34 protein-coding genes (1 of these 34 running past the window's edge) are annotated in these 57,671 nt (G+C 33.8%); 27 read left to right on the forward strand and 7 right to left on the reverse strand.

The window, feature by feature from the left end; genetic code table 11:
- Window positions 1-56: 56 nt before the first annotated feature.
- Window positions 57-890, forward strand: coding sequence for a kelch repeat-containing protein (locus DK441_RS21905; RefSeq protein WP_109852737.1), 834 nt, complete (start codon window positions 57-59; stop codon window positions 888-890).
- A gap of 86 nt (window positions 891-976) precedes the next feature.
- On the opposite strand, the gene DK441_RS21910 is transcribed toward DK441_RS21905, so the two are convergent.
- The 4 genes from DK441_RS21910 to rlmH form a co-directional block, all read right to left on the reverse strand.
- Window positions 977-2,332, reverse strand: coding sequence for a DUF5458 family protein (locus tag DK441_RS21910; RefSeq protein ID WP_109852738.1), 1,356 nt, complete (start codon window positions 2,330-2,332; stop codon window positions 977-979).
- Between the two features lie 11 nt (window positions 2,333-2,343).
- Window positions 2,344-2,790 (reverse strand): hypothetical protein, encoded by a 447-nt coding sequence (locus DK441_RS21915; protein ID WP_109852739.1) that lies wholly within the window; start codon window positions 2,788-2,790, stop codon window positions 2,344-2,346.
- 62 nt (window positions 2,791-2,852) lie between these two features.
- The gene (locus tag DK441_RS21920) at window positions 2,853-5,336 is read right to left on the reverse strand and encodes an ATP-dependent Clp protease ATP-binding subunit (protein ID WP_109852740.1); all 2,484 of its coding nucleotides are present in this window, start codon (window positions 5,334-5,336) and stop codon (window positions 2,853-2,855) included.
- 446 nt (window positions 5,337-5,782) lie between these two features.
- Window positions 5,783-6,256 carry a 23S rRNA (pseudouridine(1915)-N(3))-methyltransferase RlmH gene (gene rlmH / locus DK441_RS21925; RefSeq protein WP_109852741.1) on the reverse strand — a complete coding sequence of 158 codons (474 nt, stop codon included), beginning with the start codon at window positions 6,254-6,256 and terminating at the stop codon, window positions 5,783-5,785.
- A 140-nt stretch (window positions 6,257-6,396) separates the two neighbouring features.
- Between rlmH and nadC the strand changes: the two genes are divergently transcribed.
- The 7 genes from nadC (at window position 6,397) to priA (ending at window position 13,305) form a co-directional block, all read left to right on the forward strand.
- The gene (gene nadC / locus DK441_RS21930) at window positions 6,397-7,254 is read left to right on the forward strand and encodes a carboxylating nicotinate-nucleotide diphosphorylase (protein WP_109852742.1); all 858 of its coding nucleotides are present in this window, start codon (window positions 6,397-6,399) and stop codon (window positions 7,252-7,254) included.
- A 3-nt stretch (window positions 7,255-7,257) separates the two neighbouring features.
- The gene (locus DK441_RS21935) at window positions 7,258-8,181 is read left to right on the forward strand and encodes a YihY/virulence factor BrkB family protein (RefSeq protein WP_109852743.1); all 924 of its coding nucleotides are present in this window, start codon (window positions 7,258-7,260) and stop codon (window positions 8,179-8,181) included.
- Between the two features lie 34 nt (window positions 8,182-8,215).
- Window positions 8,216-8,776: a chalcone isomerase family protein gene (locus tag DK441_RS21940; RefSeq protein WP_109852744.1), complete on the forward strand. Its 561-nt coding sequence runs from the start codon at window positions 8,216-8,218 to the stop codon at window positions 8,774-8,776.
- Window positions 8,777-8,921: 145 nt separating this feature from the next.
- Complete coding sequence (locus tag DK441_RS21945; RefSeq protein WP_109852745.1) at window positions 8,922-9,485, forward strand: chalcone isomerase family protein; 564 nt, start codon at window positions 8,922-8,924, stop codon at window positions 9,483-9,485.
- 103 nt (window positions 9,486-9,588) lie between these two features.
- On the forward strand, window positions 9,589-10,026 hold the full coding sequence (locus DK441_RS21950; RefSeq protein WP_109852746.1) for a DUF2147 domain-containing protein: 438 nt from the start codon (window positions 9,589-9,591) through the stop codon (window positions 10,024-10,026).
- A 114-nt stretch (window positions 10,027-10,140) separates the two neighbouring features.
- Window positions 10,141-10,707, forward strand: a complete 567-nt coding sequence (locus tag DK441_RS21955; RefSeq protein WP_109852747.1) for a chalcone isomerase family protein — start codon at window positions 10,141-10,143, stop codon at window positions 10,705-10,707.
- Between the two features lie 144 nt (window positions 10,708-10,851).
- Entirely contained in the window at window positions 10,852-13,305 is a 2,454-nt protein-coding gene (priA, locus tag DK441_RS21960; RefSeq protein ID WP_109852748.1) for a primosomal protein N', read from the forward strand.
- Here the strand turns inward: priA and DK441_RS21965 are convergent.
- Entirely contained in the window at window positions 13,302-14,009 is a 708-nt protein-coding gene (locus DK441_RS21965) for a LytTR family DNA-binding domain-containing protein (RefSeq protein WP_025666968.1), read from the reverse strand. The genes priA and DK441_RS21965 overlap by 4 nt on opposite strands.
- A gap of 171 nt (window positions 14,010-14,180) precedes the next feature.
- Between DK441_RS21965 and rpsF the strand changes: the two genes are divergently transcribed.
- The 4 genes from rpsF (at window position 14,181) to DK441_RS21985 (ending at window position 18,559) form a co-directional block, all read left to right on the forward strand.
- Window positions 14,181-14,519: a 30S ribosomal protein S6 gene (rpsF, locus tag DK441_RS21970; RefSeq protein WP_024769054.1), complete on the forward strand. Its 339-nt coding sequence runs from the start codon at window positions 14,181-14,183 to the stop codon at window positions 14,517-14,519.
- Window positions 14,519-14,818 carry a 30S ribosomal protein S18 gene (gene rpsR / locus DK441_RS21975; RefSeq protein ID WP_174412104.1) on the forward strand — a complete coding sequence of 100 codons (300 nt, stop codon included), beginning with the start codon at window positions 14,519-14,521 and terminating at the stop codon, window positions 14,816-14,818. Before rpsF ends, rpsR begins: the two co-directional genes overlap by 1 nt.
- 18 nt (window positions 14,819-14,836) lie before the next feature.
- Window positions 14,837-15,289: a 50S ribosomal protein L9 gene (rplI, locus tag DK441_RS21980; protein ID WP_109852749.1), complete on the forward strand. Its 453-nt coding sequence runs from the start codon at window positions 14,837-14,839 to the stop codon at window positions 15,287-15,289.
- 108 nt (window positions 15,290-15,397) lie between these two features.
- Window positions 15,398-18,559, forward strand: coding sequence for a carboxypeptidase regulatory-like domain-containing protein (locus DK441_RS21985; RefSeq protein WP_109852750.1), 3,162 nt, complete (start codon window positions 15,398-15,400; stop codon window positions 18,557-18,559).
- A gap of 70 nt (window positions 18,560-18,629) precedes the next feature.
- Here DK441_RS21985 and DK441_RS21990 read toward each other — a convergent pair whose 3' ends face one another.
- The gene (locus DK441_RS21990; protein ID WP_235015805.1) at window positions 18,630-19,871 is read right to left on the reverse strand and encodes a M20/M25/M40 family metallo-hydrolase; all 1,242 of its coding nucleotides are present in this window, start codon (window positions 19,869-19,871) and stop codon (window positions 18,630-18,632) included.
- Between the two features lie 218 nt (window positions 19,872-20,089).
- On the opposite strand from DK441_RS21990, the gene DK441_RS21995 reads away from it, so the two are divergent.
- On the forward strand, window positions 20,090-20,572 hold the full coding sequence (locus tag DK441_RS21995) for a DUF6495 family protein (RefSeq protein ID WP_109852752.1): 483 nt from the start codon (window positions 20,090-20,092) through the stop codon (window positions 20,570-20,572).
- Between the two features lie 62 nt (window positions 20,573-20,634).
- On the opposite strand, the gene DK441_RS22000 is transcribed toward DK441_RS21995, so the two are convergent.
- The gene (locus DK441_RS22000; RefSeq protein WP_074406680.1) at window positions 20,635-21,870 is read right to left on the reverse strand and encodes an ABC transporter permease; all 1,236 of its coding nucleotides are present in this window, start codon (window positions 21,868-21,870) and stop codon (window positions 20,635-20,637) included.
- Window positions 21,871-22,185: 315 nt separating this feature from the next.
- On the opposite strand from DK441_RS22000, the gene hisS reads away from it, so the two are divergent.
- The 14 genes from hisS to DK441_RS22070 form a co-directional block, all read left to right on the forward strand.
- Entirely contained in the window at window positions 22,186-23,556 is a 1,371-nt protein-coding gene (hisS, locus tag DK441_RS22005; RefSeq protein WP_109852753.1) for a histidine--tRNA ligase, read from the forward strand.
- Window positions 23,557-23,646: 90 nt separating this feature from the next.
- The gene (locus tag DK441_RS22010) at window positions 23,647-24,129 is read left to right on the forward strand and encodes a hypothetical protein (protein ID WP_109852754.1); all 483 of its coding nucleotides are present in this window, start codon (window positions 23,647-23,649) and stop codon (window positions 24,127-24,129) included.
- A 392-nt stretch (window positions 24,130-24,521) separates the two neighbouring features.
- Entirely contained in the window at window positions 24,522-29,261 is a 4,740-nt protein-coding gene (locus DK441_RS22015) for a hypothetical protein (protein ID WP_109852755.1), read from the forward strand.
- Window positions 29,261-31,342, forward strand: coding sequence for a fibronectin type III domain-containing protein (locus DK441_RS22020; protein WP_109852756.1), 2,082 nt, complete (start codon window positions 29,261-29,263; stop codon window positions 31,340-31,342). The genes DK441_RS22015 and DK441_RS22020 overlap by 1 nt, the downstream gene beginning before the upstream one ends.
- A gap of 3 nt (window positions 31,343-31,345) precedes the next feature.
- Window positions 31,346-34,756: a T9SS type A sorting domain-containing protein gene (locus tag DK441_RS22025; RefSeq protein WP_109852757.1), complete on the forward strand. Its 3,411-nt coding sequence runs from the start codon at window positions 31,346-31,348 to the stop codon at window positions 34,754-34,756.
- A 42-nt stretch (window positions 34,757-34,798) separates the two neighbouring features.
- Window positions 34,799-36,142 (forward strand): PKD domain-containing protein, encoded by a 1,344-nt coding sequence (locus DK441_RS22030; protein WP_109852758.1) that lies wholly within the window; start codon window positions 34,799-34,801, stop codon window positions 36,140-36,142.
- Between the two features lie 5 nt (window positions 36,143-36,147).
- On the forward strand, window positions 36,148-41,904 hold the full coding sequence (locus DK441_RS22035; protein WP_160112227.1) for a hypothetical protein: 5,757 nt from the start codon (window positions 36,148-36,150) through the stop codon (window positions 41,902-41,904).
- Window positions 41,901-42,155, forward strand: coding sequence for an Imm74 family immunity protein (locus DK441_RS22040; protein WP_109852760.1), 255 nt, complete (start codon window positions 41,901-41,903; stop codon window positions 42,153-42,155). The genes DK441_RS22035 and DK441_RS22040 overlap by 4 nt, the downstream gene beginning before the upstream one ends.
- 92 nt (window positions 42,156-42,247) lie before the next feature.
- Window positions 42,248-44,689 carry a hypothetical protein gene (locus DK441_RS22045; RefSeq protein ID WP_235015807.1) on the forward strand — a complete coding sequence of 814 codons (2,442 nt, stop codon included), beginning with the start codon at window positions 42,248-42,250 and terminating at the stop codon, window positions 44,687-44,689.
- 478 nt (window positions 44,690-45,167) lie between these two features.
- On the forward strand, window positions 45,168-50,045 hold the full coding sequence (locus DK441_RS22050) for a hypothetical protein (protein WP_109852761.1): 4,878 nt from the start codon (window positions 45,168-45,170) through the stop codon (window positions 50,043-50,045).
- On the forward strand, window positions 50,045-52,111 hold the full coding sequence (locus tag DK441_RS22055; RefSeq protein ID WP_235015808.1) for a hypothetical protein: 2,067 nt from the start codon (window positions 50,045-50,047) through the stop codon (window positions 52,109-52,111). The genes DK441_RS22050 and DK441_RS22055 overlap by 1 nt, the downstream gene beginning before the upstream one ends.
- 3 nt (window positions 52,112-52,114) lie before the next feature.
- Window positions 52,115-56,086 (forward strand): T9SS type A sorting domain-containing protein, encoded by a 3,972-nt coding sequence (locus DK441_RS22060; RefSeq protein WP_109852762.1) that lies wholly within the window; start codon window positions 52,115-52,117, stop codon window positions 56,084-56,086.
- 33 nt (window positions 56,087-56,119) lie between these two features.
- Window positions 56,120-57,475 carry a PKD domain-containing protein gene (locus DK441_RS22065; RefSeq protein ID WP_160112228.1) on the forward strand — a complete coding sequence of 452 codons (1,356 nt, stop codon included), beginning with the start codon at window positions 56,120-56,122 and terminating at the stop codon, window positions 57,473-57,475.
- Between the two features lie 59 nt (window positions 57,476-57,534).
- Window positions 57,535-57,671 carry the 5' end (the start) of a fibronectin type III domain-containing protein gene (locus tag DK441_RS22070; protein ID WP_109852764.1) on the forward strand. The gene runs 2,050 nt beyond the window's last position, so the window shows 137 of its 2,187 coding nt (coding positions 1-137); it begins with the start codon at window positions 57,535-57,537; its stop codon lies off the right edge, out of view.

Genomic DNA, 57,671 nt, shown 5'->3' on the forward strand with positions numbered 1-57,671 from the left:
TAAGTTTACTCACTCAAAACTGAATAAAGAAATAGAAATCTAATAAAAAGTATAAAATGATAGAAGAGCTAGCGGTGGTTTCAGAAATTGATAATATAATGTTCAATGATAGGTTTGGTCATTCATGTATCGTTTATAATGATTCTTTATGGATTATAGGTGGTATATCTATGAATGATGACCATGGTGATGTAGTATGTAGTAAAGATGGTAGACGATGGGAGTCTGTAGTAGAAAAAGCGCCTTTTGGGGATATACACGATCACTCATGTGTTGTATTCAATAATAAAATTTTACTTATAGGGGGATGTGGTGATGATTTTTGTAATTCTGTATGGTATAGTGATAACGGAAAAGACTGGAAAATTCTTAATGATAGCCCTGGGTTTTCAAAAAGAGGGCATCATACGGTAACTTTTTTTCGGGATAAGCTATGGATAATAGGCGGGCAGGATAAGAATAAAATACAAGATGATATTTGGGTGAGCAGTGATGGAATACATTGGGAAGAAGTAACCAATAAAGCCGTTTTTGGAGCCAGAAGAGGGCATGCAACTGTTGTGTATGATGATAAAATTTGGATTATAGGGGGATACAATGGTCTTTTGCTGAATAGTATATGGTCTAGTGAGGATGGGATAAACTGGAAGCTGGAAATTGAAAACCCAGCGTTTGCAAAACGGAGAAGTCATTCATCTACCATTTTTGATGATAAATTATGGGTCATTGGTGGAACAAAAAACAATAATTTTGAGTATCTGAATGATTTTTGGTGTTCAACCAATGGGATAGATTGGGTGCATTTGGATGACTCAAAACTCTATGCCAAAAGAACAAACCATACATCGACTGTGTTTGATAATAAAATTCATGTTATAGGAGGGTGCTGACATAATGATTCGTTTTTTAAACAAGAAAATGAAAAAAGACTGCTTGTTGTTGGCAGTCTTTTTTCTTACTAAAAGTAGTTAGTAGTTTATTGTTGTTCATATTCAGAATTCCATTCTGACCCATCATCTCCTTTTTGCCCATCCATTTTTATCATAAAATTCTTGGCAGGAAAATATGGTCTCATATGTATATCCAGATGTATTTGATCTTTTTGTAAAGGATCCTGCTCAAAACGTTTGATAGAAAAGTCTTCTATAAGCTTATCTGGTCCAGTAATCCCATCAAGAAATTTTACAATTTGACCCATGAGTTCTTTACGTGTTCTGGCATTAAAGTTCTCAAAAGCTCTTCTGTTTAGGAAATCCATTAATACTTTGGTAACATAATCAAATACACGAACAACAGAATAGGTTTGTAATCCAAGATTATCTCCATTAAATAAAGTTTTGGCAGAAAATGCCATTACTTTTCCATATTCATTTACCATAGGTACCAGACCTAATTTTTCTAGTTGAGCAATTTCTCCTTTTTTAAGATCAAAACGCACACCATCTACCTCATTCATTCCACCAAACTTTTTACCAGCGGTAACTTGAGACATTAGTGTTTTGTATATTTTACCTCCTAGAGCACTAGACGGTGGCACAAATAAATCTTCATCTTCACCTACTTCATCGTGTTTGCCTCTACCAACAAGCCAATTACATGCCATGATAATATTAGAACGATATTTGTCTCCTCCTGTAAGATTAGCAGCTTCAAACAGTTCCATAACATCATCAGGTTCATCAAGATGTTCAAAATCAGTAACCATCATTACTTTGTTTTCATGGGCAATTTTTGCCCATTTCTCTATAACTTTATTAGAACCTAAGTACCCAGGAACAATTAAAAGCCCATAATTGTCTCTTAGATCTAAACGATCATAGCCTTGAACCAATTCTTCTTGTACAGCATCAATAAACCTTGTGTTATCAAGATCTTTAAGTTGTTCTAGTTCTGCATTCAGGATATTTATATTTTTTACTTTTTGAGACTCTGTGTTTTTAAAGAATAATGCTACAGATCTATAGGATTGTTCGAGCTCTCTGGTTTGTTCTAAAGCAGTGCCTAGATTTTTTTTAAGGGACTCTGCTGCTACCTCAGATTTTTTTTCTGATTCTCCAACCATTTCTGATAAATCATCAGAAGATGAGAGTATTTCATTCCATATTTCGAGTGTCTTCTCTAATTTTTGCCTTTCTAGTTTTTTTGAAGATTCTGTAAGAAATATTTTTTTTCTTGCTTTACGATCAGGATTCATGTTTTGCACATCATCAATACATGCTTCCAATAGGTCAAACCCGCCGTATTTTATAAGCTTTTCTTCGTTTATTTTAAGCTCCTGAGCTGGATTCTCTATTTTAACATTTTTATCTGCTTTCTTTCCTAATAATGCCATGTATTTTTTTTTTAGCCTTGTTGTAGTTCTGCGATTAATGATTGAATAGATTTTAAAAGAGCTTCTTTAGCTTCAGGATCTGCCAATGCACTTTTTAAGATTTTATTGGATTTCAGTTGTTTGATTATTTTAAGATATTGATCTTTTTCTGTATCTAAATCATTTAAATATTTACTTTGATCAATAATTCCTTTTTTACCAAAATTTCCTAAATGGCTAAATTTCAGTGTTTCTTTTGTCTCTATTCCTTCAGCATCTTCGAATTCGACTTCTATTTCAGGGTTGTAATTTTCAAAAACATCATCAATCGATTTTAGCCCAGTTACTATCTGAGGTTTTAAAGATTGGTCTTGTGTTAATTTTTGAATGAGCAATGTTTTATTCTGCCCAATTTCGAGAATCGCTTCATTAGCGTCAGTTTTTACTTCTGTTCCTCCTAATCCGTATGTATTGTCCATGTAAATACGTATTTATGTTTGATAAATTATAAATATACTAAATTTTGTCACAGGTTATAGAATTAACTATAATTCCATATCAATTTTTCTTCTTTTACGTCTAATTGTACTAGACTTCCTTTACTAATCTTACCTGTAATTATTTTTTTTGATAATGATGATCTTAGTTCTGTTCGTATAATTCCTCTTAAAGGTCTTGCTCCATATTTTGGAGTAAACCCTTTATGAGCAAGGAATTCTTTGGCTTTTTCGGTAAGCTCTAAAGTTATCTCTTGTTTATTAAGGGCTTTGTACAGATCTTTCATCTGAATCTCAAATATCTTAACTACATTATTTTTTGTTATTGGAGAAAAAGGAATAATTTCTGTAAGTCTTCCAAGAAATTCTGGTCTAAAATGTCTTGACATTATTTCAAGAAGATCTGTAGATTTAGGAATTTCTCCTGCTGAAAAAGATTTTATAACGTGCTCACTACCTATATTAGAGGTAAATAAAACTACAGCATTAGAAAAATCCCCGGTTTTACCTAGACGATCATTTAATTTTCCTTCATCGAGAATTTGTAGAAAAATGTCAAAAACAGATGGATGAGCTTTTTCTATTTCATCAAAAAGAACAATAGAGTACGGTTTTTGTCTAATTTTATTGACTAATAATCCACCTTCTTCATACCCAACGTAACCTGGAGGTGCTCCATATAATAATGCAGCAGAATGTTCTTCTTTAAACTCAGACATATCAAACCTAATAATAGCTTCTTCTGTCTGAAATAAAAATTCTGCCAAAGATTTTGCTAATTCTGTTTTCCCTGTTCCAGTAGGGCCTGTAAAAAAGAATGAACCAATTGGCAGACCAGGTTTACTTAATCCAGATCGAGATTCGAGAATAGCCCCTGTTATAGTTTGAATAGCATGATCTTGGCCGATAACTCGCTTTTTTAAATGATCTTCCATAGTAAGTAAACGCTCTTTCTCATCTGCCTGAAGTTTACCTACGGGAATACCAGTTTTATTAGCAATGGTAGAAGAAACATCATTTTTGTCAATGATTTCTTTCTTTATACTGGCTTTGTTTAAAAATATTTCAAGAACATTTTCTATTTTTTTAATAGCATTTTCTGTTTTTTCGATACCAACAAAATTATCATCATCACCAAGATCTGCAAATAATAAATAACTAAAAATTTGTTTTAGATTTTCCCATTGCCATTTGAGATCTGATATTTTTTCGACTTCCTCTTTCTCAGTGTTTTTAATAGCTTTAATGTCTTTTCTTACATTTTCAACTTTAGCAATTGTAGTTTCTAGCATATAACGAGTGGCAGACATTGTTCTATCTATAAGATCGATAGCTGAATCTGGTAAACTTCTTTCTTTATTAAATCTCTTAGAGAGCCGAATTGCCTCTTCTATAGTATCATTGTCTATATCCAGATTGTGGTGTTTCTTATACTTATCGATAGTATTAGAAATCATAGTTAAAGCATCCTCTTCTGTGGGTTCTTCTAAAGTTATAATCTCAAATCTTCTAGACAATCCTTCATCAACCTCAATATGTTTTCTAAAAGCATCATTGGTTGTGGTTCCAATAAAAGTAATCTCTCCTTTAACCAGTTCTGATTTTAGAATATTTACCAAACCTTGATTTCCACTATCTTTATCGGTAAGGTTATTGAGCTCATCTATTAATAAAACTGGTTTTTCAAATTCTTTTAGAGCGGTAATGATTTTTTTGAATCTATCTTCTACCTCACTTTTATAACTAGCACCCGAAACTAAATGGATAAAATCCAACTCATAGATCTGGGCATTTTTTAAAGCATCTGGTATAGTACCATTTATCATTGTTTCAGAAAAACCATCTAGTAATACTGATTTTCCAACACCAGGCTCTCCTGTAATGAGTACATTGGGTTTTGAATGCCTTCCCAATATCTCCATAATCATTTTTATTGTAGCATCTCTTCCCGAAATATCTTTTAAAGCCTTGTTTTTTGCTTCAAAAGTTTTATCTATACAATATTCTTGTAAAATTTTGGAATCAACTTTATTAGTAGTATTAGAAATATTTTTTTTAGAAATACTATTTTTATTTTTTAAAGACGATGTGCCTCCTGTATTAGCTGCTATTAAAATATCATCAGCTTTGAGAGGTAAAGTTTTTAGTTGTTCATATGAAAACCCTACACCAGGTGTACAAATAGAAACCAATAAAGAGAGTGGCGTAATTTCATCTTCTCCTAATTTTAGTTTAATGCTATCCGCTTCGTTAAAAATTGCTTCAATGGTTTTATCGCCTTCAATTTTATCAGGAATGTTAGTTGTTCTGGGCAAAACCTCTATTCTAACCTCAGACCACTCTTCAAAATAGTAAATATCTCCATTTATCTGATTAAAAAAATCTTTTAATCCAATGTCTTTATGTAAAAGAGCCTTTAATAAATGTGCAGCATTATATTGATTATTATGATATTCTTTAGCAATTGATTGTGCTATATGAATAGTATTTTTAGCCTCTTTTGAAAGTAGATACTCTAATGTTTGCATGAATTTATTTTAATAAGTCAGATGATAGTATACTCTAAATGCCACCATTTCTATTTTGAAACTCTAAACAGGGCTAAGTAAATAATAACTAATGTATAGGATTTCGGTTTTAAGTTTTAATGATGGGGGGATTCAAAAACTTCTTCAAATATAGTAAAAACGATCATTTTTTTATTAAAACTGATCTTGACTTTTTTGATTCAATCGGTAAATCACACTTTTGTATCAAATTAATAACATTTCATATTACATAATAGTATTCTGAAGTTATTAAAAAGATATAGTACAAAGAGAAAACGATAATTTTATGGGGATATATAGACTAGATATGCTTTTCAATCTATGATTGACTTTTGTAGTATGTTTTTAGGTAATTCTGATTGTCTATTCTTCGATATGTTTAGTAATCTTAAAGATGTTATAGAAGAATATATATCTGTTAAATTTTATCTGTGATGGTAAGGCTCGTTTCTTAAGATGGTGAATCCACGATATAATTGTTCTACAAAAAATAAACGTATCATCTGATGCGAAAATGTCATTTTGGATAACGATAGTTTGCTATTAGCCCGGCTGTATACTTCGGGGCTAAACCCATAGGGTCCTCCTATCACAAAAATCAACTGTTTGATTCCGCTATTCATATGTTTTTGTAATACTTCAGAAAATAGTACAGAATCATATTGCTTTCCATTTTCATCGAGCAATATCAATACATCAGAATTTTCTACGTGATTAAGGATTAATTTCCCTTCTTTTTCCTTTTGTTGAGCTTCGCTTAAGTTTTTGGCATTTTTAATATCCGGAATGATTTCAAAACTAAATTTAATATAAAACTGTAACCTTTTGATATAGTTGTTGATAAGGTCATTGAGCTGCTTGTCATCTGTTTTGCCAACAGCAAGTAATTTGATATTCATGTGTATTTAATATTATAATAGTTTTACTCAAAAACCAGATAAAACATAGATTTGTGATGTAAAGTAAATAAAAATACGATGTGCTTCTCACTTCGTACTTCCGACTTCTTTTTTTACATTAGCAAAAATAACCATTCAATATGATTAGCGAAACCCAATTCAATAAAGAAATTGATTTGATAATTACCAATGCCATACGCGAAGATGTAGGAGATGGCGATCATAGTTCATTAGCTTGTATCCCAGAATCAATCACTGGAAAAGCAAAACTTTTAGTAAAGGATGAAGGGATCCTGGCGGGAGTAGAATTTGCAAAAAGAGTATTTAATTATGTAGACCCAAATATGAAGGTCGAAGTATTATTAGAAGATGGATCCAGGGTGAAATATGGAGATATAGCTTTTTATGTTTCAGGAAGCTCACAATCTATTCTTAAAGCAGAGCGATTAGTGCTTAATGCTATGCAAAGAATGAGTGCAATTGCTACCAAAACAAATCATTTTGTGACTCTTTTAGAAGGAACAGGGACTAAGATTTTAGATACCCGTAAAACAACTCCGGGAATACGAGCATTAGAAAAATGGGCGGTAAAGATTGGAGGAGGAGAGAACCATAGATTTGCATTATATGATATGGTAATGCTAAAAGATAACCATATCGATTTTGCCGGGGGAATTACTAAAGCTATAGAAAAAACTAAACAATACCTTTCTAATCAAAACCTTGATCTTAAAATTATTGTTGAAGCTCGAGACCTTAATGAGATAAAAGAAATACTTCAAACACCAGGAGTATATCGAATATTAATTGATAATTTTAATTATGAAGATACTCGAGAAGCTGTAAAATTAATTGGTGATTCGTGTCTTACAGAATCCAGTGGAGGAATTAATGAAGAAACCGTACGCAACTATGCAGAATGTGGTGTAGATTATATTAGTAGCGGTGCGCTAACACATTCTGTATATAATCTGGATTTGAGTTTGAAAGCCGTATAATATATGTCGAAACCCGTAGAAGATAGGCTTAATAAGATTCCTGTGATCAATATATTGGTCAAAATAGGGAAGAAACTTATTCTTCCTGGTTTTGAAGGACTGTCGATATACGACCTAATAGAGATTTATGTAATCGGAATTATAAAAGGTACTTTTTCGGCTAGAGCCAGTGCGATATCATGGAGTTTTTTTCTTTCTCTATTTCCATTCTTATTATTTCTTCTTAATTTGATTCCTTACGTGCCGATAGATGGGTTTGAGGAGAATTTTTTTGAATTTGTTAACGGAGCATTACCTAAGCAATCTTCAGATTTTTTCTCCGGGATATTCGAAGATATTGCATCTAATCCTCGAGGCGGATTACTATCAACTGTTTTTGTACTATCTATACTTTTTATGACTAATGGGATCAATGCAGTTTTCTCTGGTTTTGAATATTCGTATCATGTAACGCTTAATAGAAATTTTGTACGACAGTATGTAGTAGCATTAGGGGTGTCTATTATCGTGGCATCGTTATTGTTAATTACAGTTATAGGAACTTTATACTTTTCGTATTTGGTAGATGATTTAAATAAAATGGGTGTTGTTGATGATACTGTTTTTTGGTTAACATTAGGTAAATATGGCCTATTTGTCTTTATGATATTTGTAATTATTGCTACTTTATTTTATTTCGGTACCTCAGAAGGAAAACAAAATAAATTCTTTTCACCAGGTGCATTTATGACCACTTTTTTGATTATTATTACAACATATCTATTTGGAGTTTATATAGATAATTTCTCTAATTATAATCAATTGTACGGTTCTATTGGAGCAATGTTGATATTAATGCTATATATATGGCTTAATGCTAATTTGTTATTGCTGGGTTTTGAACTTAATGCATCATTAAATCAATTAAGAAAAAATTTTAATACATAATTTTACTAACATAGATTTCTAATAATTTTTTAAAATGAAAAAACTAAGTATATTATTTATAGCGCTTTTAACTATTGTATCTGTTCAATCTCAAACCAAAATTGGTGATGCTACATTACCCAATATGGTAAAATTTAATGGAGAAGATTTAACGATTAACGGAGGAGGCCTTAGAGAAAAATTCTTTTTTGATATTTATGCAGGAGCCCTGTATCTTAAGAAAAAAAGTACTAATGCCAGCGCAATTGCCAAAGCAGACGAAACTATGGCAATTAAATTACATATCCTTTCTGGAATGATGTCTAGAAGTAAAATGGCTAATGCGTTGCGTGAAGGTTTTGAAAAATCAACTAAAGGAAATATGAAGCCTTATAACGAAAGAATAGAAAAATTTATAGGCTTTATTAATAATGAAATAGAGGTTGGTCAAATCTATGATATGGTGTATGAAAAAGGAAAAGGAAGTGTGATTTATAAAGATGGCAAAGAAAAAGGATACGTAACAGGGTTGGATTTTAAAACAGCACTTTTTAATATCTGGTTGGGTAATAAACCAGCAGACAAAGGACTCAAAAAAGAAATGTTAGGTCTTTAGTAATCAATAAGATATAATTGTATTTTTGTTAAAAAATTAAGTAAATGTATTTCAAAATGTTGTGCATGCATAATATTTTTTATATTTGTGCGCTTTAAAAATTAAGTTTAAACAAATATTAATACCCCAAATACCTTTAGTTATAATGAAAAAAATTACTTTAGTACTGGTAGCCCTAATTTCCCTATCTACTGCTACTGCGCAAATTAGAGTTGGTAAAGCTATTTTGCCTTATGAAGAGAATTTTGGTGATACCGATTTGAAATTGAATGGTGCCGGAATGAGAAAAGTGCTTTGGATTGATATGTATGCAGGAGGACTTTATTTAACAAAAAAAAGCAAAGATCCTAAAGAAATCCTTGATGCAGATGAAACTATGGCTATAAAACTAAATATTGTTTCTGGTTTTGTTACCCAAAAGAAAATGATAAAAGCGGTAAAAGATGGCTTTGACAGAGCTACTTTTGGTAATACTAAAGCTTTAGATGAGAGAATAAATAAATTTATCAAATTTTTCTCAGAGCCTATAGTAAAGAATGACATCTTTGATATTGTATATATTAAAGGTAAAGGAGTGGCTGCTTTTAAAAATGAAAAAGAACTTGGAGTAATCAAGGGGCGTGATTTTAAATATGCATTATTCAAAATTTGGCTTGGAGATGAACCAGCAAGTGAAGAAATTAAAAATGGAATGTTAGGTATACAATAACCTAATATCATTAATATAATACGCAAAAAGCTATCGGTTTTACTCGGTAGCTTTTTGTTTTTACCATATTTTTTTATCTTAGAATGTATAAACACAAATTATCATGAAAATTATGAATTTTCGTAATATCCTTTTTGTAGCAATAGTATTAGTGTCTGTAACAATAAGTGCTCAACAACAAATAGTAGGACAATGGAAAACTATTGATGATACTACTGGCGAACCACGATCTATTGTTGAAATTTATAAGAAAGGAAACAAACTGTTTGGGAAGATTTTACAGGTATTAGATGAAGCAGAGAGAAATAAGTTATGCATCGAATGTAAAGGCAATGACTATAATAAACCTATAGAAGGAATGGTAATTATTAAAGAACTTGAAAAAGATGGGAATCAATACGAAGATGGTACTATTATGGATCCCGAGAATGGCAAAGTATATCGATGTAAAATCTGGATTGATGAGGATAACCCAAATGTGCTTAATGTAAGAGGGTATATAGCTTTTTTATATAGAACACAAAAGTGGATTCGAGTATAATAATCACAACATATTTCTTTCTTGAAATTTAAAGGATTATAAATTTTAACAATTCTTTTGGTTAGGTTTTAAAAGATTTAGGACTAACTCCTTGAAATTTTAAAAATCTAAACCATGAAAAAAATAATTACATTAACAATTGTAGTCCTTATCTCTACCTTCGGCATGGCTCAGGTAAGAGTAGGGGATATCGTATTACCTTATAAAGTTAGTTTTGAGGGAGAAGAACTGTCTTTAAATGGAGCTGGAATGAGAAGTATACTTGGATTTGACACCTATTCGGGAGGTCTATATACCAAGAAAAAATATAATGATCCGGGAGTAGTCTTGGATTCTGATGAGAGTATGTCTATTCGTTTAAATATAGTATCTAAGAAAGTAACAAATAAACGAATGATTAAAGTTTTTAGAAAAGGCTTTGATGATGCAATGTTTGGTAATACCCAAACCTTAGATGTAAGAATAGAAAAATTTTTAAAATTATTTTCTTCGCCAATGCAGATCAATGATTACTTTGATTTGGTATACATCAAAGGAAAGGGAGTCAAAACCTATAAAAATGGTGAAGAGCTTGGTTTTATAAAAGGTCGAGATTTTAAATATGCCCTGTTTAAGATCTGGTTAGGAAATGAACCTGCTTGCAAACTTATTAAAGGAGGAATGTTAGGGTTGAGTAAGTAAGGAATACAAATTTATATAAGCGAGTCCGATTTATTATTTAAATCGGACTTTTTTTATTCTTAAAAATTAAACTTTATTCTATGGGTTAAACTTGTATTTTTGTTGTTTTACACTAAACTATTCCGAATTTTGTTATAATTGGTAATGTCATACTTTATAAATGTAATTCTTCCTATACCTCTTGATAAAGAGTTTACCTATAGTATTAATAAAACTGAAGCTGCATTTTTGCAACCAGGAATGCGCGTGGCTGTTCAATTCGGAAAAAGTAAGGTATATGCTGCTTTGGTAACCAAGGTGCATCAAAACCCACCTTTGGTATATGAAGCAAAAGAAATAGAACATATTCTTGATGAATCACCAATAGTTACTCAACATCAATTAGAACTATGGTCCTGGATTTCTAACTATTATATGTGTACAAAAGGAGAAGTAATGCGAGCAGCACTTCCCGGAGCCTTCTTACTAGAAAGTGAAACTATAATTCTGAAAAATGAAAAATCTCTTTTTGATGAATCCTTGTTAAAAGATGATGAGTTTTTGATTTATGAAGCATTACAATATCAGAGCTTACTTCGCATACAAGAAGTGATGAATATTGTAGGTAAGAAAAATGTACTCCCCGTCATAAAACGACTAATAGAAAAAGAAGTTATTACGGTTCAGGAAGAAATTTATGAGCAATATAAACCCAAAATAGTTCGGTATATTCGATTAAACACAACATATACTAAAGAAGAAGCACTACGGGATTTACTAGATACAATGACCAGAGCACCTAAACAACGAGAGGTGTTGATGCATTTATTTACGTTACAGGCACAAGCTACTAAGCCAATTAAAGTAAATGAGCTTGTAAAAACTTCTAATAGTTCTGCAGCTGTAATACGAGCATTAGTAGATAAGAATATCTTAGATGAATACCATTTGCAAACAGATCGTGTTCAATATACAGGAGAAACGACAGGAAATACCAAACAGCTTAATGAGTATCAACATAAGGCTTATGAAGAAATAAAAGATTCTTTTGAAAATAAAGATGTATGCCTTTTTCATGGGGTTACTTCATCTGGCAAAACAGAAGTATATGTAAAACTTATAGAGCAAGCTATCCAGAAAGAAGAGCAGGTATTGTATTTACTACCAGAAATTGCTCTAACAACACAACTTATTACTCGATTACAGGAATATTTCGGAGAAAAACTCACAGTATATCATTCTAAGTATTCTGTTAATGAAAGAGTAGAGGCGTGGAACAATGTAAAGGCCAAAAAATCAAAAGCGCAGGTAGTTATTGGTGCGAGGTCGGCCATATTTTTGCCGTTTGCCAATTTGGGATTAATTATTGTAGATGAAGAACACGAGAATACCTTCAAGCAATATGACCCTGCGCCTAGATATCATGCCAGAGATACAGCAATCGTCTTAGCAAAAATGTTTTACGCCAAAGTGGTGCTGGGTTCTGCGACTCCAGCTCTTGAAACGTACTATAATGCCCGACAAAAAAAGTACGGATTTGTACAATTGACCAGAAGATATGGGGATGTACTAATGCCAGATATTAGTTTAGTAGATATAAAGACAAAATATCGAAAAAAAGAAATGACAGGTCATTTTAGTGACACCTTGTTAACAGGTATTCACAACGCTTTAAAAGAAGGAGAGCAAGTTATTCTTTTTCAAAACAGAAGAGGATATTCTCCTGTGGTAGAATGTAACACTTGTGGGCACTCTCCCCAATGTCCAAATTGTGATGTTAGTCTTACCTTTCATAGCTTTAGAAATCAATTACGATGCCATTACTGTGGGTATCATATAGCAATGCCTCAAAAGTGTATGGCTTGTGATAGTGTTGATTTAACGACAAAAGGTTTCGGAACAGAGCAAATAGAGAAAGAGTTACAAGAGCTTTTTCCTGATCATAATATTGGAAGAATGGATCAGGATACAACCAGAGGGAAACATGGATATGAAAAGATTATAAGTCGGTTTGAAGAAGGTGATATTGATATTATGGTGGGTACACAAATGCTCTCTAAGGGATTAGATTTTAGAAATGTGAGTCTGGTTGGTATAATGAATGCTGATAACTTACTTAATTTTCCGGATTTTAGAGCGCATGAACGTAGTTTTCAATTAATGCAGCAGGTAGCGGGTAGGGCAGGTAGAACCAAAAAAAGAGGTAAAGTTCTTATTCAAACTTACAATCCTTTTCATCAGATTTTACAACAGGTATCTGTTAATGATTATACGGGAATGTTTACCGATCAAATTGAGGAAAGGCATCAATATAAATACCCTCCTTTTTATAAAATAATAAAGATTACTGGTAAACATAAAGATTATAATAGAGTAAATGAAGCTACAAATTGGTTAGCTAAATCATTTAGAAACGTATTTAATGAAAATGTTTTAGGACCAGAGTTTCCTCCAATTTCAAGAATACGAAATCAATATCATAAAAATATAGTAATAAAAATACCGCAAGGTCAGTCTTTAAATAAAACAAAAGAGGTGATAAAAAAAATCAACACTTCTTTTAAGAGTATTAAAGAATTTTCGGGGGTAAGAGTTATAATTAATGTAGATAACTACTAATTATTTAAAGCTTCTATCAGAGAATGTTTTTTATGCCTGCTAAGTGGTATTTTTTCATCCGCTATTTCTATATTACGACTATTGTAACGCTCTACTTTATCCAGATTCACAATATAAGATTTGTGAATTCTTAAAAAGCGATCACTAGGTAACTGGGCTTCAAAAGATTTCATTGTAGCTAATACAACAATGGGATCACCTTCTTCCATTATAAGTTTCACATAATCTCCTAAAGCTTCTACATACTTTAATTGATTAAGGAAAATTTTTCTTTTTTTCAGATTACTCTTTACAAAAATATAATCGTCATCTTCTACAGTAGTATTTTCTCCTCCTATACGAGACATACTCAAAGCTTTATCAACAGCAGCGTTAAAACGATCTTTTTTTAATGGTTTTCTTAAATAATCTATTGCATCATAGTCGAAAGCTTTAAATGCATATTTTGTTTTTCCTGTGACAAAAATAATATGAGGTTTATTCTCTAAATCATCCAAAAGATCAAAGCCAGTAAGAATTGGCATTTCAATATCTAAGAATAATAAGTCAACTTGAGTGTCGAGTAAACCATTTTTTGTCTCAATAGCATTATTCCACTCAGCCACTAATTCTAGTGAAGAATGTTCGTCTATTAGCTTTACAATAGCTAGTCTTTGGAGGCGGGAATCATCTACTACCGCACATTTTAATTGAGATTGCTCCACTTGTTTAGTGTTATATATTCCAATACAATATTAATGAATATATCTTATTTGCACAAACAATTTCGGCTTTTTATCGATAAAAATAGTGTTTCGTCGAAATGACATTAGGGTTTGAAAATTCAAAAAATAGTCTTACTTTTGCACCCAATTTTAATTTAAATATAGATTTTTATGAATCAATACGAAACTGTTTTCATCTTGAATCCCGTTTTATCTGAAGATCAGATAAAGGAAACAGTTAAGAAATACGAAGACATTCTTGTTTCTAATGGTGCCAAGATGATATCAAAAGAGGATTGGGGGCTTAAAAAGCTTGCTTATGCAATCCAACACAAAAAAAGTGGATTTTACCACTTATTCGAATACCAGGTACCTGGTGAAGCTATCAATGCTTTAGAAGTTGAGTACAGAAGAGATGAACGAGTAATGCGTTACCTTACTGTACGCCTTGATAAGCATGCAATTGCTTGGGCAGAGAAAAGAAGAAATAGAAACAAACAAAAAGCTTAATTATGTCATCTATAGAACAACAAGCGAAAGGAAAAAAAGACGGAGAGATCAGATATCTTACTCCGCTTAATATAGATACATCAAAAACGAAGAAATATTGTCGTTTCAAAAAATCTGGTATTAAGTATATTGATTATAAAGATCCAGATTTCTTAATGGCATTTGTAAATGAACAAGGTAAGTTATTGCCTCGTCGTCTTACAGGAACTTCATTAAAATATCAACGTAAAGTAAGTGTTGCTGTAAAAAGAGCAAGACATCTAGCTTTAATGCCATACGTTGGTGATTTATTAAAATAAAACTCGTCATAACATATTATGGAACTTATATTAAAGAAAGACGTTGAGAATCTAGGATTCGCAGACGATGTAGTAGAAGTTAAGAATGGTTATGGTCGTAACTATTTAATTCCTAATGGACTTGCATTATTAGCAACTCCTTCTGCAAAAAAAGTGCTTGCCGAAACATTAAAGCAACGTGCTTTTAAAGAAAAGAAAGAGATCGAAGATGCAGAAAAAGTAGGGAAGAAACTTGGTGGATTAGAGATCAAAATTTTAGCAAAAGCTGGAGCTGGAGACAAGTTATTTGGTTCTGTATCTAATGCTGATGTTGCAGAAGCATTTGCTAAAGAAGGAGTTGAATTAGAAAAGAAATTTATTACTGTACCAGGCGGAACCATTAAACGTCTAGGTCAGTATGAAGCTTCTGTTCGCCTTCATAGAGAAGTGATTGTTCCTATTGCTTTTGAAGTAATCACTCAAGCTAAATAGATAAATAACAGTTGATAACTGTTTTATAATATTATAAAAAATCGCTCTTATGAGCGATTTTTTTATTTTATTTTTATTCTTAATCAATTAATTAAAAGTTATTATTACATGAAAAAAATTATTCTATTAATTTTGGTATTGATAGGGGGTACGATCAATGCTCAGGTTACTACTTCTAATATTTCGGGGATAGTACGTGATAGCGAAAATCAATTACTACCAGGGGCTAATGTTACCGCAGTGCATGGGCCTACAGGTACTTCGTATGGTGGAGTGACTGATTTTGACGGACGTTTTAATCTAAACAATTTACGTGTAGGAGGGCCATATAGAATAACAATAAGTTATGTAGGTTTTAAAAAACAACTTATTGATGAAGTGTTTTTACAATTAGGGCAAACCTTCAACCTTAATATAACATTGGTCGAGGATAATAATCAATTAGAAGAAGTTGTAATTACGACAACTAAGAATTCTACATTTAGTAGTGATCGCACTGGTGCAGAAACCAGTGTAGGTAGAAGAGAATTACGAACATTACCTACCATATCACGTTCTGCAGCCGATTTTACAAGGCTGGAACCTACCGCAAGCGGAAATTCTTTTGGAGGAAGGAATGATCAGTTTAATAATTTTAGCTTAGACGGTGCTGTATTTAATAATCCTTTTGGATTAGATGCAGCAACTCCCGGGGGACAGACCGATGCACAACCAATCTCATTAGATGCTATCGATCAGATTCAGGTGTCTACAGCTCCTTATGATGTAACATTGTCAGGGTTTACAGGAGCATCTGTTAATGCAGTTACAAAAAGTGGAACCAATACTTTTAAGGGAACTGCTTATGGATTCTTTAGAAATGAAAGCCTTACCGGAGGAAAAGTAAAGGGAGAAGATGTGTTTAAGTCTGATCTCGAGCAAACACAATACGGATTTAGTATTGGCGGACCTATCATAGAAAATAAACTATTCTTTTTTGCGAATGCAGAGAGAGATCAACGCACCGATTTAGGTTCATCCTGGTTACCTAATACAGGTAGTGGTGCAATAAATGAATCTCGTGTATTAGAGTCTGATATGATTGCAGTTAGTAATGCACTCGCAAATTTAGGATATACCACTGGTGCATACCAGGGGTTTACGTATGATTCTGAATCTACCAAAGGAATTCTTAAATTGGATTGGAATATTAATGATAAACATAGAGCAGCTATTATTTATAATTTTTTAAGAGCTTCTAAAGAAAAACCTGCACACCCAACAGCATTAGGAATTCGAGGGCCTAGTGCTTCTACATTACAGTTTGAAAATTCGGGTTATGAGATTAATAATAATATAAATTCTTTCCAGTTAGAAGTCAATTCTACATTCTCTAGTAAGTTTGCTAATAAATTTCAGGCGGGTTACACCCATTTTGATGATTTTAGAAATCCATTATCAACACCGGCACCTGTAATTACAATTCAGGATGGTGCTGGATCAAATTATATCATTGCTGGTCACGAACCATTTTCTATCAATAATAAATTAGATCAAAAAGTAATTCAGGCAACTAATAATCTTAATATCTTCTTAGGAGATCATACAGTTACGGTTGGAGCATCTTTCGAGATGTTTAGGTTTAAGAATTCGTTTAATTTAACGGCATATGAAGACTTTGCTAATTTTGGATCAACATATCGAGGATTATTTTCACCCTATGGTTCGGTAAGTTCTTTTTTAGATGATGCAAATAATGGTGTAGTCGCTGCTAATCTACAATTTGCTCAAGATCGTTTTACAGCACTAAACGCTGCAGGAGATGGTAATGATGGAGGATGGAAACTAGCAGAATTAAATGTGGGGCAATTGGCTTTTTATATTCAGGAAGAATGGAATATTACAGAACGATTTAAGTTTAGTTATGGGATTAGGTTTGATAAACCATTATATTTTGATACCGATGAACGTATTCAGGAATATATAGATACAGATAATGGAGCTAGCAGAGATGAAAGTATTGTATATTTTAAGCCTAATGAAGGGGAAGTATCTTTAAACTCAACTACTTTACCCACAGATAGACTTTTGATATCACCAAGATTAGGGTTTAATTATGATGTAAGAGGAGATAAAACTTTCCAACTACGAGGAGGTACAGGTATATTTACTGGTAGATTGCCATTTGTATGGATAGGGAATCAGGTGAGTGGGGCAGATGATGGTTTCTTTCAAATTGTAGATCCGGATTTTCAGTTTCCGCAGGTGTGGAGATCTAGCTTAGGAGTTGATTATCGATTAAGTAATGGTGTAATCCTTACAGGTGATTTTGCGTATACAGAAGATATTAATGGAATTCATGTTCAGAATTGGGGATTACGCGAACCTACACAGACACTGTCGGGAGTTGACAATAGACAAATATATGGTGCTACAGATAGGGGAGCTAATAATGCTTTTGTACTAACTAATTCTAACAAAGGAAGAATTATAAATGCCTCTTTTAAGGCAGCTAAGAATTTTGACAATAACCTGTATGCTAGTATAGCCTATAGTTATTTGGATGCTAAAGATGTAAATTCTATTGAAGCAGAAATTACCGGAGATGCATTTGCGGGTAATCCTGCTTTAGGGAATGCAAATAATGATGTCCTATCATACTCTAAATATGGAGATCGACACAGAATTATTGCTATTGCTTCTAAAAAATGGACATATGGTAACGAGAAATTTGCTACTACTATTTCTGCTTTTGCAGAGTTTGCACAAGGGGGCAGGTTTAATTATACATATGCAGGTGATATTAATGGAGACGGATCTTCTTTGAATGATTTAATTTATATCCCTACACAGACCGAATTGGCAACATATGCATTTAGTGGTGCTTCATTTAATGAAAGAGAAGCGCAAAGAGCTGCTTTTGAAGCATATATCAGACAAGACGATTATTTAAGTGAAAATAGAGGAAGTTATGCAGAACGATATGGAGCTATTGCTCCTTGGAGAAATAAGGTTGATTTTAAATTACTTCAGGATTTTAATATTAATGTTGGAGAAAGAACAAATACGATACAGTTGAGTTTAGATGTTTTAAACTTAGGTAATTTAATCAATTCGGATTGGGGATTAGTGCAACAACCAAATAATGTACAGGTTTTAGGAGTTAATGTAGATACGGCTACAAATACACCTACCTATTCTTTTGATTCAAATTTGGTTGATACTTTTGGATATGACTCTAGTCTTCAATCAAGATGGCAGGCTCAGGTAGGGCTACGATATATATTCTAAAAAAAGAATTTATTCTTCTTTTAAAGCATAAAAAAGCCTTCTAAATGAAGGCTTTTTTATATTTTAGAAACTATTGATTGATTAATCGATAGATAAGTATTGCAGTACGCTTGGTTAACGCTTCAAAAGTCGTTAGATCTAATGTTTCTTTTGGAGTATGTGCTCCGGTACCCATAGTTCCTAATCCATCCAGACAATCTACATGCTCTGCTACAAAAGAAGTGTCTGCAGCTCCACGTTTACCCGGGTCATAGGCTTCAACTACTCCTTGATCCAGAGTTTTACTTACTTCATTTAGTAATGTTAATAATTTGTGGTTGCCTTCAGTTGGTTGCATTGCCGGATAGCTATCAGTAAAAGTGATAGTCGCACTGGTATGAGGTAAGTTTTCTTTAGTAATTTTTTTCATTTTTGAACGGGCTCTTTCTTTTTGTTCTTCAGAGATAAAACGCAATCCTCCTTTTACCATAACGGTTTGTGGTACAACATTACTTTTTCCGAAGGCTTCTCCTTCGCTTATTGAGCTATCAAACTTAACTTCTGTTCCTCCCAGAATTACTCCAGGATTAAAGGTTAAAAATTCTTCTCCTTTAACATTGGTATAAAAGGCGTTTAAAATTCTGGAAGCTTCAAAAATAGCACCTGCACCTACACGTTCATTAAAAACACCAGATGAATGTGCTCTTTTTCCCTTAACTTCTAGTTTCCATCCAGAAGATCCTCTACGGGCAACAGTGGCATAATTAAACCCTGTAGAGGTTTCAAAACCCAGAGCAACTTCGCTTTTTTTTGCTGCATCAATTAAATCTTTTCTACTAATATCTAATGGTTGACCTGTACTTTCTTCATCTCCGGTAAAAGCAACTATGATTTGTGCATTATTAAGTAATTTATTTTCGTGTAAGGCTTTTAAAGCATATAATACAACAACATTTCCGCCTTTCATATCATTAGTCCCGGGGCCATATGCAATATCACCATCCTTCTTAAATTTCTGAAAAGGACTATCTTTTTCAAATACTGTGTCCAGGTGTCCAATGAGTAATATTTTTTTTCCTTTACTTCCAGAAGTTTCGGCAAACAAATGTCCGGCTCGATTTACTTCTGCAGGCATATCAATCCATCGAGTATTAAAATCAATTGCATCAAATTGCTCTTTAAACACCATGCCAACCTCTTTTACACCTGCATGATGCATTGTTCCGCTATTAATATTTACAACCTTTTCTAAAAACTGAATCGCTGATTCATGATTAGCTTCTATCGAATTAATGATTTTTTTTTCTGTTTTAGAAAGTTTTTGAGCGTTCATAGTTAGTGTTATGAAAAGAAATAAAAAGAGATGTGGTATACGTGTAGTGAAAAAAGTATTCATGTTGTGTGATGTTATTTGTTGAATGATAAATATAAGGACTTTAGGAGTTATAGGTTTTATATTTTTGGGTGAAGGGGAAAATAGAGATTAGAAGACAGTATTTATTGTTTTAAAATCATCTTTTTATAATTACTTTTGCAGTCAATTTTTTTACAATGAAATATCAAAGATTAAGTAAGGAACAATTAGAAGAATTACATGTAGAATTCATTAACTTTTTGGCAACACAATCCATTACAGCAGAAGAGTGGAGTGATATTAAAGAAAATAAACCCCAGATTGCCGAAGAAGAGATTGATATTTTTAGTGATTTGGTATGGGAAAAAGTACTTACTAATGCACAATATCTGGAACATTTTTCGAAAGATCAGATACATTTGTTCGAATTGCAGGATGATGAGATGTGTCTTATAGCGGTAAAGGTAAATAATGACGCTATTGATATTACTACACAAGAAGGATATCAATGGTTGCAAGGTAATTTACTAAATGACGAAGTGGTATTTTATAATGCGTCTAAGCAATATAGTGATGATAAAAACCTGGATAAATTTACACTAATCCAAAAAGGAGCAAATATTACTAAAGGAGAGTTATTTGGTTTTTTCTCTCAGTTGATTCAAAATAAGGAACAATAAAACAAGATATCATAAGAAATGTGTTATTATCTTTTTTTTAAAGGTGATATGTAATTGATTTGTTATTCGTATCTCAAAGATTCTATAGGGTCTTGTTTTGCTGCTTTTACTGCAGGGTACAATCCAGAAACAACTGCAATAACAAAAGAAATAGTAGTGGCCGCAAATATGGCGAGCCAGGGAGTGCTAAAGGAAAAATTAGCAGCAGCCGAAATCCCTCCGCCAATCAGGATTCCCAGAATAATACCCACAAGGCCACCAATTTGACCGATAATAATGGTTTCCATAAAAAACTGACCTGCAATAGTATGTTTTTTAGCTCCCAACGCTTTTCTTACCCCAATTTCCCGGGTTCGTTCGGTTACAGAAACCAACATAATATTCATTAAGGCAATTGAAGAACCAAATATGGTAATAATACTAATAATCCAGGCAGCATAATACAGATAAACAGTAATACTAGCTATTCGGTTTAATAAGTCATCACTGCGTTCAAGTCCAAAATTATTTTCTTCAATTGGATTTAATTTTCTTATGTTTCTAAAAGTGAGAATGGCTTCATCTTGAGCGCCTTCTAGAAATTGTTTATCATCTACCTTTACGCTAATACCATAATTAATATTAGGGAGTGTAAAAATAGATCTCGCTATCTGCAAAGGAATAAGGACTCGTAAATCCTGATTATTTCTAAATGTGGCTCCTTTACTCTCCAGAAGTCCAATTACTTTAAATTTTACTCCTCGAATACTTATGGTTTTTCCCAAAGGATTTGTATCCTTAAATAAATTCTTTTTGAAATCAGATCCGATGAGACACACATGATTATTATTTTCTACATCAAAAAAAGTAAAATTTCTACCATTGTCTATTTCAGTTCCTGTGTTTTCAAGATAATTTTCATTAATGCCTACTACAGATACTTCTGGATCGGTTTTTTTACTTTCATATTTTACTTCGGCATTACGTGTGCCAGTGAAGTGAATAGAGGTTTTAGAGAAAGGATAACTAAACTTATCTTTAAATTCTTTTACATTACGATAACTAATAATAGGATTGATTTTGTCTCGATCCCGACTATTTCTTGTGTTAAATTCGTAACGCTGGATATTAAAAGTATTAGCACCCATTGAAGCAAAATCTCCAGAAATTGTATTTTCTAAAGCACCAACCAAAGTAAGTATTCCAACCAATGATGTAATACCAATTGCAATGATTAATATAGTAAGAACAGTTCGTAGAACTTGCCCTTTTATCGAGTCCATTGCGATTCTGATATTTTCTCTAAAAAGTGAAAACATAATAGTTTTTAATAGTGAGTTCTTTATATAGGACTACAAAACGTGTTTAAAGTTACTCAAAAAACCAGATTTTTTATAAGTATTGATCCACGTCTTTATACTTTTTTTAGATATTTGCAGCTCGAAATAGCAGGTAGATATTAGGGAGTAGTTAATGGTTTGTAGCTATGGTGCTGATCCTTAACTATCTAATCGCTGTTTGTATACAGATTAAAATGACATATGAGTACTGTATAGAATAGTATATTTGCATGCTTTACAAATTTGATAAACATGGTGATATATCTTCTATCGGCTCTTAATAAAAACTAGATAATGGCACAAAAACCATCAATACCAAAAGGAACACGTGACTTTTCGCCTATAGAAGTGGCTAAGAGAAGTTATATTATGAATGTTATCAAATCACAGTTTCAATTATTTGGTTTTCATCCTATCGAAACTCCTAGTTTTGAGAATAGTGATACCTTGATGGGCAAATATGGAGAAGAAGGAGATCGATTGATTTTTAAAATATTAAATAGTGGTGATTATCTAAATAAAGTGGATGAAGCTTTATATTCATCTAAGAATAGTACTAAAATAACTACCAAGATCAGCGAAAAAGCACTTCGTTATGATCTTACCGTACCGTTTGCACGTTATGTTGTACAACATCAGAATGAAATTGATTTTCCGTTTAAGAGATATCAAATGCAGCCCGTATGGAGGGCAGATAGGCCACAAAAAGGACGTTTTAGAGAATTTTATCAATGTGATGCAGATGTGGTAGGAAGTACTTCTTTATGGCAAGAAGTTGATTTTGTTAAACTATATGATTCGGTTTTTGCCAAATTAAAACTTGAAGGAGTAACCATTAAAATTAATAATCGTAAAATCCTATCTGGTATTGCAGAGGTAATAGGAGCGAGCGATAAACTAATTGATTTTACAGTTGCCCTGGATAAATTAGATAAAATTGGTGAAGATGGAGTAAAAAAAGAGATGTTAAATAAAGGGATTTCTGAAGCTGCTATAGAAAGTGTAAAACCACTTTTCAACTTTACAGGGACAACTTCAGAAAAGCTTGATAAATTGCGAAATATGTTAGCTTCTTCTGAAGAAGGAATGCAGGGAGTAGAAGAATTACAATTTATAATTAATGCTTTTAAGGAGATTCCTTTGGAGACTGCAACTTTGGACCTTGATGTTACACTAGCGAGAGGATTAAACTATTATACAGGAGCTATTTTTGAAGTATCGGCACCAGATACTGTAAAAATGGGATCTATTGGCGGTGGAGGTCGATACGATGATCTAACGGGAATTTTTGGATTAAAAAATATTAGTGGTGTAGGAATTTCTTTTGGTTTGGATAGAATTTATCTTGTTCTTGAAGAATTAGGATTGTTTCCAGAAACTGTTGCACCTTCGACCAAAGCGTTATTCATAAATTTTGGAGAAGAAGAAGCATTTTATTGCTTAAAAACAGTTAATATGCTTAGAAATGATAACATAATTGCTGAGCTATATCCCGATAATGCCAAAATGAAAAAACAAATGGGGTATGCAAATAAAAGAGCGATACCTTATGTCGTACTTGCGGGATCTTCTGAGATGAATAATAATACATTTACGGTCAAGGATATGCAATCCGGAACTCAAAAAGAAATGGATTTAAAGGAATTAAAAGAGCTTTTACGATAATTTTTTTCTTATTTTTAAGAAATAAAATACTAAATTAACGTTACTAATTATAACATTAATTTAACTATATATTGTCTTAAAACTAGAATTATGAAAACCCCTATTTTATCCATTTTCCTTTGCCTGATACTATTATCTGTAGTTTCTTGCAAAAAAGATCCTAAAACAGATACCGTAGATCCTGTAGAAATCCCTAGAGGTGATACCTCTAATTTTATCGAAGAAACTGAAAAAGAAAAGAAACCTGTAGTTAAAAAGAAGAAAAAAACAACTAAAGATAAAAAGGCTACAGAAGATGATAATACACTACACATACCAGGAATTTTTGATACTACAGATAACTCTTATTCTAAAAAATATATAAAAGATTATGAACGCTATGTGGAAAACTATAAGAAAGCTGTAGAAGCAAATGATATGGATTCTTTTCTTAAATTAAGTGATGCAAGTAGTGATCTTAGTAAGCAATATAACCGTCTTATGAATATACTTCCGGGAGAGGAAATACAAAAACTCAGTGAATATATGCAAGTTAAATCAGAACAACTTGCAGAATTATCTTCTAAAATGTAACTTCTTAGATTCAGTGTTTTCAAAAGGGAATAAGTAATCGTCCATTTCTCTTTTGATTCATAATACCGACCTATTTAAGACACCAAAAATGCTAGGTGTATTGAGTTTTTTTAATTCTTTACACCTGCTTTTGTGCTTGGTTTTTATATTCAATCTTAACAATATTGTTTATGTCGTGTGCTTTTGATTTTAATTCCTAAAAAACAACTAATACACTAAATAATGTGCTTTTTTTCACTGAATTCAGTGAATTTTTTTGTTATTGAGATGTATATATTTGCACCGAATGTTAACTCTTTAAAACTTTTAAATGCCAATATAGATAGCAATACTATAGTGGTTTTAGAGATTTTAAGTATATAATTATTGTATCACCACTTTTTATTATTCTTATGAAAATAAAAGTACTTCTAATCTTATCTTGGATAGTCCCTACACTACTATATCCTTTTAGTAATGGAAAAGATTCACTTACCGTTAAAACAGATAAAAGAGAAAAAGTAGTAACAGAAAATACAGCAATTTCTAAGTTTGTTAAATTCCCCGAACTGGATAAAAAATTCCCTCTAAAAAATACGATAGACATCTCCTATGCTCCGGAATTTACATTTAGTAATATCAAGAAAGAATATAATGCTCCAGGGGAATTAGTTAATCAAGGGAAAGAAGAAGCTAAAGTTGGTTTTGAAGAAATAGATAAAGAAGGGAAATGGGTAACATCATTTAGTAATGAAGATATACAAACATTACCAGTCGGAGTAAAATATATAGCAAACGAAGTCGAATACCAGCTCGGTTTTACTAAAGCCAGATTTAATAAAGAATATACAGAACTCACTGTTTTTGTTAGGGTTATTCTTCCTCAGACAGACGAAAAAGGAGATCCTATAGAGATTTTTTTTGGAGCTAATAATGTAAAACTTTCACACCAGGGAGGACTAATGGGAGATGCCAATTTGGTATTACTTGGAGATGTGTTTATACCTTTTAATGGTGGTAATTGGCTACTGTCATTAAAAGGAGGGTTTGATTTTAAAACCGGAGATACCCAAAACAAAACATTTGTAACGATTAATTGCGACGGGGTAAAAGAAATGAGATTGGATGGAGAAGTTCAATTTTCTCGTAATATGTTACTTCCGGTAGATAATAAAGGAAAGCTTTTAGAAGAAACCAGATCTTATACTGGTGCAGATAATAAAATTAGGCAGATACCTAATAGAGTACGCGGAAATTTTAAAGCAGTAGCGTCAAATTGGAATGATCTGATCGTAGAGATCGGAATTACACCATTTGTTCTGACCAATCAGAAAGACAAATTTATGTTTTCGCTAAACAAAGCAGTATTTGATTTTAGTGATCTAAGAACAGAAAATGTTACTTTTCCAAAGCACTATTACGAAAAAGGACTTTTATTACCCAGTGAAGAAGCATGGAGAGGAGTATTTGTAGAGTCACTAGAAGTAGTACTTCCAAAAGAGTTTAAAACAAAGGAAAGTATTTCTAAAAACGAGAGAGTACGTTTTGAAGCTGCTAACTTACTAATCGATAGTTACGGGGTTTCTGGTCAATTTGCTGCCGAAAATATAATCCCTTTAGAATCAGGAAGAACATCAGAATCTAAGGCATGGGCTTTCTCTGTTGATAAGATTGGTATCGAGCTGGCTTCGAATAGATTAATAGGAGCAGATTTTAGTGGCCGTATCTTACTCCCTATTTCTGATAAAGGAAAAGAACAGAATAGTGATGAGAAAATGGGATTGGGATATAAAGGAATTATATCAGAAGAAGAATATGGTCTTGTCGTTTCTACTTTAGATACATTACAATTTGATGTATTTCAGGCCAAAGCAGAATTATTACCTAATTCTGCCGTAGAATTAAAGGTTGAAGATGGCTCTTTTTTGCCCAAAGCTATCCTTAATGGAAGAATGGCTATTTCTGCTAGTCAAAAAGAATCATTGGCTAATGAAGGGAAAAAAACAGATGATGATGCAACTGTTCAATTTAAAGGAATCGAATTTCAAAATTTGGTACTTCAGACCACATCACCAATTATAAAAGTAGATTATTTTGGATATAAAGATGAAGTGAAGCTAAGCAGTTTTCCTGTATCGATAGCTGATATTGCTTTTACTTCAAATGAGTATGAAGCAGGAATTGAATTTGATCTAAAGGTAAATCTGATGGGGAAAGGGTTTGCTGCCGATGCTCGTTTAGGAATTTTTGGAAAGTTTGAAGAAGAAGAGTATAAGCAAAGATGGAAATATGACAGGTTAGACATTTCTGAAATTCATCTTGTAGCAGATATGGGGGCTATACAATTAGAAGGTTCTTTACTGCTAATGGATAATGATCCGGTGTATGGAGATGGTTTTTCTGCAGAAATCACGGGTACGTTTGGTAGTTTTGGACCACTGAGCTGTAAAGCGATTTTTGGGAAAAATGAATTCAGATATTGGTATGTTGATGCTGCGATAAAAGGTTTAAAAATACAAGCCGGACCGTTTCAAATAAATGGGTTTGCCGGTGGTGCTTTCTATAGAATGAGTAGAAGACCTAATGCAGGTCCTGATTTTTCACCTTCTGGGCTTTCTTATATTCCTGATGAATCTACACGATTGGGGGTAAAAGCAGCTGTTTTTGCAGCAATCGGAGATGAAAGCGCAATTGCAGTAAGTGCCGGTTTTGAAATAGAATTTAATAAAAGCGGAGGTGTAAATAGACTTGGGTTTTATGGAGAAGCACAGGCTATGAAAGCATTTAGTTTTGAAAATCCTGTAGCAAAACTTTCAGAAAAACTTAGTGGAATGGTAGATAATGAAATGGTAAATGGCATTATGGATACCAAAGCAGGCAAAACATTCATGGATAAAGCAACAGAAGAATATCCTGAAGAAATTGTAGGAGAAGTAGCAATTAGTGCAAAATTAGCCATGGAACTTGATTTTGTTAACAAGTCATTTCATGCTACACTGGATCTATATGTTAATGTAGGTAGTGTTATTGTAGGAAGAGCATCCAGAGGTCGAGCCGGATGGGGGGTTGTACATATATCTCCAGATGAATGGTATGTTCATATGGGGACACCAACAGATAGATTAGGTCTAAAAATGGGAATTGGCCCTCTTTCTATGGAAACAGGAGGATACTTTATGACAGGAGATCGAATACCAGGTAGCCCACCTCCGCCACCCGAAGTAGCCCAGATACTTGGAGTAGAAGCAGAAGTTTTGGACTATATGCGAGACGAAAATGCATTGGGAGATGGTAGAGGTTTTGCCTTTGGAAGTGATTTTAAACTAGATACTGGAGATCTACGATTCCTTATTTTTTACGCACGTTTTCAGGCTGGTTTAGGATTCGATATCATGCTTAAGGATTATGGAGACGCTCGCTGTGTAAATACAGGTGATGAAGTTGGGATTAACGGATGGTATGCTAACGGACAAGCATATGCATATTTACAAGGAGAACTCGGGATTCGAATCAAATTATTTTTTATAAAGAAAAAGATTCCGATTATAAAAGGAGGAACAGCAATACTAATGCAAGCCAAAGGTCCAAATCCGTTTTGGATGCGTGGATATGCAGGAGGGTATTTTGATTTACTCGGAGGGCTGGTAAAAGGAAGCTATCGATTTAAAATTACATTAGGTAAAGAATGTGAGTTTGAAGATGCAGCACCATTAGGAGGTATAAAAATGATTACAGATCTTACTCCTAAAGATGGGGATAATGATGTCGATGTTTTTGCAGCTCCACAAGCAACATTTGCAATGAAAGTAAATCAACCTATTGTAATTCCTGAGGATGATGGCGATAAAACATACAAAGTTATTCTAGAAAGGTTTACCGTTGTAGATGAAACCGAAAAAGAGATTATAGGAGGATTAGAGTGGGGGTATATGAATGATAGAGCAACATTTATCTCTGATGATATTTTGCCTCCGGCAACTAAACTAAAAGCTACTGTAGAAGTAAGCTTTCAGGAAAAAATAGATGGAGTCTTTCAAACTATTTTAGAAGATGGTCAGAAAGTGATTGAGATTGAAGAGAGAAATTTTACAACAGGTACAGCTCCAGACCATATTCCTTTACATAATATACAATATTCCTATCCCGTAGTAGATCAACAATTATTCTATTCTGGAGAATATAATACCGGATATATACAATTACAACGAGGACAAGATTATCTCTTTGATAACACACAATGGCAAAGTATAGTAAAATATATAGATGATAACGGAAGAATAGAAGAGTCTGCTTTTAACTATAATAATTCTGGAAATAAGGTAAGCTATACTATACCAAAAACCAGTAAAGAGACTAAGTATTTAATGACCATAGTAAGTACTACCAAATCTTCAAAAGATCCGAATCAAGATAAAACCAGTACAGAGACCAAAGATTTGGGTGAAAGTAATACTCTCGAAATTCGAAAAAATAATGCTCAAAATGTTATAAAAGAAGGTGAAATAGAAAGGCTGAGTTACGAATTTAAGTCAAGTGAGTATAAAACCTTTGCCGCAAAAGTGAAAGATATAAGTGTTACAGATAATGATTGGGGAAAAATTACTTCTGATGTCGTATACTTAACGTCTAAGATAAAAAATCATGAAGGTTTTGATATCGTAGAACTTAGAGGAAATAAATATTCAGAAAAGAAATCTTTGGTAGTAGTAGAATCTACACTAAAAGATGAGTATTTGATAGAAGATATAGATCCCATATTATATCGATATTATGGAATAAGTAAAAAGTATACGATTAGTAGAGATCCTTCGATTTTAGGGTTTATACCCAAAAGAGCTCTACCCATTAGTTCAAATTATATTACTAGCCTAGAACACGGGGTGGATCTAAATTGGAGAGCGATTAATTTCCCATATCGATATAATTTACCAGAAGTATATAAAGTTGATTATTTAGATGTAAGAAATAAAGTGATGAATGATTATGTAGATGGAGTTATTCCTGCTAATGATCCTGCACTACAAATATTGGATAGCGAATATCTATTTATGAGATATGGAAATTATAATGTAAAACTTACTTATATGCTTCCTGGTGGAATAACAGGAAGTAGTGCATATTATAAATTTAAAAACCCAATGAAAATACGTTAATGAAAAGGTTTTTATACATAGTAGTCTTTTTTGGAATAACCTGCTTGGGTTATAGCCAGGGAAATGAGGATACTTCTCAAAATGAAGTTCAAATTATTGCCAGATTTCAAAAGAATAAAGTTTTATTACGATGGGCTCCAACTACAGCTGGAGTATGGTTAAAAGGTAATACATACGGGTATCTTTTAGAGAGATTTACAGTCAAAAAACAAGGTAAACTTTTATCACCGCCATATGAAAGAGTTGTTTTGCAAGACTCTATTCGTCCCAAACCAATAGAAGAATGGGAAGATATAGTTCATAAAAATGACTATGCAGCTATCATTGCTCAGGCTATATATGGAGAAGGTTTTCAGGTAGAAGACATGCAAGAGGGAGGAGTAGCTCAGATCATTAATAAATCTGCAGAGATAGAACAGCGATATTCATTTTCATTATATGCTGCAGATATGAATTTTGAAGGCGCTCGAATGGCAGCTTTAGGGTATGTTGATGAGACAATAACTGCAGGAGAAGAATATTTATATCGTATAAAAAGTAGAATTCCGAAAACAAAAAATAGTAAAGAGATATCAAGCTCGGTTATTGCTAATACAGTACACTCAGAACCTTTACCATCCCCAATAGATCTTATTGCTGTTCCTGATGATAAAAGTATTTTATTAACCTGGGAATATGAGATGTTTAAGAGTGTTTTTACTTCTTATTTTGTAGAGCGCTCAGAAAATGGTTCAGATTTTAATAGGCTTGGAGATATACCCTTGGTTAACCTTAACGATAAACCTGATCATCCTGCAAAACGAATGTTTTATGTGGATACCATATCACAAAATAATAAAAGATATCACTATCGGGTAATTGGGATTTCACCATTTGGAGAAGAAAGTCCGGCATCCAAAATTGTTTCGGCTAAAGGAGTTAAAAAATTAGCTGCAACTCCACATATTTTAAGACATGAGTTTGATGCAGAGGGAAATATAGTTTTAACATGGGATTTTTTAAAAGAAGCAGAACATGAGATTACAAGTTTTGAATTGAATTGGGCAGCTCAGGAAGCTGGTCCGTATAAAGCGGTACTATCTAACATTAGTCCAAGTGCTCGTAAAACTACATTCAAACAACCAGAACCTTCAAATTATTTTAAGATTACAGCTCATGGTCAGAATAACCAAAAAAGCACGTCATTAAGTGCATTTGTTCAGACTATAGATAGTATTCCTCCATCTGCACCTATTGGATTGGTAGGTACAGTAGATAGTTTGGGAGTAGTGCAAATAAAGTGGCAGGCAAATACAGAAAAGGACATGTTGGGGTATCGTATATTTAGAGGAAACTTGAAAAATGAAGAAGTAACCCAAATAACAATTTCTCCTATAGAGAGCACATCGTTTCGGGATACAGTTCAGGTAAAGTCGTTAAATAAAAAAGTGTATTATCAGGTTGTTGCTGTAGATCAACGTTTTAATATGTCTGAGTATTCAGAAAAACTTACTCTGAAAAAACCAGATGTTGTCCCTCCATCTTCCCCGGTATTCGAAGAATATAAAATAATCGATAAAGGAGTATTTGTAAAATGGATCAATAGTTCTAGTGATGATGTTAGCCATCATCAATTGTATCGCCAAAATACAAAGGAAGCTGATAAAGGATGGCAGTTATTATTTGAAACAGATACCATAAACTCATATACCGATACCAAGTTAGAATCCAATCAAAAATACCGATATGCTATTTTCGCTCAAGATGATAGTGGGTTAGTATCGGCACCTTCTGTACCGATTACTGTTATTGTTAAGAATGTTGATTTAGATAAAGTTATTAAAGGATTTTCGGGAACAGTAGATAGGGTAAGTAAAAAAATTAATTTGTCATGGCGCGTAACTACCAAAGAAGTACAGGAAGTATTGATTTATAAATCAAAAGAGAATGAGACACCAGTATTGTGGAAGCAACTTTTGTCATCAAAAACAAATTTGATAGACACTAATATTTCTCCTAACAATACATATGTATATCATATAAAACCTTTCCTAAAAGCAGGAGGCTATGCTTCTATGGAAACAATTAAAATAAAATATTAAGAGATGAAAAAGATAGCTTATTTATTTTTTATGACCTTTTTCTTATTATTAGGAACCTCGGGTATAGCTCAAAGTTATGAACTTACAATAGGTGGGTATGTAGGAGATGGTAGCCCCGGAACAAGTTGTGGTTCTGGTTCTAAAGGATTACAATATATAGAAGCAACATACCAAAACGGGACGACAACAAGAATTTTTGAGCCGGGAGTGTATGAGAATAAACCTCTTGTAATGACTCCGGTTATATTTAATGAGAGTAATAAAATTGTACACCTACGTTTTCATACCAATAAAAGAAGAAGAAACTCGATAGGTAACTGTAAATCTAAACGAAGAAATGGAGATATAAATATTACAGGGTGTTATTATAGAGATTATAATTTTAGCGAGTTTTTACCCACCCCATCTGCTGTACCAGGAAATGCTATCATAAATGTAAGACCCATTATTACATTAAATACTTCTGCAGTTTCTGATATTATTGGATATGAAGACTCGTTTGAAGTAACTGCAACTGCAGGATTTAATACCGGAGTTTATAAATGGCAATACCAATTATCTCCTGGAGCTGTTAATCCTAATGGTTCATGGCAAAATATTCCATTACCCGCAACACCTAATGTATTTAGAGCAATACCACAGGATTTTTTACCAAAATCAGCAATAGGGCAGAATATCTATTTTAGGATTTTACCTTGTGTAGATAAACCATCAGAGAATATTATTAGTTTTAGATTACGAAGATCTGCACCTCATATTGTTTCTCCTCCTACAACTACAGATGTTAGTTGTTATGATAGTATCGATGGTGAAGTAAGAGTAACTTTTGACAGAGCATTAGAGCCTGGAGATAATTTTGGGATATCTGTAAGCGATATGTCAAGACCAATAGGAACAGATCCAGATGGTAATACAATTTATGCTGCCGTAGAATCATATTCTAATATTTCGTTTGATGGATCTAACAGCTATACTTTAACCGGGCTTCCACCCAGTACTGCCGGTTTTAAATTAGATATGATAGGAGGGTATAACGGATTTGTGTATTACACAGGAGATGCAAGCCATACCGCTGTTGTAAATATAGGTAAACCTACCCCGGTTTCTTTTGAAGTTACAGAAATCGTAGATGTATGGTGTAATGATGGAGATACAGACATTAATAATAATACCGATGGAGAAATACATCTAAGTGCAGCAGGAGGTGGTACCGGTAATTATGAATTTGCTATAAAAGAAGCAGGAACGTCCTCTCTAACGTGGCTACCTTTTGCAAATGCTAGTACTCATATCATTACAGGTTTAAATCCGGTTACTTATGAAGTGCAGGTGCGTAAAAGAGTTAGAGGAGGAAATGTATATTGTGTTGCTCGAGAACAAATAAATGTAGCAGGAGAAATTAGACTGGGAGACGATATCATAGAATCCGAAATCATAGAAGAACCAGCTGAACCATTACAGGTAGAATTGTTAGAATATAAAGAGCCAACTGCCTACGGCTTTTTAGATGGGTTTTTTAAAGTTCGAATTTTTGGAGGAACCGCCTTAAATGATGATAGTTATACTTTTGAATGGAAAAATGAATCTGGAAATATACTAACTACTACGATAACAAGTGTATTGCCAGGAAACCAGGGGTATCAGGTAATATTACATTCCATTGGTGAGGGAGTCTATAATTTAAGTGCAAGAGATGCCAACTATAATGATGCCACTTACAAAGATGGATGTTTCTTTACCAATATTGAATATAATCTGGAACAACCCGAACCACTCGAAGTAACCATAGAAATTTACAATCCTATTTCGTGTAATATTGATAACGAATATAGCGATGGTATTGATTTTGATATTCCTTTGGGAATTCCTGATCAATTTCAGGATGGAGCATTAGTGGTGCATGCAAAGGGAGGCGTGAAATTTGATAATACTATTGCCAATCCTGGGGAATGTAGGGCTAATTTTATGCCGTATTGTTATCGTTGGAAAAAGAATGTAGGAGGAGTTTGGCAAAATATTGCTGTGAATGATAGTATTATAGAGAATCAGAGTGTAGGTATGTATGCACTAAATGTAGAAGATAAAAATGGTATTGTACTAGGAACTTATGAGGCATATACAGATGTAGATGGTACCAGACAATATAGATTAGTTCAGGCGATTGATAGTACAAAATATTTACCACAACCCGATAAACTTGGAATTTCTTTTACCAATACAGTTGTCACTTGTGCTAACGGAAATGATGCAGAAGCAACGACTTTTGTTGTTGGAGGAACACCACCATATACATATGAGTGGAGTAATGGAGAAACTACTAAAACCATATCAAATCTTATAGCAGGAACATATTTGATTTTTGTTACAGACGCTAAAGGCTGTCAAATAGAAGGAAGTGTAAAAATCGATCAGCCTGGCGGACTTGAAATAAACCCTGTATCAGTAATATCTCCAACATGTTTTGAAGGTAATGATGGGCAAATCGAGGTAGAGATTAAAGGAGGGAATCCACCATATAATTATACCTGGAGTACAGGTAGTACTTCTACACTTATTAATGGATTATCCTCTGGAACATATAGAATAGAGGTAACAGATAATAAAGGATGTAAGGCATTTTATGAGGAAAAGCTAGTAGATCCCGATCCTATTATAGTGAATTTAGAAGAAAAACGTTCACTTTGTAAGGATCAATCGCTTATCCTGGATATTGCGATCGATGACTTGGGAGCAACCTATTCATGGTTTAGCGAAAATGGATTTACAAGTTCAGAAAGTACTGTAGAGCTTACCAAAGCAGGAAGATATGTTGCTACAATTACCAGTAGTTTGGGATGTGTAGGAATAGGAGCTATAGAAGTTGAGGTTTTTGATACCCCAATAGATTCTGATTTCTTAATTACAACACAAGCATATACCGATGAAGAAGTAATATTGGTTAATGTGAGTGAACCTATAGGCGAAACTGTAGAATGGACAATTCCTGAAGGAGTAGAAGTTGTTTTAGAAAGCAAAGAAAAATTAATACTCAAGTTTGAGAAAGAAGGTCCATATGATATTAATTTAAGATCGTATCAAATGGATTGCTATCAGAATTTTACAAAAACTATTTTGGTTCAACCAGCTATAGAAGCTCCAGAACAATTTGCTTCTCAAGGAGAATTTATAGAAGAATTTATTGTGTACCCTAACCCTAACGGAGGCTCTTTTAAAACAAAGATCAGTTTGGCAGAAGAATCTAATATCACTTTAAAAATAGTAAACCTGATGTCGGGTGCTACAATGCACGAACGTGTAGAAAAAAATAATCTTGATTTCCTACTAGACTATTCTCTTACACTACCCACAGGAGTGTATTTGATGTTATTAGAAACTCCTAAGGGATCAGAAACCCGTAAACTAGTGTTTGAGTAAGTCTTTTTTAGTATAAAGAGTCTTTTGATATGTTTTTATAATATGAATAGAATAATATACATACTATCTATACTTTGCCTTTTTGGTTGCGCCAAAGAAGAGGCAATACCTGTCATTGCTGATTTCGAATTTGAAGTTTTTAATGATGATTTTTCAATTCCAGTTCAGGTTGTTTTTTTTAATAGAACAAAAGGCGGGGAAGATTATGAGTGGACTTTTGAAGGAGGAGTACCTTCCAGGTCGGTAAATCGAAATCCGGGAGTTATACAGTATGATGCGAAAGGAGTGTATACTATTGAGCTTACCGCAACGAATCAGGATGGATCCCAAGGCACAAAGACTTTAGAAATACAAATTGATGATCCGGTGGTTGTTGATTTTGAAATCACAAATCTGATAGATAATTTCTCTCCGGCTAGTTATACAATACAAAATAACTCTTCTGGAGCAGATAGTTTTTCCTGGGCTTTTGAAGGAGGAACTCCGGCAAGCTCTACCAACCGTGATCCGGGAGAAATAGTATTCACAGAGCCCGGAGATCATGTGATTAAATTAGAAATTGGTAACGGGCGAGAAACATATGATTTACAAAAAACGATTACCGTTGCTCCGTTTTTGGTATCAGATTTCGAGTATCAGATAGCTTTTGATGACGATGATTATCAAATACCGGCTCGTGTACAATTTCAGAATAATTCAATTAGCGCTACCTCATATCAATGGACTTTTGAAGGAACTGTTTCTTCTTCTTCCGCAGAAGAAAACCCAGAGATAACATTTACTCAAGAAGGGATTCAAACTATTAGTTTAACAGCCTTTAACGGAAAAGAAACAAAGACTATCACCAAACAGATTGAATTTTTTAAAAACACAAATCTTAGAGAATTAAGTGATATTAGGTTTGGGATTAATACAGCACATACGGCGAATACAAGAGGGAGTTTTTATACCATAGCAAAGCGTACACTATTTACTGCTAATGAGATAACACCAGGTGTTGAACAAGATATTGATTTGGTTTTCTTTGGTTTAAGCAACACTTTTAATCGTAATCGATTTGTAAGCCCTGATCAATTATCAGGAACTACTTTTGATGAATTACAAGGCCCTAAAAACACCATTTTTATTAATTCTCAAGAACTGTGCAATTGTTCTGCTTCATTAACACCATCACAGTTTGATGCTATGCAGGATGATACATTGTTAAAAAACCTGGTGATAACTGAAACTCCGGGAGGGTTACAAGATTTTGATAATACAACTGTACCAAGAATTGTTCTTTTTCAAACTGAGGAAGGAAAGAAAGGAGCTATTAAGATTAAGAGCTTTGTAGAGGATGGACAGAATTCTTACATACTGGTGGATATTAAGGTTCAAAAAGAGTAATTAAAATGAGTATAAGTATAATAAATAGGATAAAGGATTCAGCTATGCTTAAAACACGTACATATTATATTTTACTAGTAATGTTTCTGTTTTCTTGTGCATTACAAGCACAGGTTTTTCCGGTAAATGTTACTCCTCAAATAATACCCCCATATAGTTTAAAACTATCAGAGTATAATACAGCTTCATCAGATAAATTAATACTTAATTTACTACTAACCGATATTACAGAATCGAATAGACAAGTACGTTTAAAATTCTTTGTAGAAAATAATGCAGGTTTGTCTATCCAAAGTAATGATGTAGTGATTGGAGCAAATCCGATTTTCCTGGACGGTGGAGTACCATTGCGATTAACCAATATAGATCTACAGCCTTATTTTGCACTTCAGAATTTAAGAGGAATTAACCCCCAACAATATAGTGTGCCTTTACCAGAAGGCTTGTATCGCTTTTGTTTTGAAGTATATGATGCACAATCTGGGCAGCAGATTTCTCGTAAAAGTTGTGCTACGGTTTATTTAGTTCTTAATGATCCTCCATTTTTAAATCTACCCAATAGAGGAGAACAGGTATTAATGAGAGAACCTCAAAATATTATTTTTCAGTGGACTCCGCGCCACCTTAATGCAACAAATGTAGAATATGAGTTTACATTAGCAGAGATATGGGATAATCAAATGGATCCACAAGCTGCATTTTTAGCTAGTCGTCCATTGTATCAAACCAATACTCTTGCTACTACTTTGTTATATGGTCCTGCAGAAACTTCGTTATTACCAGATAAGACCTATGGGTGGAGAGTACGTGCCATGGTAAGCGATGGGATTAGTGAAACATCGGTGTTTAAAAATGATGGGTATAGTGAAATTTATTACTTTACCTATACCGGTAAATGTGCAGAGCCAGAATATATATTAGCCGAAGCAAAAAATACAACTAGCGAAAAAATCTTTTGGCAGGGAGTAGATCATCTGCGATATAACGTACAATACCGTAAGAAGGATGCAGAAAACGCAATTTGGTTTGAAGGTGGTACTCTTAATGAATATACAACTATTTATAATCTGGAACCAGGAACAACCTATGAGTTTAGAGTTGGAGGACAATGCCTGGAAAAAGGCCCATATACCTATTCTCAAATCTATGAGTTTACTACCATACTAGCAGATGATAAAGAATCAACTTATAACTGTGGCATTACACCCGAGATTGTTATTACCAATCAGGATCCTTTAGAAAGATTAGTTACAAACGAAGTATTTACGGCAGGAGATTTTCCGGTAACGGTAAAAGAGGTCAAAGGGACTAATGGTTCTTTTTCAGGATGGGGATATATTGTTGTTCCGTATTTACAGGATACCAAGCTAAAAGTAAGTTTTGATAATATTAGTATTAATACAGATTATCAACTTTTAGAGGGAATTGTAGTTACAGATTATGATGAAAATTGGGAAGGAATAGAATCTGTTAATGATGTGACAGAGGTTTTTGAAGGAGATAATGATCTAGAAGCGGTACAGCTCGATTATGATATAACGATTAATGACATTAGAGTAAATGATGATGGTACCATAACTATTACAGATCCCGTTACAGGAGCTATATCCAAGTACCCTGGCGGAGATGATGTAGTTATCATTGATCGTAATGGCGATGTATACCATGTTGATGAAGATGGCAATATTAGACAAGGAGAACCCTTGGCAGATGGAGGTGGTGTCGATTCGGAAAATACACCTGGAGTTGATGAGAACGGAAATGTATCTCAACTTTCTGCAGAAGGAATAAAAGTAGAGTTTATAGCTGATAATACGTATAACTATGGTTTTGATGCAATACCAGACGGACAGGAAAAACAATTAGAGAGTTATTACAAGCAAATAAAAGATGCAAAAGGGAAACCATATACTATTATCAATAAAGCAGTAGGAAATGGAGCTTCAGATAAAATAAAAGGAAAAGTAACGATTACCGATAGTAACGTATCTATTAATGATCTCGTTATTAAAACAGCTAATGGTGAAAATGTTAAGTACGAAGTATCCGGAAGTAATGAGATTACGTTAAAACTTAATGGATATTATGCATTTGAGCATGAAAATATCTATGCTACTATACAACCAAAGGATAATAGTAAAAAACAAACTATAGCAGGAGTATTTTCACTATGGCACTTATCCAAAAAGGATGTTAATGTAACCATTATACCGGTTGGTGGAGTATCATTACCAAGTGCATCAGAACTTACATCAAAAATCAATGCTATCTATGGTAAGGCATCGGTTAATATTAAGCTTACTATTGCTGATGATTTTAAAGTAGATAAATCTCTTTACGGGGGCGATACCGTACAGATGGGAGATAGTGGTTTCTTTACAAATTATACAGAAGATCAAAGCTCTATTATCAATGCTTATAAAGCAAAAGAAACTACATCTATTACATCATACTATCTTTTTGTTTTTGGAAATACTATACAACCTAGCCGAAGTGATGTTGCTGGTTTTATGCCGATTAAACGACAATTTGGATTTATATTTAATGGTAACCTTTCTAAAGAGGAAGAAGGTAAAGATAATTTGACAGCGACCATTTCTCACGAACTTGGTCACGGTGTTTTTGGATTAGAACATCCATTTACACAGTTGAAAACATCAAAAGGAGCCACAAATTGGCTTATGGATTATGGTAATGGAGTAGAATTATCACATTTAGATTGGGCGCAAATTCATAACCCTGATTTTAAATTATATCCATTTCAGGATGATGAAGAGGGAGAGTTGTTTTTTTCTGACGATGAATTTGTAAATAAAGTATTCCAAATTATACGATATGCGTATATGAATTCAGAAGGAGATTACCTAAGTATAGATACCTCTGTTTTTGGAAAAACCGGAACCTTTAAAGGAACTTGGAAAGGTCATGATCTAAATGTATCAATAAATAAGGGACAATTTGAAGGAACTTCTACTTCGATTCCAAAGTATGTTAAAGAACTTGATAGTAAAAATAGAAAAAGCGAACGTAATAGTCTACAGTATAAAAATGTAGAAATTTTTACGATTATTCCCACATATAGACCTACAGCTGTAGTTGAGCCGGTAGAGTTAAAAAAGCTAAAAGAATACCTGTTTCCAAAAGATAAGTCTGTAATACGAAATGATATAACTGAGGTTTTCGAAATAAAAAAGAACATCACAGGAGGCGTTTATTACGAATTAAACTTAAAGACAAAAGAAGAGGATTATGTTTTTGAGTTTGATCATCACGATGAGGTAGAAAATTTTTGCAATGTTTTAAAAGTTGAAAGACAAAAAAGCTACCCTTTACCATATGAATCAAAGTATTCTAAACAAATAATAGATTATCTCATTAAAGAATATTTTCCTTCTGGCGGAATTTCTGAAAACACCGATTGCAATAAAATAGATACGTTTTTTTCTGAAATACCAACGACTTATTTATCCTATAAACACGATGTTACATCTCTTGATAAAGATAAGCTATGGATAGCATTAAAAGTACTGTTAAGTTGTTCGGTTAATGATAAAGGAGTTTCTGAAGAGGATGCTATAATCAATATTATAGAAGCTCTTGGTAAAGGAGATGAAACTACCTTTCTTAAAAATATAGATACCCAAGAGTTTGATAAAAAGAATGTATTTAGAAAATTGTATAGTAAACTCGATAATTGGGGCGGAGAAGATAATTTCACAAAGCTGATTAATGTTTTTTATAACATATGGAAAAAATCAGAATTTACTTCGCAACCTGTACAAGATATAACATATACAAGTGATAAAGTAGGGGTTTTTTATAGAAGCCCTTATGATATTGACCTTGTAGAAAAAAACTCGATTAAATTAACTAAAAAGATCGATGTACCATACAGTTTTATTGATATTTCTATTCATATAGGAACACATCATATCTATACTCCTATTCGGTTAACAAAGTATGAAAACATTGCAAAACCAGGTTTTAATATTAGATCAGAAATACTACCACTATTTATACTTAAAGCGATTGATGAAAACTATAATACTAATAACATTGATCAAGGAGCAAACCTCGCTTTTGAAGTTGCATTAACAGCTTCTGGTATTGGTAATATCACCAAGCTAAGACATCTTAAAGATCTTGGTAAGCTTAAAAATCTTCTGGATGGATTAAAAGGAGCAGAAACCATATTAAGTACAACCAATCTAATACTTAAATATTCTGATGCTTGTGCTAAACCTAATCCAACTACGGTCACTCAACCTGGCGATAAAAAGGAAATGACATATTGCGAGATGTTGGGGGCTCTTGGTGATGTATTAGGGTTAGGAACCGGATTAGGTGATTTGGCAACGAGAAGTACCCAAATAGCTGAGTTATCCCGTAAACTAGAAAAGAAAATAGTAGAAAACCCTAAGTTAATTGAAAATGGAGCAGATAGAGCAAGAATTCTTAAAGGGCTAAAGCAAATCGTTAGTGAGCTTGGTGATACTGTAAATTTAAGTGACCTTAAGAAGATTTATACTAATGGTACACTAAGAGCGATACTTTATGATTTTGAGAATGTAAAACTGGGATTATCTACGATTGACGTTTTGCTAAAGCATTCAGAAAAATGTGATGCAGATGAAACATGTAAAGCGATAAAATTATATTTAGGTTTTATTCAACAAGGAATAAAAGCAAAAGACCTGGGATCAAAACTGAAGCAGCAAACAAGTGTCTTGTTAGGTAAAATAAAAAATGATCCAAAATTTCTTCAGGATAAGCCAGCAGAAAAGAAAAGATTAGTTGAAGGACTTGAGGTTGCAGAAGGTACTAGAATTTCTAAGCTTAAAACTGTTTTATCTGATTTACCCGAGAATAAACATCAAAATATTAAACGACTGTATGACAATGCATCACCAGATAAAAAGGCAAGTCTTGAGAAATCATGGGAAATATTAGAACCTTTTAGGAATATACGTTTTGCAAACGATGGCAAAAACTTAGAAATTCTCGCCAAGACGCATAGTCGCTTTATCTATGGTTCTGATGATTCATTTCTAGGATTTAAAAAATTGATGGTTGATGGTTCACCTGCCAGTAAACAAAAACTAATCAATGGACTTGAAGAAGCAGATAAGATGTTTGACTCGAAGTTGGGCTTACCAATTAAGTTTTCAGGTATTAAAGATGGAGAAGTAAAAGTAATAGCCGTAATAGATGGAAAAAACACAGAAGTAGCCCGTATTGCTACTGATGGAAACCTGATTAAGAAAAAATTTCTTGATGAGGCAGATGGAGCAGAAGTTGCTGGTAAATATAAAGAAGATGTAATCTTAAGAAAAGGAAAAGAGATTGGGTTTAAAATTGGTGATGGTTTCATTAATGAAATAAAGCACCTATTGAAAACCAAACCTAATACAGCTTTTTTCTGGTCTGGCAAATCAAATAAAATAGGAGGAGCCGAAAGGGCTTTAGAAGTTGCTAAGTCAAAAGGAGGAACAACACTTGAAGGAATGATAGAATCAAAAAAGATAAGTATGCCCGAATGGGATAGCAATAATCCTAAAGTAATTAAAATGTGGGAGGATGTATCTGCTGCTTATGCTAATCAAGCCTCAGGCGAAGTTAAAGCAGTAGTAGGTAATAAATTACGACCTGGAAATATTTGGGAAAATGTAGAATTAGATAGATTAAAAAGTAATAATAATGTTACTAAGATTATTAGTATAGACCCTGAAACCCTTGTTGAAACAGTAATATTTATAAGATGAAAATAAAAGGAGGAAGATCATATATAAGAGTAGAAATAGAAAAAGGCAAAGAGATTGTTATTCATGGAGAACTGACAATGACGCCTGAGTTTTATGCAGATTTTGATTCCATAAAGAAATGGGAGCCCCCTTTTGATAAGGAAACTATAACTACAGAAGATAAAAAAAGTTTGGCATTAAGAATAATGAGTGAATCAAAAGATACAAGTGTACCTGTAATCTTTGAAGATCTTGCTGATACATCTATCTAGATTCTGTAGTGTTGTCTCCTGACATTGCAGAAAAATTCAAAAACCAGTGGTTAAGAAAAAGAAAATAATCTTCTTTTTGTTATAAGAGAATTGTGAGGGAATTTAATATAAAATCATTTTTAAGCATACTAGTTAATGGAAAGCTATTAAGAGGATTACTATTTTTCTTTTTAGCACTTCCTTTTTTATCTATTGCGCAAACACTTGATTACGAATCGATCACTCAAAGTAAGCCATTAAAAGTAAGTGGCCAGATTTCTGCCAGTGGAGTGTATTATAGCTCTAACCAAAATAATAACAGAGAGCCCTTTACTTATTTTTTGCAAGGAGCACTTAATATTAATATTTATAGTTTTTCTATTCCGATCTCGTATAGTTTTTCTAATCAGGGAGAGAATCTGGGATATCAGCTTCCTTTTGATTTTAATCGTATTAGTTTGCATCCCAAATATAAATGGGTTACGGGCCATATTGGTAATATAAGTATGACTTTTTCTCCCTATACTTTAAGTGGTCATCAGTTTACAGGTGGTGGTATAGATCTTACTCCCCCAGGAGCCTTTAAAATCAGTGCTATGAGTGGCCGTTTACTAAAGGCTGTAGAGGATAATGCAGATGCCAGAACGGTTCCTTCGTATAACCGTATGGGGTATGGGTTAAAAACAAGTTTTGAAAAAGAGCGTTATAAAATAGGTGTTATAGGTTTTTATGCCAAAGATGATCCAACTTCTATCGATTCTATTCCCGAAGCCAAAGGCGTATTACCCCAGGAAAACCTGGTAGTAAGTATAGAAGGAGAAGTTAAATTAGGTAAAAGTTTTAGTCTTCAGGCCGAATATGCATCTACAGCGATTACCAAAGATACCCGAGCCGAAGAGGTTGATAATTCGGACATCTCTCCGATTGCTACTATTTTTAATAACCGGGCATCTACAGAATATTATAGTGCAATAAAAACCCGTTTGGGCTATGGTATAGGAAGAGTGAATCTTGGTTTGGGATACGAACGTATCGAACCGGGATATGAAACTCTGGGTGCCTATTATTTTAATAACGATTTCGAAAACATCACCTTAGATGCTTCTAATACCTTTTTTAAAGATAGGTTAAGTTTAGCTCTTAATATAGGATATCAAAGAGATGATCTGGATAATTTGAAGGCCAATAATACCAATCGTATGGTGGGTTCCTTAAATGCCACCCTTTCTGTATCAGACCGGCTGAATATTTCTGGTATGTATTCTAACTTTAGTACGTTTACTAATATCAAGCCCAATCAGTTTGATGAGATTAATGATGCCGATCTTTTGGATGAACAGATAGAAGAGTTGGATTACAAGCAATTATCGCAAACGGCTACTTTAACGATCAACTATGTGCTTTCAGGAAAAAAAACCTCCCGCCAGAATCTCACAATGAATTATGCACTTAATGATGTTTCAAATGAACAAGGAGGAGTAGTTAGATTGGGAGATGCTTCTACATTTCATAATATGAATTTGGGTCATACGATAGATTTTTCAGAAAGGAACCTAAATATAAGTACATCGGTTAATGGGACTTATAATACCATTGGCAGAGAAGAAGCAACCACCTGGGGTCCTACGGTAAGTGTTGGTAAGCGATATTTTAAAAAAACATTGAACACCCGACTTTCTGCAGGATATAATAGTTCTACTAGTACTACATCTACTACCAGTGTTACCAATCTACGAGGAGCAGTGACGTATACCTTAAAAGAGAGACATAATTTTAATCTTAATGCTGTGCAATTGTTTAGAAGTGGCGGTAATAATGGACAATTAAGTGAATTTACGGCTACTTTTAGTTATAATTATGCATTTGGACTAAAGAAGCCTAAAATCAATTTCAATAAAAAGCCGAAGAAACCCAAAAAGGCAAAAGAAGTTAATGACTCTATCAAAATTCAGTATAGAAAATATCGTTATGAAGGACTCCCAACAGATATCACTCCAGAGTTATTAGCACTACCAGAGAAAGAAGGTTTTGCCCATCTTATTAAAGATAAACGAGGAAGATTAAGTGATCTTGGAAAGCAACTTGTAGAAACCGAACAAAAAGATAAAAGAGTATACAAGGAGGTCGCCTTAAGTTACCTTAAAGCAATGAACCTTTATTTTGACTTTGCAGCGTTTTATAATGAAAAAATATATGAATCCTATTTAAAACTGGTTCGTGAAGCACAGGATATTGATCGCCAAATCAGGGACGAGTTTACTTTGTTAAGCGCAAGAATCAATAGTGCCGAGGAAAAAAACCAGGAAGACCTGGATAGACAGAAAGTATTAGAGAAGCGATATGAATCCCATACCGAACTGTTGCAGTCCTTATTACAGTGGAATTTAAAACCAGAAGATATCGAATATCCAGAAGGGGATATTAAAGTACTAAAAAGAGGGAATGCCTCAAAAGTGTTCTCTATGTATCAGAATGAGAAACCAGAAAGAGATATCGTAAAGTTTATCGAAATACGATTGGCAGATGTATTTCATAAACTATTAAAAGAAGAATAGTTTTCTTCTAGTCTTAATCTCGTATTGAAATTTCCTTGTAATTAGATAACAATTGCTCATTTTTATAAAATATATTTAGAATATAACTGAAATACATTTCTAAGTTTAAAAAACCGTCACTAATTTAAAGGTATTCGTCACAAAATGTAAATTACTCTTCATTTTCTCTACGACTGAAGATAAGTTTGTACTCATAAACTATAATTAATTTACTGATAACACATAGTCAATTTACTGGTGATGTATAGTATTTTTTGTGAGATACTAATTTCTTTAATTAAAATATATATAGAGACTTTACCTCATGCATTGGAGTATTCTTAAATTACTAGTTCACAAATAATATACACCCAAGTATGTATTGTGAACTAGTATAATCAATGAAAGTACTTAAATGTTTTTAAACTATAGTTTTTGCGTGAATTAGTTAATACTGATTTTTTATTAGAGTCCCAATAACTCGCTTAAATTATAATTTATGAAATTGCCCTCGGTCTTATTATTATGGATAACTCCAATACTATTTTATGCACATAATAATGAAAAAGATTCTCTCTCAGTTAAAAAAGAGAATTCAATACTAGAAGATCAACCAGTTTCAAAGTTTTATCAATTTCCTGAACTCGATAAAAACTTTCCTGTCACAAAATCCATTACTATTTCTTCTGCGCCAGAATTTACTACAGAGAGTATTCAGAGCGAATACGGGACTCCAAATGCCTGGGTTAATGATAACAGATTAAAAGCCAAGGCTAGTTTTGAGAAAATAGAGACAGAAGACAAGTGGATTTCTTCCTTTTCGAATACCCACTTGGATGCTTTACCAGTTGGAGTCAAGCATACAATAAGTGAAATTGAATATCAACTGGGGTTTGTAAAAGCAAAATTCTATAAAGAATATACAGAACTTACTGTATTTGTAAAAGTAGTCTTGCCACAATCTGATGATAAAGGTGATCCTATAGAACTTTTTTTTGGAGCAGATAATGTAAAACTTTCTCATGAAGGAGGAATCATAGGGGACGCTAATTTAGTATTACTAGGAGATATATTTATTCCTTTTAATGGAGGTAATTGGATGCTTTTTTTGAAAGGAGGTTTAGATTTTAAAACAGGAAATGTTCAAAACAAAACTTTTGCCACAATTAATTGTGATGGAGTTAAGGAAATGGGAATCGAAGGAGGTATTGAGTTTTCGAGAAATCTTTTACTACCAGTAGGAGAGAATGGAGAAACTTTACCAAAAACAAGACCCTGGCCCAATGGTAATAAAACATCAATGGTACCTAATCGGGTACGAGGAGATTTTAAAGCAGTTGCTTCAAACTGGAATGATCTTGTTGTAGGAGTAGGAATTACCCCTTTTGTCTTAGCAAATCAAGAAGATGGATTTATGTTTTCTGTTAGTAAAGCTATTCTTGATTTTAGTGATCTAAGAACTCCAGATGTTTCTTTCCCTGGGTATTATCATGAAAATGGATTGTTATTACCTAACAGAGAATCATGGCGGGGAGTATATATAGAATCTATAGAGGTAGGGATGCCAGAAGCATTTAAAACAACAAATAGTGTTTCTAAAAATAAGAGAGTGACTTTTGAAGCAGCTAATCTTATTATTGATAGTCATGGAGTTTCTGGAGAATTTTCGATAAAAAATATAATTCCGTTAGAAACCGGAATTACTTCTTCACAAAATGCCTGGGCATATTCTGTAGATGAATTGGGGGTAGTCTATGCAGCAAACAATTTCATGGGTGCAAAGTTTGCAGGAAGCATAAGACTACCCACTTCTGGTGTCAAAGACAAAGGATTGCAATACAAAGGTATTATTACTGATGAAGAGTATATGATGGCAGTATCTCCCGTAGAAACCGTAAGTTTTGATATTCTTCAGGCCAAAGTGCAGTTACTTCCAAATTCTGGAGTATTAATGAGAGTAAAAAACAGTGACGATCAAGGAAATGATACCGAAACAGAGGGAGCTACAACAAATAATAAGAAGGAATTTTTTATGCAGGCCAGACTTAATGGAAGAATGGCCATTTCTGCCAGTCAAAAACAATCCATACTAGATGAAGGAAAGAAAGTCGATGATGATATTGTGAAATTTAAGGGAATTACTTTTGAAAACTTGGTTTTGCAAACCGAAAGCCCGCTCATTAGTGTTAAATATTTTGGTTACGAAGATCAGGTTAAAGTAGCAGGATTTCCTGTGTCTATAGATAGAATTGGGGTTGTAGCACAAGACCAGGAGATTGGGATTAAGTTTGATATAGGTGTATCGCTAATGAAAGATGCATTTGCAGCAAAAGGAGGGGTCGGGATTTTTGCAAAGCAGAAACAAGCTTCTTCAGGTTCAGAAAATAGTAAAGAAGACTACCGATATAAGCAACGATGGCAATATGACCGCTTAGAATTATCCAGAATGATTGTAAAGGCTAATATGGGAGCCATAGCTTTTGAAGGCGCCCTTGATCTTATGGATAATGATCCCGTATATGGTGATGGGTTTCAGGCCAAAGTAAAAGCAACATTTTTTAAAAAAGAAGGTAGCGAAGGTAGTGATAAAGGAATCTCTTGCGCTGCAATTTTTGGTAAAACAAGAACTAAACAAAATGTTGAAGTTAATAATGAGGAAACAGGAACTAAAGAAACAGTAACTACAGAAGGATATAGGTATTGGTATATAGACGCAGCAGTTACAGGGTTGAAGATTCCCGTATTTCCAGGCCTTAATATAACAGGGTTTGCAGGAGGTGCATTTTATAAAATGTCTAGAAAACTAGAAGGGAGTATTTCAGAATTCTCACCATCAGGACTTACCTATATCCCTGATAATAAAACACTTTTAGGAGTTAAAGCAATGGTGTTTGGTGCAATGCCTGATGAAAAAGCGATGAGTGTTAGTGCAGGGTTCGAAATTGATTTCAATAAAAATTATGGTGTTAATAGACTAGGGTTCTTTGGCGAAGTTCAGGCAATGAAAGCTTTTGATTTTCCAAATCCAATAGGTAAAATAACAGGAAAACTTCAGGGATTAGCAAACAGTGAATCTCTTGGGAGTAAAGTTGTAAAAACGTTTTCTGAAAAAGCAGATTCTGAATACCCTTCTGAAATAACAGGACAAGCAGGAGTTAATGCCAAAGTAGGAATGCAATATGATTTTACCAATAACACTTTTCATGCGGATATGGATTTATATGTTAATGTGGCAGGAGGTCTTGTTCAGGGAAGAGCTTCTAAAGGTCGTGCAGGATGGGGAGTAATTCATATTGCACCAGATGAGTGGTATGTACATATGGGAACGCCTACTGACCGTTTGGGGCTAAAAATGGGAGTAGGCCCTGTTTTTGTAGAAAGTGGTGGATATTTTATGATGGGGGACGGTTTGCCAGGAAGCCCGCCACCGCCATCAGAAGTCGCAGCAATGCTAGGTGTAGATGTAGATAAGTTAGATTATATGAGAGATGAAAACTCATTAAAATCAGGTAAAGGACTTGCGTTTGGGTCAGATTTTAAAATTGATACCGGAGACATTAGTTTTTTATTGCTGTATGCACGTTTTCGCGCAGGTTTGGGGTTTGATATCATGCTAAAAGACTATCAACAAGCTATGTGTGTAAATACAGGAGATCAGGTAGGAATTAACGGGTGGTATGCTAACGGGCAGGCCTATGCCTATCTACAGGGAGAATTGGGAATTAAAGTAAAACTATTTGCAGTCAGTAAAAAAGTACCTATTATTCAAGGAGGCGCTGCTATTCTTATGCAAGCAAAAGGACCAAATCCATTCTGGATGCGCGGATATGCTGCCGGATATTATGACCTCTTGGGAGGAGCCGTAAAAGGAGCCTATAGGTTTAAGGTAGAAGTAGGTGAGATGTGCGAATTTCAGGATGATACTCCAGTGGGAGATATCAAAATGATCAGTGATCTTACTCCAGGTGATAACGATCAAAATGTTGATGTATTTATGGCGCCACAGGCAACGTTTGTAATGAAAGTAGGAGAACCCATTACCATCTCAGAAAATGGAGGAGATAAAACGTATAAGATACTACTGGATAAATTTATGGTGACCGATGAATCTGGGAAAGCAATAGCTGGAAAACTTGAATGGGCACATACCAAAGATCGGGTAACCTTTATGCCAGATGATATTTTACCTCCGGAAACCAGATTAAAAGCAATAGTAGAAATCAGTTTCCAGGAAAAAATAAGTGGAGTATATCGTGATGTTATGCTAAATGGAAAAAAAGCACTGGAAACGTTAGAAAGAAATTTTACCACTGCGACTGCACCAGATTATATACCATTAAATAACATTGAGTATGCTTATCCTGTTGTGAACCAAAAGCAATTTTATAAAGGAGAATCTACCAGTGGGTATATACAATTACAAAAAGGACAGGACTATCTTTTTGATAATTCACAATGGCAAAGTACCGTGAAATTTATAGATCAAAATGGAAAATTATCACTAGCAAAATTCAACTATAATACTGCCGAAAATAAGGTGATATATACATTACCTAAAATAGATAAGGAAGCTACATACACAATGTCTATTGTTAGTACCTCTAGTACTTCGGGAGGATCTTCGGAAACTACTGAAGTTACAGAAACCACGAATTATGATGAAGACAATACAATGGAGGTCAAGAAAAATTCGGCAGCAAATGTATTGAAAGAAGGAGAAATAGAAAGAATTACCTATGAATTTAAAACTAGTAAATATAAGAAGTTTGCAGATAAAATAAAGGCAATATCAGTAACAAAAACTAATGCTGGAAAAGTAAGCTCTGATGTAATCTATTTATATAATGATGTGAATACCAACGAAGGGTTTGACCTGGCAGAGTTGATTGGAAATTCATATACAGGGAATGTGCCACTAGTATCTTATGAAGCTACGTTGACAGATACCTATTTTAAGACTGATATCAATCCTTTGGTCTATATGAATTACCCTGTTGCAGGAGCATATGCTATGAAAAATAGAGATGCAATATTATTAGGAACACCTCCCAAAAGAGCATTGCCGATAGAAAGTAAGTATTTGACAAGTTTGGAGTATAATGTAAATAAGAACCTGATACAAACTCATTTTCCATTTAGATATGATCTGCCACGAATATATAAACAGGATTTTGTAGACCTGAGAACTCAGGCACTTAGAGATTATACTGATGGCAAAATAGACGCTAACCATCCGGCAATGCGAATAACAGAAGGCGAATATCTTTTTATGCGATATGGAAAATATGAAGTTATATTAAAATATATGCTCCCCGGAGGAATTCAAGGATCACAAGCTAAAATTGATTTCAAGAACCCATTAAAATATAGGATGTAATGCGCAAGATATCCATTCTTTTATTTCTTGGTATTGGTTTGATGAATACTTGGGTGTATGCTCAGGATTCTATCCCTTCAGTAAAAGTGATCTCCCGTATTGATGATGATAAGATTATGCTAAGGTGGGCTGCCTCAAATCCTCAGACCTGGCAAAAAGCCAATGCATATGGGTATACCATAGAACGCTTTACCATAAAGAGAAATGGAGTGAAATTACCTCACCCAGAAAAAAAGATACTAACATCAACTCCTATATTGCCAAATCCTCTGGAAACCTGGGAAAGTTTTATAGAAACTAATGATTATGCTGCGATTATTGCACAGGCACTTTATGGAGAAGATTTTGAGGCAGGCAATATGCAGGAAGGAAATTTTGCACGCATTGTAAATAAAGCTAAAGAAATTGAACAACGTTTTGCTTTTGCTCTACTAGCTGCAGATATGGACTTTGAAATCGCTAAAAAAGCAGGTTTGGGTTTTGAAGATACTACAGTCAATGAAGGAGAAGTATATTTTTATAGTGTGAAAACTGCGATTCCTGAAGGAATACTTGTTGTTGAGTCAGGTACAGTATATGCAGATTTTTCAAAGAAAAGTGAATTGCCTACACCTATTGATCTTATTGCAGTTGGACAAGAGAAAAGTATTTTATTAACCTGGGAATATGAAATGTTTAAAACAGTATTCACTTCCTATTTTGTGGAACGGTCTGATGATGGAACCGATTTTAAAAGACTAGGGGATACTCCATTAGTAAATATGAATGGAAAGCCAGGAACTCCCAGGAGGATGTATTATGCGGATACTCTTTCTCAAAACAATAAAACCTATCACTATAGAGTAGTCGGGATTTCTCCTTTTGGAAAACAAAGCCCTCCTTCAGAAATTGTTACTGGTCAGGGAATCAAAAAACTAGAGGTAACTCCTCATATCTCTAAAACAGAATTTGATGCTTCTGGAGCGATACAGGTATATTGGGATTTTGAAAAAGCAGCAGAACCCGAAATTACAGGATTTGAACTCAATTGGGCATCGCAGGAAAAAGGACCATATACTGTGGTCAAAAAGAATATACAGCCTCATGATAGGCAAACTACTTTCAATGAAGTAGATCCATCTAACTACTTTACAATATCGGCTATAGGTAAAAATAATCAAAAAACTACTTCTTTTGCTGCATTCGCACAAACCATAGATAGTATTCCGCCTCTTAGTCCTGTGGGATTGAGAGGAACTGTAGATACGTTGGGGGTCGTAAAATTGCAATGGACAGCCAATACAGAACGAGATATATTAGGATATCGAATATTTAAAGGAAATCTTGAAAAAGAAGAATTGGTACAGATCACAGTATCTCCCGTCTTAAAAACAACATACACAGATACCGTACAGGTAAAATCTTTAAATAAAAAAGTGTTTTATCAGGTAACTGCCGTAGATAGACGATATAATATGTCTAAGTATTCAGAAAAGATAACACTAAAGAAGCCAGACATAGTACCTCCTTCGTCCCCTATTTTTTCGACTTATGAAGTAAAAGAAGACGGTGTATATCTATACTGGATCAATAGCAGTAGTAATGATGTATCTGGTCATCGATTATATCGCAAGCATATCGCAGAAGCAAATAAGGGCTGGAAGTTGATTTTTAAAACCGATACCATAACCTCCTATACCGATGCTAATGCCAAATCAGGAGAACACTATCAATACGCCATATTTGCCATAGATGAATCAGGGTTACAATCATCCCCATCTACTCCATTAACGATAACTATGCAACGTAATGCTCCACAACAAGTGGTAAAAAATTTTAAGGGGGTAGTCGATAGATTGGTAGAGAAGATCGATCTATCATGGAAAATTACAGGCGAACAAGTCTCTGAGGTCTGGATTTATAAAAATGTAAAAAGTAGTATGCCTGTTCTTTGGAAACAATTACCCACCAGTATCACCAGGATTACAGATACCCATGTGAGCCCCAATACAGAATATACATACTTGTTAAAAGCAATACTCAAAAAGGGATACAGTACCCTGGAAACTGTGAATATAACATATTAACTCATGAAAAACGTAATAGTAATACTTGCGATATTAATGACTTCGATGTCCTATGGACAAAAGCATATAGCTACCATAACAGGGCATTTGGGAGGGAATAATGATAATGTGGGACTATACTATAGAATTACTATGGGAGGTAAAACAATAGCTACCAATAGTATATCAGGAGGAATATCAATTGAGGTAGATGTACAAAACAAAGAAATAGAAGCGTCTGCAGATGAGATATACATTTTCCTTAGCTGGCAAGGAACTTTTGATGGTACAGGGAAACCTGGTTCTGCAGAGGGAACATTAAAAATTTCTAGTTGTTATCAGGCTACCAATCTTACGATACCTCTAAAAGATTTAGGTAACGGAATTGGAGGATATGCTCGACTGGATATCAATATTCGTCCTGAAATCAAAATTCTTCCTCCAGATGATAATGAATATTTTTTACCTCTTGATCAGAAAGTAATCATAAAAGCACCAGAAGGGTTCTCTTCTGATGTATATAATTGGGAATATAAGTTGGAAGATAGTAACTGGGCTACTATTAAAACTACTCACAATGGGCGATATATTTTGGGTGAAGACGAAAATGGAGCTAGTGCATTAGATCTTTTTCCCAGTGCCCAGAATTTTCTGGGAGAAAATGTAAGATTCAGAATTAAATATTGTGGTGATAGATATACTCCCGAAGTTATTTATCGGGTAGTGCCCTCTGCACCAACTTTTACAACCAAAGTAGAGACTAAAGCGGTTTGTTATGATGGTAAAGGACAGGTAGAATTTATTTTTTCGAGACCCTTATATCTCAACGAGAAAATATCAATACTGAAAAAAGACCCTGATGCAGGAGAAGAAGAGTATACAGATAATCTTACAACGAGTTCGCAGACTGAAAACATAGTAGTTTTTCAAGGAGCAAATAAAAATAGCTATACATTGGAAGATGTTCCTGTCGGTAAATATAAAATAGGAGTTTTAGGCTTTTACGGTGATTATAATACGTATGCAGGGTCAAAGGCTCACGACATACTTTTTAGTATAGATCGTCCTGATCCTGTAGTGTTTGGAGAGGAAATAGCGGTTACTCATATCAAATGTTTTGATGATACCAGTAACGGTTCGGTTACATTGTTATTATCCGGAGGTTCTGGAAGTTATCAATTTCATTATAGGAATAAAGATGGTGGAGCCTGGAGTTCATGGTTAGATTATTCAAATGGAGTAGAAGACCTTGATGCAGGTACTTATGAGATTCAAATACGGGATAGTAATGGTTGTTTGGCACGAGAACAGATATTAGTTGGTGGAAAAATAGAATTAGGCGAAGTGATTACACGGGAAGCCACAATAACAAGACCTGAACCTATATCAGTGAATGTAGAGCTTTTGGAATCTCCTACTGCCAATGGTTTTAAAAATGCGAAGATCATGGCTACTATTAATGGAGGTACTCCTATTGATGGGAAACATTATACCTATACATGGATAGATAACTCAAACAACACAGAATTGACGACTTCTAGTGGTAGCTATAATGCAGGTCAAGGTTACCTTGTAAAACTACATAGTATTGGAGTAGGGAAATATACCATTACTGTTAGAGATGCTCATACCTGCGCACCTGTGACTGCAACTTTTGATATCACATATCAGCCAGATCCTTTGACAATCGTTTTTGAAGTTGAAGAAGCGATTTCCTGTTCGGGAGCTTCTGATGGTATTTTGAAAGCTACTGTTACCGGAGGAGTTCCTTTTAATACAGTTAGCCCTGATACGACTATATATCCAGAAGATGCAGAAGGTAATCTGTTACCCTACTTTTACTACTGGAAAGAAAAATTGGATGATAATACCTGGAAATCTTTTCCCAGTAATACAGGAAACACACTTAGAAGTTTGAAGAGTGGTACTTATTCCTTGAATGTTAAAGATAAGAATGGGATTTTTATAGCAGAATATGAAGCGATTCTTACACCGGTGACTACAAATTATATAATAAAGAATTTCAGAGATCAGGAGGTAGAATTATTAGAGCCAAAACCATTAGAGCTAGCTATTGTTACAAAACCAATACGTTGTTTTGAAGGTACTGATGGTTCTGCCGCAGTAGAAAAAGTAACAGGAGGAACAGGGGGATATACTTATACATGGAAAAATAGTGATGGTATACCCATATCCAACCAGGCAACTATAACAAATTTATCTGCAGGAAACTATACAATAACTGTTACAGACGCAAATGGATGTACTCTAGAAGATATAGTAGATATTATCGAACCCCAAATATTAAGTGTCACATTTGATACTACAAGAGCTACTTGTGGTGGATCAGATGGTTCTGCGACAGCACAGGTAAATGGCGGGACAGCAGGATATACCTATTTATGGAGCACAGGAGAAACTACTAAGAAAATAGAAGGCTTAAAAGCAGATACATATACAGTAACAGTTACAGATGCTAAAAATTGTAAAATAACAGATACAGTTGTGATACAAGAACCAGATCCAATTACCATAGAGCGTATTGAGACTATGAGAACCAATTGTGGAGGCGCAATAGGTACTGCAGAAGTGGTCATGTCTGGAGATACAGCTCCATATACATATCTCTGGAGCACTGGAGCTACCACACCAAAAATTGAGAATTTACCTTATGGAGAATATACCGTAAGTGTAAAAGATAAAAACAATTGTATTGTAGAAGGTAGTACTATCATACAAGAACCCGATCCTATTGCTGTAGAACGTTTTGAAACCACACCAGGAACATGTGATGAACCCAATGGTGCAGCAAAAGTAATCATGTCTGGTGCTACAGGACCATATACATATGAGTGGAGTACAGGGGCAACTACCCAGGAGATAACCAATGTTCGAGCTGGTAAATATTTTGTAGTGGTAACAGATTCTAATTATTGTACTACTACAGGAAAAGTGATCATTGAAGAAATTAGCGGGATTGAGATAGATGTTATTTCTCATGTAGACCCTCTATGTGCGGTTAGTAAAGATGGTTCGATAACAGTATTACCCAAAGGAGGAACAGAACCATATACCTATAAGTGGACCAAAAAAGGAACGTCTGAAGTCATTGCGACTTCAGCAGATATTAGCGGGTTACCATCAGGAACATATGTAGTAGAAGTAAATGATGTTATAGGATGCACAAAAGTGTACGAAGAGACATTGATTGCCCCCGAAGTTGTTAAGGTTGTCTTGGGTAATGACCTTTCAATTTGCAGGGGGCAATCTGTAGCATTTGATATCACTATCGATGATCCCAATGCAACCTATTCATGGGTTTCTGATACAGGGTATAGTAATAATACACCTACTGTAGAACTAATAGATTCGGGAACATATACCGCTAGAGTAACCACAGGAATAGGGTGTATAGGCACAGATGAGGTTGTAATCACAGTATCAGATAATCCAATAGATGCAGACTTTTTGTATTCTACGTATTCATTTTCAGACCAGCAGGTAGAAGTAATAAATACAAGTAATCCTATCGGAGAACGTATTGAGTGGACCGTTTCTGAAGGAGCAAATATTGTTGAAGAAACTAAAGAGAAAATTATTTTAAGTTTTGAAGAGTCTGATACTCCTAAAACATATTATACCACATTGACTTCCTATAATAAAAATGAGGAATGTTCTATATCCTTAACCAAACCTATCATAATAGAACCCGGAGAAGGCTTTTTTGATGATCTCGGAAATGAAAAATTCATAGAAGAATTCTTAATATTCCCTAATGCAAATAATGGAGACTTCTCTATTAAGGTTAATCTGGCAGAACCATCAGATATACGTGTAAAAATAATGAATCTTATATCTACAATAATAGACCAGCAAGAAGCAAAAGGAGCAGATAATTACGAATTGAAACACAGTTTAAGTATAGCTCCAGGAATATATTTGGTTGTATTAGAAACTTCTCATGGATCAGAAACCAGAAAATTAGTGGTCGAGTAAAAGAAAATCAAACTCTAACTCAAAATGATTGGTATGATAAAGAAAATACTGCTATATAGTGTTGGATTAGTATTGATAAGTTGCGCTAAGGAGACTGCTATTCCTGTTACTGTTAATTTTGATTTTGAAGTAGCAAAAGACGATTATTCTGTACCTGTAAAAGTTTTAATTAACAATAAGACAGAGGGTGCCGAATTGTACGAATGGCATTTTGAAGGAGGGGAACCATCTTCTTCAAATTCTCGTAATCCAGGAGTGATTAGTTATACTAATAAAGGAGAATATGTCATAGAGCTCACTGCCACTAATCAAGATGGTTCTAGTGATACTAAAAGCATCCCAATACAGGTAGATGAACCTATTTATATTGGTTTTGAAGCAACCAATCTTGAAAACAATTTTTCACCGGCGGCCTATACTTTTAAAAATACTACCACAGGGGCAAATCAATTTTACTGGACTTTTGAAGGGGGAGTGCCAGAAAACTCTACAAAAGAAGATCCAGGACAAATACTATTTAAAACACCAGGAGAACATAAGGTTAAACTAGAAGCCAGTAGTGATCGGGAAAGTTATAATTTCGAAAAAACAATAAAAGTATCTCCATACCTTGATGTTGATTTTACGTATACCGTAGCATATAACGATGATGATTATCAGGTACCAGTACATGTAAGTATAGAAAAAACAGCAATTAGTGCTACTATATACCAATGGGATTTCCCGGGAGCAATACCATCAACTTCTAATCAGGAAAACCCAGAAGAAGTAGTATATACGACATCAGGAACATATACTATTGCGGTAACAGCTTCAAATGGTAAAGAGGTAAAAACAATAACTAAAAAAATAGAAGTCTTTAAGAATACAAACCTTAGAACTTTTTCAAATATTAAACTAGGAATTAATACAGCACACCTTAACCATACTATAGGTAGTTTTTATAGTATAGCAGACCGAAGAGTGTATACTGCGAATGAGATTGATGATAAAACAGCCCTTACAATTGATTTAGTCTATTATGGGTTTAGTAATAGTTTTAGTACCAATCGATTTACTAGCCCTGACGATCTTTCTGATACTACATTTCCTGATATCGAGAACGCAAAAAAAACAAAATTTATTAATTCGCAAGAATCTTGTAATTGTAATGCATCGCTTACAGCGTTACAATTTGATACTATGGAAGACGATACCTTATTTCAAAATTTAATAGTAGACGAAACCCCTGATGGATTAAAAGATTTTGATAATAGTACTGTACCAAGGATTGTTTTGTTCCAAACACAAGAAGGAAAGAAAGGAGCTATAAAAATCAAAAAATACGTAGAAGCAGGACAGGAATCTTACATTTTAATTGATATAAAAGTACAGAAAGAAGCACAGTAATACTTAGATCAGTAAAGAGAAAATTAGTTGAGGTTAGAAAAAGAGGGATACAAAAGTTTATGAAAAAAATAATATTAAAAATGAGCAATGAATTTGGGTATTTACTAGTATTTCTTGTAGTGTCATGGAGTGCAGTTTCACAACAAAAACCTGTGCAGGTTACATCTCAATTGATTCCTCCTTATAGTCTTAGGTT

Source organism: Aquimarina sp. AU58 (genome assembly GCF_900312745.1).
GTDB classification, from domain to species: domain Bacteria; phylum Bacteroidota; class Bacteroidia; order Flavobacteriales; family Flavobacteriaceae; genus Aquimarina; species Aquimarina spinulae.

What these genes read in the sequence shown, in the direction of transcription:
- rplI (WP_109852749.1), top strand. Translation starts at nt 14,837, where the DNA reads ATGGAACTTATATTAAAGAAAGACGTTGAGAATCTAGGATTCGCAGAC.
- DK441_RS21920 (WP_109852740.1), bottom strand. Translation starts at nt 5,336, where the DNA reads ATGCAAACATTAGAGTATCTACTTTCAAAAGAGGCTAAAAATACTATT.
- DK441_RS22020 (WP_109852756.1), top strand. Translation starts at nt 29,261, where the DNA reads ATGAAAAGGTTTTTATACATAGTAGTCTTTTTTGGAATAACCTGCTTG.
- DK441_RS22035 (WP_160112227.1), top strand. Translation starts at nt 36,148, where the DNA reads ATGAGTATAAGTATAATAAATAGGATAAAGGATTCAGCTATGCTTAAA.
- DK441_RS21955 (WP_109852747.1), top strand. Translation starts at nt 10,141, where the DNA reads ATGAAAAAAATAATTACATTAACAATTGTAGTCCTTATCTCTACCTTC.
- DK441_RS21915 (WP_109852739.1), bottom strand. Translation starts at nt 2,790, where the DNA reads ATGGACAATACATACGGATTAGGAGGAACAGAAGTAAAAACTGACGCT.
- DK441_RS22065 (WP_160112228.1), top strand. Translation starts at nt 56,120, where the DNA reads ATGATAAAGAAAATACTGCTATATAGTGTTGGATTAGTATTGATAAGT.
- nadC (WP_109852742.1), top strand. Translation starts at nt 6,397, where the DNA reads ATGATTAGCGAAACCCAATTCAATAAAGAAATTGATTTGATAATTACC.
- DK441_RS21985 (WP_109852750.1), top strand. Translation starts at nt 15,398, where the DNA reads ATGAAAAAAATTATTCTATTAATTTTGGTATTGATAGGGGGTACGATC.
- DK441_RS21945 (WP_109852745.1), top strand. Translation starts at nt 8,922, where the DNA reads ATGAAAAAAATTACTTTAGTACTGGTAGCCCTAATTTCCCTATCTACT.
- DK441_RS22000 (WP_074406680.1), bottom strand. Translation starts at nt 21,870, where the DNA reads ATGTTTTCACTTTTTAGAGAAAATATCAGAATCGCAATGGACTCGATA.
- DK441_RS21910 (WP_109852738.1), bottom strand. Translation starts at nt 2,332, where the DNA reads ATGGCATTATTAGGAAAGAAAGCAGATAAAAATGTTAAAATAGAGAAT.
- DK441_RS22030 (WP_109852758.1), top strand. Translation starts at nt 34,799, where the DNA reads ATGAATAGAATAATATACATACTATCTATACTTTGCCTTTTTGGTTGC.
- DK441_RS21990 (WP_235015805.1), bottom strand. Translation starts at nt 19,871, where the DNA reads ATGAACGCTCAAAAACTTTCTAAAACAGAAAAAAAAATCATTAATTCG.
- DK441_RS21995 (WP_109852752.1), top strand. Translation starts at nt 20,090, where the DNA reads ATGAAATATCAAAGATTAAGTAAGGAACAATTAGAAGAATTACATGTA.
- DK441_RS22055 (WP_235015808.1), top strand. Translation starts at nt 50,045, where the DNA reads ATGCGCAAGATATCCATTCTTTTATTTCTTGGTATTGGTTTGATGAAT.
- rpsF (WP_024769054.1), top strand. Translation starts at nt 14,181, where the DNA reads ATGAATCAATACGAAACTGTTTTCATCTTGAATCCCGTTTTATCTGAA.
- DK441_RS21905 (WP_109852737.1), top strand. Translation starts at nt 57, where the DNA reads ATGATAGAAGAGCTAGCGGTGGTTTCAGAAATTGATAATATAATGTTC.
- DK441_RS21935 (WP_109852743.1), top strand. Translation starts at nt 7,258, where the DNA reads ATGTCGAAACCCGTAGAAGATAGGCTTAATAAGATTCCTGTGATCAAT.
- DK441_RS22040 (WP_109852760.1), top strand. Translation starts at nt 41,901, where the DNA reads ATGAAAATAAAAGGAGGAAGATCATATATAAGAGTAGAAATAGAAAAA.
- DK441_RS22025 (WP_109852757.1), top strand. Translation starts at nt 31,346, where the DNA reads ATGAAAAAGATAGCTTATTTATTTTTTATGACCTTTTTCTTATTATTA.
- DK441_RS21950 (WP_109852746.1), top strand. Translation starts at nt 9,589, where the DNA reads ATGAAAATTATGAATTTTCGTAATATCCTTTTTGTAGCAATAGTATTA.
- hisS (WP_109852753.1), top strand. Translation starts at nt 22,186, where the DNA reads ATGGCACAAAAACCATCAATACCAAAAGGAACACGTGACTTTTCGCCT.
- DK441_RS22015 (WP_109852755.1), top strand. Translation starts at nt 24,522, where the DNA reads ATGAAAATAAAAGTACTTCTAATCTTATCTTGGATAGTCCCTACACTA.
- DK441_RS21940 (WP_109852744.1), top strand. Translation starts at nt 8,216, where the DNA reads ATGAAAAAACTAAGTATATTATTTATAGCGCTTTTAACTATTGTATCT.
- DK441_RS22060 (WP_109852762.1), top strand. Translation starts at nt 52,115, where the DNA reads ATGAAAAACGTAATAGTAATACTTGCGATATTAATGACTTCGATGTCC.
- DK441_RS22010 (WP_109852754.1), top strand. Translation starts at nt 23,647, where the DNA reads ATGAAAACCCCTATTTTATCCATTTTCCTTTGCCTGATACTATTATCT.
- priA (WP_109852748.1), top strand. Translation starts at nt 10,852, where the DNA reads ATGTCATACTTTATAAATGTAATTCTTCCTATACCTCTTGATAAAGAG.
- rlmH (WP_109852741.1), bottom strand. Translation starts at nt 6,256, where the DNA reads ATGAATATCAAATTACTTGCTGTTGGCAAAACAGATGACAAGCAGCTC.
- DK441_RS22050 (WP_109852761.1), top strand. Translation starts at nt 45,168, where the DNA reads ATGAAATTGCCCTCGGTCTTATTATTATGGATAACTCCAATACTATTT.